A 57,671-nucleotide genomic window follows, 5' to 3' on the forward strand; every position below is an offset into this window, starting at 1 on the left:
CCCGACGTGGACATTACCTGCCCCTCGTGTCGCGGCTCGCGCTACTCCGACGACGCCAGCCTCATCCATCGCCCGCGCAAGGACGCCGAGGACCCCGGCTGCACGCTGCCCCAGCTCATGGCGATGAGCGTGGACGAGGCCCTCGAGGCGACGTCCGACCTCAAGAAGGTGCGCGAGCGCCTGCAGACGCTGCACGACCTGGGGCTGGGGTACCTCACGCTCGGCGAGGCCACGCCGGCGCTGTCCGGCGGCGAGGCGCAGCGCCTCAAGCTGGCCAGCGAGATGGGCCGCGTGCAGGACGACGCCGTGTTCGTGTTCGACGAGCCCACCATCGGCCTGCACCCCCTCGACGTGCGCGTGCTGCTGAACGTGTTCCAGGCGCTCGTGGAACAGGGCGCCACCGTGCTCGTCATCGAGCACGACCTCGACGTCATAGCGAACGCCGACTACGTGATCGACCTCGGCCCCGGCGGCGGCGCCTCCGGCGGCCGCATCGTGGCCGTCGGCACCCCCGACCAGATAGCGCACGACCCCGCCAGCATCACCGGAAGATACCTCGCATAGCAGCATCCGACTCCAAGGAGAATCTTCGCTCCGAAAACACGCCTCAAGCGCGAAAACCGTGTTTTCGGAGCGAAGATGAGCCCTCAACCTGGCCGCCGGCAAGCGCGAAGAGGGCCTCTAGCCTTCCCGTGCGGCGGGGACGGCGAGGGTGAACACGGTGACGCCGCGGTCGCTGCGGGCGGCGATGTCGCCGCCGTGCGCCGCGACGATCTCCTTCGCGATGGCCAGCCCCAACCCGGCGCCGCCGCGGTTCGTGGAGCGCGCGGCGTCCTCGCGGTAGAACTTCTCGAAGATGCTCTGCAGGTGCGCGGGAGATATCTCGCGGCCCCGGTTCTCCACCTCGATCACGGCCCTGCCGCCCTCCACCGTCGCCGTGATGGGAATCGTCGAGCCCCGCTCCGCGAACGCGATGGCGTTGCGCACCACGTTCGAGAGCGCGCGGGCGAACTTGTCGGGATCGACGAAGAACGTCTCCCCCTTCGTCGCCTCCACCGACAGCTTCACGCCGCGCGCTTCCGCCTCGGGGAAGAACTCGTCGGCCATCTGCCGGCAGAAGAAGGCGATGTCCACCGTCTCCCGCTCGATGGAAACCGATTGCAGATTGTAGCGCGTGATCTCGAAGAACTCGTCGATCAGCCCGCCGAGGCGCTCGGCCTTCTCGTAGGCGATCCCCGCGAACTCGACGCGCTGCGCCTCGGGCAGGCTCGGCGTGTCGCGCAGCAGCGACAGGTAGCCCAGCACCGAGGTGAGCGGCGTGCGCGTGTCGTGCGCGAGGTAGGCCACCAGCTCGTTCTTGCGCTGCTCGGCCATCTTCGCGGCCACCTCGTCGGCGAGCGAGCGCAGCCTGATCTCCTCGAGCTCCGAGCGCACGATGCGCAGGTCGTCGGGCAGCTCGACCGGCTTGCCCCGGTCGGAGAACTGCCCGGCCACCGCCGCCGACAGCTCGTCGAAGTACCTGATGGATCGGTTGATGGTGGAGAACAGGATGCCGATGCAGACCACGAGGTACACCCCGACGACGAGCGGCGTCTTGAGCTCTTTCGCCGCATAGTACACCCCGAGGTCGCGCGCGGCGTACGTTCCGTCGCCGACCGCGTACACCTGCCACGAATCGAGGCTGGAGACGGTCGCGCTCGAATACATCGCATCCAACTCGTCCTGCGTGATGGTGAACTCGTTGGCCGTCGCGTCCGCGATGGCGTTGCCGATGGCGGGGAACGCGTACTGGTACAGGTACACGCACGCCACGAGGAACACGGCGGTGAACGCGGCGAGGATCAGGGCCATGCGCGCGAAGAGCTGCGGCGCAGCAGCTTCGCCTGGGCGCTTTTGACCGCGCTCATCGGCCGCCCCCGAGCACGGAGATCTTGTACCCCACGCCCCACGCGGTCTCGATGAACTTCTGCGAGCTGTCGATGGCCGCCAGCTTCTTGCGCAGGTTGCGGATGTGCACCATCACCGAGTTGCCGGCCGCGTCGTCGAAGCGCCCGCCCCACACCGTCTCGAAAATCTCCTGCGCGGACACGGGCTTGCCGCAGTTGCGCATGAGCAGCACGAGCGTGCCGAACTCCTTCGGCGACAGGCTCAGCGGCTCGCCGAGCAGCGACGCCGTGTGCGCGTCGACGTCCACTTCGATGCCACGTGCGCTCAGCAGCGAGGACGATTCCTCCGGAAAGCGCGTCGAGCGACGCAGGCGCGCCTTCGCGCGCGCCACGAGCTCGCGCGGCTTGAACGGCTTCGACACGTAATCGTCGGCGCCGAGCGTGAGGCCCACCACCTTGTCCACTTCCTCGTCCTTCGCCGACAGGAAGATGATGGGCACGTCGGACACGGCGCGGATGCCCTTGCACACCTCGAAGCCGTCGAGCTCGGGCATCATGATGTCGAGGATGACGAGGTCGACGCGCTCGCGGCCGAACGTCGAGAGCGCGTCCGCTCCGGAGAAGCACACGTGCGCGTCCATGCCCTCTTCGACGAGCAGCTTGCCCACCAGCTCGGCGATGGCCCGCTCGTCGTCCACCACCAGTATGCTCGGCTTCTTATCCATGGGCCCCATCCTAGCGCACCCGCCCGCACCGTTTCCCTCCCTCGCGCAACCTCCTTCAAACGTTTAGGAAAACTTAAGGTCGATCAGGTTTTCGTCACGCTTCGCTATGGGAAACCCAAGGCCGCCGGAGGGTACGATGCTCTGCCCAACCACCCCGAAGGAGGCCACCATGAACACCCAGAAACCGGTCATCGCCGTGCTGTTCGGCGGACGTTCGGACACGCGGGCCGTGTCGCAGCACTCCGCGCGCGCCGTCATCGAGAGCATCGACCGCGACCGGTACCGCATCGTTCCCGTGGGAATCGACCCGAGCGGGGCGTGGTACGTGTACGGAGGAAGCCCCGACGCCATCGCGAACGGCACGTGGCTCCACTCCCCCAGCCTCATCCCGGCCGCCGTCTCGCCGAATCGACACGTGCACGGCCTCGTCCTCATCGCGAACGGGAAGAAGCTGCGCCTCGACGCGGCCCTGCCCGTGCTGCACGGCAGCGGCGGCGAGGACGGCGGCGTGCAGGGAGCGTTGCAGCTCGCGGGCGTTCCCATCGTCGGTTGCGGGGCGGTGGGCTCGGCGCTGTGCGCCGACAAGATCCTGTCCCACCGCATCGCGCGCGACGCCGGCATCGCCGTGGCCCACCATGCCGTCGTGCGCGCCACGATGCAGCTCAAAACCATGCAGGAAGCGGCGGCGCTCATCGGCTACCCGCTGTACGTGAAGCCGCCGCGCGAAGGGTTCTCGCTCGGCGTGAGCAGGGTTGCCCGGCCCGAACAGCTCGAAGCGGCCCTCGACCTCGCGTTCTCCTTCAGCGGCGAGGCCCTCATCGAGCAGGAGATCGCCGGGCGGGAGATCGGCGTGGCCGTGCTGGGAACCACAACGCTGTCGTTCGGCGTGCCCGACGAGGTGGTGCTGCACGGCGCCGTGTTCGATTACCGGGAGAAGCACCTGCGCGAAACGGCGGAGGTGCGGGTGCCCGCGCGCCTCGCCGACGAGGAGGAGAAGGCCGTCCTCGCCCTCGCGCAGCGCCTCTACCGGCTGCTCGCCTGCACCGGCTTCGCGCGGATCGACCTCTTTCTCGACGAGGCCGGCGCCCTCTTCTTCAACGAGGCGAACACCATCCCCGACCTGACGAAGCGCGGGCGCTTCCCCGCCATGTTCGCCGCCGCCGGCATCTCCCTCACCGGCGTGCTCACGGCCGCCATCGAGGAGGCCATGGCGCGATAGGACCTCCCATATCAGGCCTCCCACCTCGTGCTATTCGCCTACCTCGTTCAATTTGTGTTTGAATGAACTGACGGGCAACCCGCGCATCGGTATGATGAAAAGCATCTTACAATGCACAGGGGGTACTCTATCGTGAACTCATTCAGAAGCAAGGCCGCGGGCCTTCTCGTCGCCATCGTCGCCGCAAGTATCATGACGCTCGGCGCAAGCGCGCTCGCCTTCGCAGACGACCGCGTCACCATCACCGACGAGGGGCAGCTTGCGGAGATGTTTCCCGACGAGAGCTTCCGCCACGTGGTGTTCGAAGCCGTGAAGGACGGTCAGGGGAACGCCTCGGGCGCCACCGTGGAGGAAGCCGTCAACAACTTCACGGGCTTTGTCTACGCCAACGGCGACGACATCGTCGACGACGGCGGCCAGAGGATCACCGACGCCCACGGCATCGAGCACCTGCTCAACGCTGCGCTCGTGGACATCACGTACAACATGATCACCGACCTCTCGTTCCTCGAACACGACCCGAGCATCGAGGCAGACAAGACGTGGCTCGAAGGCGGCTCGACCGAAGGCGGCATGCCCAACAAGCACAACGTCACCTGGCAGCTCGAGGGCAACCCGTACACGCGCCTCCCCTCGACGCTGTACTTCGGCGGCAAGCTCGTGGTAAAGCAGGCGGCCACCGACTACTCCTCGTACCCCGACGACACGATGGGCTCGTGGCGCTTCGTGCGCACGGGCACGGCGCTCGCGGGCGACCTCCATGTGGGCAGGGTGGCCTACGACGGCGCCACCGGCCATTTCGCACCGCTCGACCGCAGCACGGTGCACGACCGGGCCGCCACGCCCGACACGCTGTCGCTCGTCCTTCCCGACGCGGACAAAGATTCGGAATTCTGGGAGCAGGACGACACGTACGACAACGACACGGTGGGCTTCTCGGGCGTGGTGCGCAGTGGCCGGCACGAGATCGCCATCGGCACCATCAAGATCTTCAACTACACCACCCAAGACAGGAAGGGCACCCTCACCGCTGGCGGCCAGTCCTACAAATACTACCTGGAGCCCACGTTCTACGTGTTCGACAAGGTCAGCCTCTCCCAGAACGCCTTCGAGGGCGCAGCGGAGCTCGTCAAGACGGCCGAAGACGGCACCACTCCCCTCAAGGGCGCCGAATACAGCCTGTTCAAAAAAGGCAGCGATGAGCCCGAGCGCACCGGCCTCGTCACCGACGCCGACGGCAAGCTGCTCGTCGAAAACCTCGCCGGCGGCGACTGGTACCTTCAGGAGACGAAAGCGCCCGAAGGCTACACCATCAACCCCGACCCCGTCGCGTTCACCATCGACGCGCCCCAGGCGAGGCTCGGCGGCGGCCTCGCCGCCCTCGACAACCTGGACAACAGCGCCGATCTCGTGGCGGGCGAGAACGAGGCGTACATCAACGGCGCGGTGTACGACGAAGAGCTCAACGCCAGCGGAGCCAGCCCCGACATCACGCTGACCCTGGCCGATGCTGCACACGCCGAGGACGTCGACAAGGTGGAGGTCGCCTACGCCGCGCTGATGGACGCCGCCGGCACCACCACCGAGAACGTGGTCAGGACGTTCGACACGCTGCAAGAGGCGCAAGACGACGTCAACGCCGAGAAGAACGCGTTCGAGGCCGACGGCACCGCGGCCGTCGACGCCGGCGGCCACATCGTGGGCCCGGTGAGCATCGCGGTCTCCTTCAAGCAGAACTCCGCCGCGGCGACGGTGCAGGTCTCCCAGAAGGACGCCGCCGAGCCCGCGCTGACCTCCGTGAGCGGCACCAAGCATTGGGCGGACGCGGACGACAAAGCCGGCAAGCGCCCCGGCAGCATCACGGTGAACCTGCTGCGAAACAACGTGAAGATCGCCGACGTCGAAGTGACGGCGCATGACGGCTGGAAGTACACGTTTGCCGACCTGGACGCGCACGACCCCGACGGCAAGCCGTACGCCTACACCGTCGACGAGGCCGTCGTTCCGCCGAACTACAAGAAAACCGTGAGCGGCTTCGACATCACGAACACGCTCACCGTCACCGACGTTCCGCCCGCAAGCAGCACCGCACCCCAGGGCAAGAAAACGCCCCCCACGGGCGACGCCGCACCTGTCGCGGCGCTGGCTGTCCTGCTGGCAGGCGCTGGCATGGCCGCCGCCTTCGCGGCCCGCAGGCAACGAAGGTAGCACTTCCCCACGGCGCCTCAGCGCTCGTCCGTCCCCTCGCCGTGCAGGTCGAGGATGGCGTCGAAGGGGATGCGGGTGCGCACGACGGTGAGCGTCCGGCCCGCCTCGTCGATGTCGGTCACGAGGCCGTGCGCGGTCACGTACGCCTCGCCGTCGTGGTAGACCACCTTCGCCATGCGACGGCGCTCGAGGCGCGCGAGGCGCTGCGACAGTTCGAGGGCCTCCTCCTCGGTCAGCTCGCGTTTCGGCTGCGGCGTGCGCTCGCGTTCGCGGATGAGGTCGTAGTAGCCGCGGAGCGCCGCGAACGGCATGAACTGCTGCGCGCGGTCGGCGCGGGAGCGCGGCTCAGGCATGGTGGCCCCCAATCTGCTCGTTGCGCTCGCGGGCCGTGGCCTTCTCCTTGAAGCTCGTGCCGCGCAGCAGCGCGTTCTTGCCGAACTTGCCCTTCACGGCCAGCACCGCCTCTTGCAGCCTGCGCTCCTCGGCCTCGGCTTGCTCGTCGGTGAACAGGTTCATCGTGGCGAATTCCTCGGGCACCACGCCGCCGAAGCCCACGTTGATGCGGCGGACGGGCACGTCGGTGCGCGTCGTCTCGTCGTAGAGTTCGAGGAAGCGCGGCAGCAGCTTCGAGTGCAGGTTCGTGCGGTCGGCCTGCTTGCGCGTGCCGCCCGTGTGGGGCATGCCGCGCCGGCCGCCCACCGGGCGGCGCCCGTGGCCGCCGTCGAAGTACGCCTCCCCGTCCTCCTGCGCGCGCTCGTCGGGCCCCTTCGCGTAGCCCACGTACAGCGACAGCGACGCGGCCACGAGGCGCTTGTCCACGAGGTCGAGCACGAGCTGGTCCACCATTTCCTTCAGCACGTCGCGCGCTTCGTCCCAGGTGTAGTCGCACGGCAGCACCTGGCCGTTCCCCAAGGAGTGCGCGCTCGGCTCGTAGGCGTGGATGTCGGCGATGGTGCACGGCTCCACGCCGTGCGCGTGGTCGATGAGGTACTCGGCGTTCACGCCGAACTCGCGGTAGAGCGTGCGTTCCTCCATCTCGCACACGCCGCGCAGGTCGCGCACGCCGTACTTGGCCAGGCGCTTCGCGATGCCCGGGCCGATGTTCCAGATGTCGGTGATGGGCCGATGCGTTTGGATGGACCGCTCGAACTCCGCCTGGTCGAGGAAGCCGATGTGGTCGTCGACGTGCTTCGCCGTGATATCGAGCGCCACCTTCGCCAAGAACAGGTTCGGCCCGATGCCGGCCGTGGCGCACACGCCCGTCTCGGCCAGCACGGCGTCCATGAGCATGACGGCGAATTCCTTGGCGCTCACCTGGTACAGCGACAGGTACGCCGTGGCGTCAATGAAGCACTCGTCAATGGAATACGCGTGGATGTCCTCGGGCGAGACGTAGCGCAGGTAGACGGAGTAGATATCGGCCGACACGTCCATGTAGCGCTGCATGCGCGGCTTCGCCATGATGTAGCGCACGCCCTCGGGAATCTCGAACACGCGGCAGCGGCTCGACAGGCCCAGCTCTTTCATGGCCGGCGTGACGGCCAGACAGATGGTTTTCTCGGTGCGCTCGGGGTCGGCCACGACGAGGTTGGTGGTGAAGGGGTCGAGCCCGCGGTCGGCGCACTCGACGCTCGCGTAAAAGCTCTTCAAGTCGATGCACACGTACGTACGCTCCCGAGCCATGCCGCCCTCCCTTCATCTCCGATTATCGGAACGTCTGTTCGCAGTATAGCGCATGTCCGCCGAAACCCAACCGTCGCCCCTATTCCAAGTACGCGCCGGTCTGACGGCTCCAAAGCCCGGCGTAGACGCCGTCCGCCTCGATGAGCTGGGCATGCGGGCCGTCCTCCACCACCTTGCCGCCGTCGAGCACCACGATGCGGTCGAGGCTGGCAACCGTCGACAGACGATGCGCAACCACGATGGAAGTGCGCCCGCGCATGAGCGTGGCCAGCGCGTCCTGCACCAGGTGCTCGCTTTCGGAGTCGAGCGCGCTCGTGGCCTCGTCGAGCACGAGCACCGGGCAGTCGGCCAGAAGCGCCCGCGCGATGGCGATGCGCTGGCGCTGGCCGCCCGACAGCTTCACGCCGCGCTCGCCCGTGACGGTGTCGAAGCCCTGCGGAAGCTGCTCGATGAACTCGAGCGCGTTCGCCTGGCGGGCCGCCTCCCTGATCTGCTCCATCGTGGCATCGGGCCGCCCGTAGGCGATGTTCTCCGCAATGGAGCGATGGAACAGCAGCGCCTCCTGCGGCACGTAGGCGATCTGACGCCTCAACGATTGCTGGGCGGTTTCGGCGATGTTCTGCCCGTCCACGAGAATGCGGCCCTCCTGAATGTCGGACAGGCGCAGCAGCAGCTTCGTGAGCGTGGTCTTCCCCGCCCCGCTCGAACCTACGATTCCAACCCTTTGACCGGCGGGTATATGCAATTCGAGGTCGTCGAACACCTGCGTGCGGGTATCGCCGTCCGTGTACCAGAAGCAAATGTCCTCGAAGTCGATGGCCCCCTCGCGCACCTCGAGCGGCGACGCGTCGGGCGCGTCGGCCACGAGCCGCGGCTCATCGAGGATGACGGTCATGCCGCTCGCATCGCCGAAGGCTCGGTTGAAGCGCTGCAAGCCGTTGTTGATGAAGTTGAACTGGTTCGTCACGGTATAGGTGTAGGTGAACATCACGACGAGCGTGCCGGGCGTGATGCCGTACCATGCGTTGCCGCCCGCGATGAACACCGCCACCACGCTCATGATGAGGATGGTGATGCAGGCCGTGACGATGCCGCGCGTGAGCGAGGCCCACATGCGCTTCGAGTCGCGCGCCACCACTTCGCGATTCGCCTCGTCGAACAGGCTCCGTTCGTAGTCTTCGCGCCCGTAGGTTTTCACCGCGAGAATGTTGGCCACCGAGTCCGACAGCTCGCCCGAAAGCTGGTTCTGGGCGCTTGCCGCCTTCTCGTTGAGGTGCAGGATGCGCTTGTACATGTAGTACGACACCCCCGCGTACACCGCCAGGAGCACCATGAGAATGGCCACGTACACCGGCACGCGCGGCGCCAGGATGGCGCAGGTGAACACCACCGAGCAGATGACCGGCAAAAACGGGAACGTGACCGTTTCCAAAAGCAGCTGGTAGGCGCTCATGAACTTCGTGGTTTGGCTCACGAGGGTTCCGCCGAAGCGGTTGGAGTGAAACGACATGGACTGGTTGCACAGGGCGTCGAACGACATCGTGGCCAAATCGTACGAAGCGGCGATCTCGAGACGGTACATGGTATAGTCCTGCACCTTGCTGGCCGCCTGCCCGGCCACGTTGATGGCGATGAGCGCGAGAATGTACGGGCCGAACACCGCGAACACCTGGTCGGGCGCCACCGACCCCTCGCTCACGCGATCCACCACGAGGCTCATCACGTAGGGGTTGCCGTACGAGAGCAGCGCAACGAATAAGAACGTGGCGGTCATGAGCGCGGCGAACAGGCCGAAGTGCTTGCGGGTGACCAGCCAGAAGTAATGGAGCGTGCGACGTGTGACCGACGCGTCCCCGGTTCGTGCCATGCGGATTCCCTTCTCTTGTATCCGCTTGATTATCCCACAACCGTGCACGAAACGCGAAGCGGACCCGAGACCAACGTCCCGGGTCCGCTTCGCAGCGACGCCTACATGATCTTCGTCTCCTCAAGCTTCTCGATGACGAAGTCGTTCAGCTTGATCACCGGCTTGCGGAGCACGAGGCCCAGCAGCAAGGCGGGCACGAGGAACAGCAGCAACTGCCCGATCTGCACCGCGTATTCCGAACCGTATATGCCGCCGATGCAGGCGTGCATGGCCGCAATCCCATGCGTGAACGGGAGGAACGGATAGACGGCCTGGAAGAACGGCGCCGTCATCTCGATGGGGAGCGTGCCGCCCGAACCGGCCACCTGCATGACCAGCAACACGACCGCAACGGCTTTGCCGATGTCGCCGAACGACACCACGAGCGTGTACACGAGGAAGCTGAACACGAGCGCCACCGCCCAGCCTGCCAGCATGAACAGCAGCGGATGCTCGCATTGGATACCGAGGAACAGCAGGTCGCCCAAGCATACGAACGTGCTCTGCAAAAACGCCAGCACGGCGAAGATGCAGAAGCGGCCGAGGTAGCGTTGATGCAGCCGAACATCGCTTCCGAGCGCCGCGATGCGCCGCTCGGGCACCTCCACCTTCATCATCGCAACGAGGATGATGGAACCCACCCAGAGCGACAGGACGGTATAGAACGCCGCCATGGAGGAACCGTAGTTGGCGATGCCGTACACGCTGTGGCGATCGATGCTCACCGGCGACGACAAAAACGACGCCATGCCCTCGGGGTCGGAGCCGACGATGCGCTTCACCTGCTCGAGGTCGCCCACGGAAAGGGCTTCGGCCAGCTCCTCGCGTTGCGCTTTGAGCTTGGCGCTCGCGCGTTTGAGCGCATCGCCCGCTTGGTCGAGCGCCACGCGCGTTCCATCCAAATCGCCCGCAAGAGCGTTGGAAACGCCCGTCAAAGACGAAAGCACGTACCCCACATCGCCCGACACGCGTTCGGCCGAATAGCGTACCGACGACAAGGTCGAACGAAGGGTTTCCGCTTGATACGACAGGCCGCTTTCGTAATCGGTGCGGATGCCCGAGAGGCTCTCGCGCGCTTGGCCGAGGAGCGATTCCACGTCGCGACGATCCTCTGCGGCGGTTTCCAAGGTTTTCCCCACATCGTGGGACAGCCCGTCGATGCCCTTTTTCAGCGAATCGAGCGACCGTATGGCACGATCGAACTTCTCGATGGTTTCCTTGTTCGCAGCTGTGTCTTCCGGGGTGGGCGAAGCGTTCGCATCCTCGATGTCCTGTATCGCATCGCGCACCTGCACCAGGTTGTCGGACAAGTGCTGAAGGTCGTCCGAGGCCTTCTTCAAGTCGCCCGCAACCTCGCCCGCCGGCTTCTCGGCAGCCTCGAGCCCCTTGTCGATGCTGCGGGCGATGACGTCGAAGCTCTCGCCGCTTTGAGCAAGCGTCCCGTCCGCAACCGCCGTCGCCTCCGAAAGCGCATCGCCCACGCTCGCAAGCCCCGCGCTCGCCTCGTCGATCGCGCTCCTCGAAGACGCCGACGCGGCCCCCGAATCGCCCATGATGCCCGACGTCGTCTGGACGAGCGACGACGTCGACACGAGCAATGCGGAGAATGCCGTGGCCTGATCGGCGGCGTTATCGAGGTCGGCTTCGAGGTACTCCAGGTTTCGACTCAGCGTCGCGGCGTACGAGCTCATGGCGTCGCCGTCCATGAACGTGATGAGCTGCGAGATCACCTTGAGGCCCACTTCGTCCACCGTGCTCGCGAACGTTTCGTCGATGCTCGCCTGCACGGCGCTTGCGCCTTTGTCGGTCACGCGCGGAGCGATGGCGTTCTCCTTCTGATTCGAGTAGTACACGATATCCGAATGCTTGATATCGGTGGAAAACAGCGTCATCATGTCGGCGCTGAAGCTCTCGGGGATCACGATGGCGGCGTAGCAGGAACCCGAGCGCACGCTCTCCACCGCCTCGTCCTCGCTCACGAATTCCCAGGCGAACTGGTCGTTCGCCCGCAAAGCCGCCACCACGCTGTCGCCAATGTTGAGATCGACGGGAACAAGATCGCTCGAATACCCTTCATCCGCATTCGCCACGGCTATCTTGAGCCCGTCGGTGTTTTCGTACGGGTCCCATCCGCCCAGGATATTGAACCACGCGTACATCGCCGGCACCACGACGAGCCCGACCAGCACGACGACGCCCACGGCGCTCTTCGTCGCGTTCTTGAGGTCGGCGACGAATATCTCCCAGATGTTCCTCATGAGCGGCCCTCCCCTTCCTGCTCGGAGGGCTGCATCATGCCGGCGCGCGAGCCGAACGTCAGATGCGTGCGCACCTTATCGCGCAGGTCGCCTTCGTCCATGTCGGCAAGATCAACCTGATAGTCGAGGTTTTCGTGGACGTATTCGACCCCGATGAGGAACCCGTCGATGGCGACGAGCAGCACGATCCAGATCACGAGCATGAGCAGTTTGCCGTCCACGCCCACCTGCAACGTGAACATAAGCGCCAGCATGACGAGGGAGAAGGTGGCGAGCGCCGCGTATCCCGCATGCAGGTAGTGGCGGTAGCGCCGCTCGAACCGTTCGAACCGTCGGTTCAGCGTCGTGCGATACGCATCGGTGTCGAGCAGCGCGCGGATGACCGTGCGCAACCGATAGCGCTTGCGCTCCAGATCGCCCTGCTCGCACACCATGACGCCGGTTTCCGCCAGCTTGCGATCGAACAAGAGGTTGATGTTGAGCAGATACGGTCGCGCAACGAGCCCGATCAGCAGCGCAACGGGCAGGAAAAGGGCCAGATGCGCAAGGTCGATCCAGTACGCGCCGCCGTACATGCCGCCGATGGCTTCGCGCAGCGCCCCGATGCCGTACGTGAACGGCAGAAGCGGATGGATGGCCTGGAAGAACCCCGACATCATCTCGACGGGATACATGCCCGAAGAACCGGGGATCTGCATGATGAGCAGCACCACGGCAAGCGCCTTGCCGATGTGCTTGAACGCGATGCCGAGCGCATAGATAATGTTGAGGTACACGAACGACGCAAAGACGCCGGCCGCCACGAACGCCACCGGCTCCACGCACTGCACGCCCAGCACGAGATCGCCGATGCACACGATGAGCGCCTGCACGGCTGCCAGCATCACGAGCAGTATCCAACGCCCGAAGTAGCCCTGCGTCGGCGTCATCCGCTCGATGCCTTCGCGATCGACTTCGAGTTTGAATATGGCGATGAGAACGAAACCTCCCACCCAGAGCGCAAGGTTCGTGTAGAAGGGCGCGACGCCGGCACCGTACGTGTCCACGGGGAATACCACCTCCGAGCGCAGCGTCACGGGCGCCGCCATGAAGCTTGCCACGTCGTCCGAGTTGAGTCCGAGGAGGGTGGAAAGCTGATCGAGCGAAGCCGATTCGTTCAGGGCCGCCAGATCGGTAGCCATGGCATCGAGCTGGCCTCGCGCCGAACCGAGCGACCAACCGGAGGACGAAAGCGCTTGTTCGGCCTGGTCGAGCGTCGATTGCATCTGCGCGACCGCAGCATCGGCCTGCGCGACAAGCGATTCGAGCGCCGAAACCGCGCCGCCGAGCGTGCCCGAGGCTTGAGCGAGGCCGTCGAGCCCGTTCGACAGCTGCGGCATCACGTCGGACGAAAGCGCGCGCTGCGACTGCGAGAGGTCCCCCGCTTCCCCCTGCACGGCGCCGCTCACCGCAGACGTAGCGTCCGCAGCGGCCACCATCGCGGTTCGCACGGTCTCGCTCGCCTGCTCGAGCATGACGATCGTCTCTTCCTGACGGTCGTTCTCCTCCTCCAGTTTCTTGATGAGCGCGGCAAGATCGGCGCTCGGATCGGGATGGGCCTCTTTAAGCGCTGCGAGTGCAGATTCGCCCTCTTTCAGCACATCCTTCGCATCGTCGAGCATGCCGTCCACGCGTTTCTGCAACGCCACGATGTCGCCCGCCGTCCTCCCGATGGCGGCATTCGCCTGCACGGCCGCGTTGCTCGCGTACGAGCTCGCATCCCCCACCGCAGCAGACGCTGACGAGAAATAGCCGTTCGCCGCCCATCGCGCCGATGACAGGAGCGAGCTCCCTTCGCCGAGCGCCTCGGTCAGTCCCGGAAGCTCTGCCGCCAAATCGGCGAGCGTTCCCCGAGCCCGTTCGGCGGACTCCTGCGAAGAAGCAACCGTGCCCGCCATGCTCTCGAGCAGCGCCTGCGCCTGATCGAGCGCCGCGACGGCGTTGTCGACGTTCTTGACGGCGTCGCTTTCGGCCTGCGCTTCATCGTCTTCGGCTTCCCAACCCGCCTGCTGCGCCTTCCCGACGACGGCCTTGCTCACCGTTTGAACGAAGGTCTCGTTGATCTGCTGCTCTATGGCGGCGGCACCGGCGTCGGTCACCTTCGGGGCAACCGAGTTCTTCTTCTCGTTGACGTAGTATTCCAGCTGCGGCCGTTCCGCACCGCCGTATGCGGCACTCACCAAATCCGCGCTGAACCGTTCCGGGATGATGACGGCGGCGTAATACGCGCCCGAACGCACGCCTTCAAGGGCTTCCTCGGACGACACGAACTCCCAGCCGAGTTGGGTGTTGTCGTGCAAGCCGGCCACCACTTCGCTCCCCACATCGAGCGCGCCCACAAGCTTGTCCGACGTGCCCCGATCGTCGTTGCTCACGGCCACGCGGATGCCCGCCGTGTTCGCGTACGGGTCCCAGTTCGCCTCGATGCTGTACCACGCGTACAGCGAGGGTATGACGCATACGCCCAACGTGATGACGAGCGCCACCGGGTTGCGCAGCAGCCTTTTCACGTCGCGAGCGACTATCTGGAAGATCGCGTTCATCCAGCCCCTTCACTTTCCCCGAACCGAAAGAGCCCTACGCCTGCTTTTTGACGGCGTTTGCCAAGTAGGTGCACACGGCGATGATGAGAATGCCGATGAGCGACTGCCACTGGAACGTGCCCTGGGCAATGCCCATGCCAAGGCTGATCAGCGACAGCACGAGGCCGATGATGCACAGCACGAAGAACGCGCCGGCCTTGCGCGGGTTCTTCGCGCCGCGCAGGCCCAAGAGGGCGATGACGACGTAGACGACGCCCGCCACGATGGTGCCCACCCCGATGCCGATGGCGGCCGTGGCCATGTTCATCGTCGTGCCGTTCACGTCCATGCTCTCGGCCGACATGCCGGGCACCTGCGAGCCCGCCGTCAGGAACACGCCCAGGAGCAGCATGAGGATGCCCCAGACCAGCAGCAGGATGGATATGACTTTCAACGCTTTTTGGGAACCGGACATGATTTTTTCCTCTCTTCATCGCGTGCACACTGTTCGCACGCTGGTTGTGCATACACGCCGAAGTCGAACGCGACGTCTTCCTTCTCCCACCGTGCGCCTTCGCGCTATCCGCACCGCCCGCACCCCGTCCCTTCACGAGAACTTGACCGCGCACAGCACGGCGAACCCCGCCACCGTCGCGAGCGCCACCGCGTCCATGACCCGCGCCGGCACCTTCGCCAACGCCCGCTCGCAGAGCGGGTACACCGCCCACGTGTACAACATGGCCACCGCGCCGAGCGCAAGGTCGTTCACGAGCCACGCCTGCCCGAGCACGTTGAGCGGCAGCACGGAGTTATCCCATAGGGGATACTCCCCCAGCTCGTTCGGCTGGTTGAGCAGAAGCCCCATGACCAGCTCCATGACCAGGCACGCCACAACGGCGATCAGGTAGAACTCCGCCCCCGCGCCCCGCCGCGTGCGCCGGCGCGCCAGAAGGCGCTCCTTCAACGGCACGAGCACGATCGCGCACACCGCCACGCCCACCCCGTAGACGAGGAAGGGGTAGAGCGGGTCGGCCCACACGAGCGAGTCCTCGTCCACGATGCCGAACAGGTCCATGAACGAGCAGTACGCGATCTCCATCCAGTGGCCCGCCACGCTGAACACGCAGAAGTACACGGCGAGATTGCGCCAGAACACCCGGTCACGCACTCGAGGACACCGTCGCTCCCGGCGCCATGGATTGCAGGATGCCCTTCGCCGCATTCACGACGTCCTCCTCCGGCACCGCCACGTTCACGCAGTACAGGAAGAACAGGATGCTGAAGACGATGACCACCGCGATGAACGCGATGTTCATGGCGTACGGCGGCACATGGGCGAGCAGTTTCTCCAAACCCGGATAGATAACCCAGGTCATGAGCGTGGCCACGAAGCCGAACGCAAGCGCGTTCTGCAGGCATACTTGGCCCATGAAGTTGCAGAACATGTCGCGGTAATCCCACAGCGGCAGCGTGCCGTCGGGCAGCGGCTGGTTGAGCATGAGTCCCATGGCGAGCTCGATGCTCGTGCACACGAGCGCGTTCGCCACGAAGCTCAAAGCCAGCGGCACCGCATGGCCGCGGAAATGCTTCTGCAGGAGGTTCTTGACGGGGAACAGCACGAGCACGCAGGCCACGGCACCGAAACCGTACACGCAGAACGGATAGAGCCAGTCGTGCCAGATCTGCGAGTTCGGATCGTAGATGCCGGGAATCAACCCGAAGCGGATGAGCGTGCAGTAGCCCGCTTCCATCCAATGTCCCACCACGCTGAACACGCAGAAGTAGATGATGAGGTTGCGCCAGAACCCCCAGGTGCGCGGTTGGAAGTAGCCGCGGTGCTCATCGAGCTGCGCCTGCGCCTTCTCGTCGGAGAAGGGATGCACGAGCACGGCCTTGACGCGCCGCGACGTGAGGAAGTAGGCGATGAGGATGATGTCCGACGACGAGGCGATCACCTGGTCGAGCAGGTCGAACGAGCCGGTCGCCAGGTTGTACGCCGTGCCAACGACGATGTTGAACAGGCTGAACCCGATGACGAATCCGCGCGTCGCCCGATAGCGGTGCCATATGAGCCAGAAGCAGATGCCGTCGAAGACGAGGTTCGCGTAGTCGAGGATCTCCGCGAACCCCAGCTCGTAGCTCCCCTTGATCATGAACACCAGACCCGAGACGGTCAGCGCGATGTTGAGGGCGAAGAATACCTGGATGACCCGCATGAAGCCGAGCTTCTTCGGATTGTTGAAATCGGTCATGCACGCGCAGCTTTCTACAATGGATATCGGGGCCAGTTGGTAAGGCAACGAACAGTATACAAAGACGCAACACGTCGACGAACCGCAGCTCTCAGTTCAAATTTAAGTGGAATGTCGCGAGACCGGAGGATCGACGCTCCGCAAACGAACGAACCCGCGGCAATACGGCCGCGGGTTCGTCGCTTCCCCCTTATCGAGCACGCTTACCGCGTTTTGTCCTCCTCTTCCTCGAACACGTCCTCCGAGGCTTCCTTCTGCTGCTCGTTGAACTTGTCGGCGCTGCGCTTCTCGGCCGCGGTGGCCTTGCGGCGCTCGGTGGGCTCGTTGATAACCACCTGCGGGAACGGGATGCCGATATCGTACTTGTCGAACAGCAGCTTTATCTCGCGGTTCAGGTCGCGCTCGAGCTGCGCACGGTCGCCCTCGTTGCACTGCACCACGATGCGGATGGTCACGCTGTTGTCGCCCAGCTCCACGACGCCCTTGTAGAACGGGCCGTCGATGGTCTTCGGCAGGCGCTTGCGGATGTTCGGCAGCTCCTTCGCCAGGATGTTCTCCACGCGCTCGAGCGACTCGCCGTACTCGATGCCGACGTCGCACGAAGCGTAGGACACTTCCTTCGTCATGTTGACGACGTTGCTGATGTCGCTGTTGCGGATCACCTTGATGTTGCGCGATCCGTCTTCCACCTTCGTGGTGCGCACGCCGATCTCCACCACGGTGCCGCGCCAATCGCCCACCTTGATGGTGTCGCCCACGCGGAACTCGCCCTCGAAGATAATGAAGAGCCCGCTCAGGATATCGCTCACGAGCTCCTTCGCGCCGAAGCTGATGGCGATGGACAGGATGCCCGCCGAAGCCAGCAGCGTGGTGGTGTCCACGCCCACGAGCGCCAGGGAGTAGTACACCATGCCGATGATGGTGGCGTACTTGATGAAGCTGCCCAAGAGGCGGCACACGGTCTCGCCGCGGGCGCCCAGCACGGTGGCCAAAAGGTCGAGCAGCTTCTGCAGCGCGGTGACCACGGTCAGCGCCACGCAAATGAACATGATGCACGCCGTGATGGCGAACACGTTCACGCCGCGCTCCCACTCCCCTCCCAGGATGTAGGAGAAGATGGAGCCGCTGCCGAAGATGCGATCCTGGAACACCACGGCCACGAACACGGCGATCACCGAGACGGCCACGAGCCAGCGCACCACCGTCACGGTCTTCTGCTCGGCCGTCTTCTCGCTCCACCTGAACGAACGGGAAAGCCAACGGCTTGCAGCCGATTCGGTCTTGGCCGTGCGCCCGCTCGGCATCTTCACGTCGAACATGCGCGCTTCGGGGTCGCTCACGGGCCCGGCCACGTACACGCTGCGCCTCGAGTCGAACGCCAGCAAGAGGAAGATCACCACGAGGCACACGAGCGCCACGGCGCCGGTCGCCAACGTCAAGGGCACGCGCTCGCCCATGAGGTCGCCCTCGGTGCCGGCGAGGTAGAGGTAGTACTGGTCGGTTTCCGCAGACGAGGCGTAGTACGTGGTGCCGTCGATGGTGAGATAGTCGCAGAAACCGTCCTTGAGCTGGTTCTCCACCATGCCGTGCTCGAGCACCGGCTTGCCCTCGAGGCGCGTGTCGGGGAAGTACGCGAACGTGCCGTCCGCCTTGTTCACCGCGAACGCGAAGCCGTCGGCACCGGCCTTCACGCCGTCGAGCACGCTGTCGATCTGCACGGTTTGCAGCAGGCTCTCGAGGCGCGTCGCGCGCACGCTGATCTGCACGAGGCCGTCCACCTCGCCGTCGGCGCCGTGCAGCGCCACGCCGATGTACTGGCGCAGCTCGCCCGATATCTCGTCGGACAGCGGCTCCTGCACCACCGAGTCGGCGCCCTGCAGCAGCTTCTTGAACGCGAACGACTGATCCTCCGGGTCGTCGCTCAACTTGAAGTTCGTGTACGAGGAGTTCGTCGCCGTCAGCACGCCGTCCGCATCCATGGCGAACAGGTACTGCACCTGCAGCGCGTCGGCCAGCTTCTGCAGGTCGTCGCGGTTCTCGAGCGCGGGGTTCTGGTCGAGGATGTAGCCGGCCACCGTGGCCTTGCTCAGGTAGCGCTCGCTGTACTGGTCGTTGAGCGCCTCCATGCGCTCGGTCGAGCGCTCCATCGTGTCCACCACTTCGGCGACGCGCTCGTTATTGGCCACCGATTCGCTCGACAGCGCGAACAGCGTCTGCATGTAGAACGACACGCCCAGGATGCCCAGGAAGCCCACGAGCGACAGCACGGCCGCCTTCCGACCGATCACCTTGTTGTAGCGCAGGGGTCCCACCTGGCTGAAGTTCGCCGGGTCGAAGCCGTGGCGCTCGTCCTCGCGCATGACGAAGATGCCGTACATGATGACCACGGTCATCACCGCGAAGAAGATGAACAGGATGACGCCCACCGTGATGTTGCGGGTGGCGGCCATGTCGCTTTCGGGCACGGCGGCGATGTAGTACGTGTCGCCGATCTTGCTCACGTTGGCGTACAGCGACGCGCCGTCGAGCGTCATCCACGAGACGGCGCCGTCTTCCAGGGCGGTCGCATCGATGCCGGCGTCGAGGGCGTCGGCGCCCACGAGGTTCTGGTTCGGATGGTACGCGATGAGGTAGTCCTGCGCGGACACGGCGAACATGAAGCCGTGCTGCCCGATGGCGATGTTCTTGAGCACGCTCTCGGTCGAGCCCGTCACCTGCACGAGCTGGCGCAGCTCCTCGGGATTCTGCTCGATCACCACCATGGTGTCGTCGTCGATGCGCGCCGCGTAGTAGCGCATGAGCCAGTTCTCGTCGGGCAGTTCCACCTCCACGGCCTGGGAGGGCTTGCCGTCGGCGAACACGGTGCGCAGCTGGTTGAAGCGCGACGACGAGAAGTCCGCGAGCGTGTCCTGCGCGCCGGCGATGAGGGTGCCGTCGCGACCCACCACCATGACGTTGTCCACGCCCAGCAAGTCCTGGTATTCCACCATCTTCGCCTGCGTGGCCGCGAAGCCCGCGTTGTTGTTCGCGATGAAGGCGACGCTCTCGGCCTTGGACTGGTAGATCTCGTCGAAGGTGACGGTGTTCTGCTCGACGTTCTCGTTCGCCGAAGCCAAGAGCTCGGGAAGCGCGTCGGCCTCCTGCTGCATCTCGGTGGTGTAATCGCCCAGCGACAGCTCGGTCTGCATGGAGGACAGCAGCACGCCCATGCCCGTCATGCTGAGCGCCGCAACCGCCACGAGGACGGCTATTTTGATTTTAAGTCTCCTAGACATATGCGCCCCCGTTAATCCCATTTATCCGTCAGCGCAGCGATGGTGCCGTCGTCGAGCATCGACTGCACGGCTTCGGCCACCGGCGTGCTCAGCGAGGAGCCCTTCTGCGTGGCAACGCCGTACTCCTGCGTGTCGATGGTGTAGTCGAGGATGCTGCGGTCGGCACTCAGATACGTGTGGGCGATCGCGCCGTCCATGCACGCCGCGTCGATGGTGCCCTCTTCGAGCGCCTTGCTCAGATCCTGGTAGGAGGCAAGCTGCACCAGGCGGAAGGTGTCGAACTGCGTCATCGAGTGGTCTTCGTTCTGCTCGAGCGCCTCGCCCGAGGTGAAGCCCGACTCCGTCAGCTTGAGCGCCAATTGGGGAGCGGTGTTCGTGCCCGCCATGGTGCCGAACGTCAGGCCCTTGAGATCGTCGACGCTCGTGATGAGCGAGCTGTCCTCAACCATGACGACGGACGAGTCCGTGTAATAGGTCGGCGAGAAATCGAAGTTCTCCTCGCGCGACGCCGCGACGGAATAGCAGGCGATCATGCAGTCGACATCGCCTTCCACCAGCATCTTCTTGCGCGTATCGGGCGTGACGGTGACGAACTCCACATCGGCGTAGCCCATGCGCGCGGCCATGTCCTCCGCGATGTCGATTTCCAGCCCGTAGTACTTGTTCGTTGCCTCGTTGAGGTAGCCGAAGCCCACCACGTCGCTGCGCACGCCCACCCGCAGCGTGCCGCTGCCCGACGATGCCTTCGCATCGCTCCCGCCGCAGCCCGCCAACCCGGCGAGCAGACACGAGAGCACGAGCGCGACGAGCGCCAGCATGGCGCGTCTCGCCCCTATCGTCTTCCCCATCGTTCCTCCCATTCGCAAACCATGCCTTCGCCGCCGAGGGCGAAGTAAACCGAAAATGGTAAGTATGGCAAAAGAAACGAAGGCGTAACGTCTGAAATCCCAGTTCAAGTAATAGTTGAATCCCTGGTAACCGCACCGCGAACATGAGAAGAGCCGCCCGGTCGGGGCGGCTCTTCGAAGACGCGATACGAATGGGGCGGCTGAGCGCTTACGCCTCGAGGCGCTTCGCGATGGCCTGGATGAAGCCGTGGGTGCTGAGCTTCGTCGGATTCGGCAGCGTGGTGATGAGCGCGAGGTCGCCCGTCATCTCGCCGGCCTCGATGGTGTTGAGCGTGGCCTTCTCCAAACGGTCGGCGAACGCCACGAGGTCGTCCAAACCGTCGAGCTCGCCGCGCTTGCGCAGGGCGCCCGTCCACGCGAAGATGGTGGCCACCGAGTTCGTGGACGTCTCGCCGCCCTCGAGGTGGCGGTAGTAGTGGCGCTGCACCGTGCCGTGCGCGGCCTCGTACTCGTACACGCCGGCCGGCGACACGAGCACCGACGTCATCATGGCGAGCGAGCCGAACGCGCTCGACACCATGTCGCTCATCACGTCGCCGTCGTAGTTCTTGCAGGCCCAGATGAAGCCGCCGTCGGCCTTCATCACGCGCGCCACGGCGTCGTCGATGAGGGTGTAGAAGTACTCGATGCCGGCCTCTTCGAAGCGCGGCGCGTACTCGGCGTCGTAGATCTCCTGGAAGATGTCCTTGAAGCGGTGGTCGTACTTCTTGGAGATGGTGTCCTTCGTGGCGAACCAGATGTCCTGCTTCACGTCGAGCGCGTACTCGAAGCAGCTGCGCGCGAAGCTCTCGATGGACGCGTCGAGGTTGTGCATGCCCTGGGCGATGCCGGGGCCGTCGAACTCCTGCACGAGCTCGCGCGTCTCGGTGCCGTCGGCGGCGGTGTAGACGAGTTCCACCGTGCCGGGGCCGGGAACGCGCAGCTCGGTGTTCTTGTACACGTCGCCGTACGCGTGGCGGGCGATGGTGATGGGCTTCGTCCAGTTGCGCACGCAGGGCTCGATGCCCGCAACCGTGATGGGCGTGCGAAACACGGTGCCGTCGAGCAGGGCGCGGATGGTGCCGTTCGGGCTCTTCCACATCTGCTTGAGGTCGTATTCGCCCATGCGCGCCGCGTTCGGCGTGATGGTGGCGCACTTCACGGCCACGCCCAGGCGCTTGGTGGCCTCGGCGGAATCGAACGTCACCTGGTCGTCGGTGGCGTTGCGGTGCTCGAGGCCCAGGTCGTAGTACTCGGTTTTAAGGTCGACGTAGGGAGTGATGAGCTCGTCCTTGATCATCTGCCAGATGATCCGCGTCATCTCGTCGCCGTCCATTTCGACCAAGGGCGTGGTCATTGCAATTTTCGTCATAGGTTCCTCCGTGTTCGCCCGGGCATGTTCCGATCCTCTCGAACGCATATGATACCTCAGCACGGCGCGAACCGGGCGCAATCCGACGCAAGAAGCATCTACAGGGCGGTGCCCTTCTTCGGAACCTTGAGCGCGGCCACGTCGACGCCCTCGAGGGACAGCAGGCGCTTCTTGCGCTCGATGCCGCCCGCGTAGCCCGTCAGGCTGCCGCCCGCGCCCACCACGCGATGGCAGGGCACGACGATGGACACGGGGTTGCGGCCCACCGCCACGCCGACGGCGCGCGCCGACACCTTGCCGCCGCCGCGCGCGAGCGCGATCTCGTCGGCGAGGGCGCCGTACGTGGTGAGTCGCCCGTACGGGATGGCGCACAGGCGCACCCACACCTCCTCCTGAAACGGCGTGCCGTGCAGCGCCAGCGGCGGCAGCGGGCCGGGATCGGCGCCGTCGAAGTAGCGGTCGAGCCAGGCGACGGCCGCCTGCAGCCCCGGCGCGACGGCGCGCGCCTCGGGGCCCGCGAGCCTCACGAGCGCGGCGGCCTCGTCGCCCGCCGCGCCCACGCGCTGCTCGAGCTTCTCTTCGTAGTACTTCTGCCCGTCGAGCCAGAGCCCGCACAGGTGCGGCCCGTCGCTCGCCAGGCTGAGCGCGCCCACCGGCGCGTCGTAGGTATCGAGGTAGATCATCGAAGGCTCCTATCCAAGGGGTTCGGACCACAAAGACATGACCGCGTACGAGCGCAGCGGGCTCCACGCCCGCGACAGCGCTTCGATCTCGCGGGGCGCAAGGCCCGGGAAGGCGTGCTTCACCGCGTAGTCGGCGGCGGGAAACGCATCCGGGTAGGCGAACGCGCGCATGAGCGCGTACTGCACGGTCCACGGACCGATGCCCGGCACGTCGAGCAGCGCCTCGGCGTTCGCCTCGACGTCGGCGCCGGGCCGCAGCTCGAGCGCGCCGGCCTCCAGCTTCTCGGCGACGGCGCAGATGGAGCGCGCCCGCTGCCGGATGACCCCCAGCTCGCCGAGGCGCTCCGCCGCGCCCGCGGTGCAGAAGGCGGCGGGCGCGGGGAACAGCGTGCTCAGCTCCTCGAAGGGCGCAGGCGCCCCCGCCGAGCCGAGCGAGGTGCCGAACGCGGCCGCCACGCGTCCCGCCAGGGTGTTCGCCGCCTTGACGGTGATCTGCTGTCCGAGGATGGCGCGCACCGTCATCTCGAAGCCGTCGAAGCTGCAGGGCAGGCGCACGCCTTCGAGGCGAAACGCGCCGCCTGTGCGATCGTGGAAGCCGGCCAGCCCCTCGTCGATGAGACGCGGGTCGCAATCGGTGTCGAACAGCAGGCGCGCCTTCGCCGCCACGAGCGGCAGATGGCCGTAGAGCGACTCGGACACCGTGAGTTCGAGCGCCGAGCGCTCGGGCCGGTTGCGCACGGCGATCCAGCCGACGGACTTCCCGATGCGCACGGTGCGCTTGTACACGCCGTCCGACACGCTCTCGACGCCCTCGATGGCGCGGAAGCGCAGGAACGCGAGCAGCTCGTCGTAGCGGTACGGCGCGCGGTACCCCAGCAGAAACGACACGCTTCCCGCCGCCGCGCCGTCGGCCGCGCCCGTGCGCGCGGTTCCGCCGGCCGCAAGCTGCCGGCGGAACCGGCCGGGCGCCAGGCGGTAGGAAGCGCCGAACGCCTCCTCGAAGCGCCGCGTCGACGAGAAGCCGCAGGCCCGCGCCACCTGCGCGACGGGCAGGTCCGTCTCGGTGAGCAGCGACTTCGCCAGCAGCAGCCGGCACGTCGTGCGGTAGCGCACGGGGCTCACGCCCCAGGTCGCCTCGAACACCCGGCGCAGGTGCCGCTCCGACACGCCCAGGCTCGCGGCGAGCGCGGCAACCGACGAGGCGGAGCCGTCGCGCAGCGCGGCCGCCGCGCGGGCGGCCAGCTCGTCCATCTCGAGCGTGGCGGGCTGCCCCGGCGCAAGCTCGGGGCGGCACTTGAGGCACGGCCGGTACCCGGCCGCCTCGGCCGCGGCCGCCGTCGGGAAGAACGTGCAGTTCTCGCGCTTGGGAAGCTTCGCGGGGCACACCGACCGGCAGTAGATCCCCGTCGAGGACACACCCACGAAGAACAATCCGTCGAACCGCGCGTCGTTCGCGCGCAGGGCCTCGTAGCAGGCGTCGTCGTCAAGCATCGGCATCCTCCCTTCGCGTCGCCCTCCGCCGTGCGCCCTCCATACTACCGTCTCCGCACTCCGAAAACACGCGGTTTTCGGACACGCAAGCGGTTCGCGCTACTCCCCCACCTCTTCGGCGAAGCCCACGCGGTAGTTCTTGAACACCGCCTCGCCCTCTTCTTGCGTGGCGTCGAGGTCCACGTCGGCGACGATGGCGAAATCGTGGTCCTCTTCCGGGTCGCTGAATATCTGGCGGACGTGCCACACGTGCAGCGCCTGCTCGTCGGCCTCGTCGATGGCGAGGTAGGCCATCGAGCGCGCGTCGGCGTCGATGAGGATGTCCTCGTGCGCGTCGAAGTAGGCGTCGAGCGCGCGCTGCCAGCGCGGCTCGCCGCAGCCCCAGTCCTGATCGAGCTTGCCCAGCTCGCCGACGCGGCCCTGCGCCGCAAGGCGCACGCGCTGGAACAGCGCGTTGCGCACGAGCACGGTGAGGCCGCGGCGATCCTGCACCACGACGTCGCCCATCGCAGGCGGCGCGACGTCCACGGCCGCGCCCGCGCTCTCCCACTCGTCCACGAGGCTCGAGTCCACCGAGCGCACCACGAAGCCGAGCCACGCGATGACGTCGACGAGCCGCTCGTCGCGCTTATCGGCCGGCACCGTGCGGTCGAGCACGCGGTAGGCGTCGGACAGGTAGCGCAAGAGCGTGCCCTCCGAGCGCGCGATGCCGTAGCGCTGCACGTAGCCCTTGAAGTCGGAGGCGCCTTCCACCATGTCGCGCAGCACGCTCTTCGGCTCGAGCGCGTAGTCGCGCGCCCACGGCACGTCGGCGCAGTAGCGATCGAACGCCGCGTCGAGCAGCTCTTCGAGGGGGCGCGGGTACGTGATCTCGGCCAGGCGCTCGAGACGCTCCTCGTAGTCCACGCCGTCGGCCTTCATGTCGGACATGGCCCTATCGCGCGCGGCGCGCTCCTGCGCGCGCAGCACCTGCCGCGGGTTCTCGAGCGTGGCCTCGACCATGGAGATGACGTCGAGCGCGTAGGTTTCGCTCTCGGGATCGAGCAGCTCGAGCGCCGCCAGCAGAAACGGCGACAGCGGCTGATCGAGCGCGAAGTCCTCCGGCAGGTCGACGGTGGTCACGTACGCGACGGCGCCGCCCTCGTCCTGCACGCGCTCCACCACGTCCGCGTCGATGAGCGTCTTGAATATCTCGTCGGCGCGCTGGCGCAGCGCCGCTTTCTCCTCGTCGGTTTGCGCCGAGTCGTCGATGAGCTGGCGCACGCGGCCGTAGGCGTCGCCGCCCTGCACCACCTCGGACAGCACCATGGAGTGCGTGATGCGCATGCGCGGCTTGAGCGTTTCGGGCACGGCCTCGATGAGCCGCTCGAACGTCTGCTTGTTCCACGTGACGAAGCCCTCGGGAGGCTGCTTCTTCTTCACCTTGCGCTGCTTCTTCGGATCGTCGCCGGCCTTCGCCATGAGCTTCGCGTTCTCGATGTCGTGCTCGGGCGCCTCGGCGATCACCATGCCCTCGGTGTCGAAGCCCGAGCGCCCCGCGCGCCCGACGATCTGGTGGAACTCGCGCGCCCGCAAGCGGCGCATCTTGTGGCCGTCGAACTTCGTGAGCGCCGTGAGCACCACCGTGTGGATGGGCACGTTGATGCCCACGCCCAGGGTGTCGGTGCCGCAGATGACCGGCAGCAGGCCCTGCTGCGCCAGCTTCTCCACCAGCAGACGGTAGCGCGGGAGCATGCCGGCATGGTGCACGCCCACGCCGCTGGCCAGCAGGCGCTTGAGCGTCTTGCCGAACGCCGTGGTGAAGCGCGTGCCCTTGACCGCTTCCTTGATGAGCTCGCGCTGCTCTTTGCCGGCCACGCCGTAGCTCGACAGCGCCTGCGCCGTGGACAGCGCCGCGTCCTGCGAGAAGTGCACGAGGTACAGCGGCGCCTCGCCCTTGCGCAGGGCCAGCTCCACCGTGCCCTCGAGCGGCATCTCCACGTACTCGTACGACAGCGGCACGGGGCGCGGCGCGTCGGCCACGACGTCCACCTCGACCCCCGTGCGCGCCTTGAGCGACGCCGCGATGTTCGACACGTCGCCCAACGTGGCGCTCATGAGCAGGAACTGCGTGTTCGGCAGCGTGAGCAGCGGCACCTGCCACGCCCAGCCGCGGTCGGCGTCGCCGTAGAAGTGGAACTCGTCCATGGCCACGCAGCCCACGTCGGCGCGCTCGCCCTCGCGCAGCGCCTGGTTCGCCAGGATCTCGGCCGTGCAGCAGATGACGGGCGCCTCGGCGTTGATGTGCGCGTCGCCCGTGATCATGCCCACGTTCTCGCGTCCGAGCACGTCCACGAGGTCGAAGAACTTCTCGCTGACGAGCGCCTTGATGGGCGCCGTGTAGTACGCGCGCTTGCCCGTGGCCAGCGCCATGAAGTGCAAGCCCAGCGCCACGAGCGACTTGCCCGAGCCCGTGGGCGTGCCCAGGATCACATGATCGCCCACCATGAGGTCCATGAGGGCCTCTTCCTGGTGCGGCCACAGCTCGATGCCGCGCGCGGCCACCCAGTCGAGGAACCGGTCGAGCGCTTCGTCGGCGGAAAGCCACGGCTCGGGCGCGGGTTCGCCCTCTTCGGGCTCCCACCACGCGGGCGCGAGGCGGCCGAGCGAGCCGGGGCGGGCGGCCTCGGCGTCGTCGTTGGAGGCGGATAGGGGGATGAGGTCGTTCGTCTGTTCAGTCATGCTCACCAGTCTAGGGGAACCGGGCGCGCGACGCCACTCCCAAAACCGCGTCCTGCTATAATCGTGTTTCGAGAAACCTACCGCTTCCGCACAGATCGAAGGCCGCCCATGAGCTTCGTCCTCAACCCCTACACCGAACCCGATTTCACCCGCGCGCCGCTGGCCGACGCGCCGGACGCCGTGCTGCAACCCGCGCCGAAGGACGGCGTGGCGCCCCAGGGCTACCACGCCCTCAGCATCTACCCCGAGTACTTCAAGATCGACGGATCGTGGATCATGGCGCAGGAGAGCCGCATGGACTGCGTACCCGTTTTCGAGGACGGCGTGATCGCGGTGCGCGAGTTCCGCCACCTGCACCAGGGCGACCTCGTGGTATGCGGGCGCACGGAGAACGGGCGCGACGGCATCTACGTGCACACGAAGGGCTTCGACCCCGTCTGCGCCGATGCGGCGGGCGACGAGGCCCCCTGCCCCGACAACTTCGCGTTTCGCCTGGGACGCTCGCGCGAGACCGCCTTCTCCCGCGAGTACGACGAGCTCTACGAGCTGCTCAAGCACGAGCGCGAGCACGGCTACGTCGTGTGGGTCATGGGGCCGGCGTTCTCGTTCAACGGGTTCTCGCGCACGGCGTTCTCGAAGATCATCGAGGCCGGCTACGTGGACGCCGTGTTCGCCGGCAACGCCCTGGCCACCCACGACCTGGAGGGCGCGTACTTCCACACGGCGCTCGGCCAGGACATCGAGACGCAGGAGAACCGCCCGCTCGGCCACTACCACCACCTCGACACCATCAACAGCGTGCGGCTGCACGGCTCCATCGGACGCTTCATCGAGGAGGAGCAGGTGGACAACGGCATCATGTACGCCCTCGAGAAGACCGGCGTGCCCTATGTGCTGGCCGGCTCCATCCGCGACGACGGCCCGCTGCCCTGCGTGTGCGGCAACGCCTACGAGGCGCAGGACGCCATGCGCGCCCACCTGCGCAAAGCCACCACGGTGGTGTGCATGGCCACCATGCTGCACACCATCGCCACGGGCAACATGACGCCGTCGTACCGCGTGCTCGCCGACGGCACGGTGCGCCAGGTGTACTTCTACTGCGTCGACATCGCCGAGTTCGCGGTGAACAAGCTCATCGACCGCGGCTCGCTCGCCTCGCGCGGCATCGTGACGAACGTGCAGGACTTCATCGCGAACGTGGCGAAGGGGCTGGGACTCTAGACAGCACCGCGCCCACGACGGCGCCCGCCACGGCGGGCAGCACCCACCCGAGGCCCATCGCGGCGAACGGCAGCGCGTCGAGCGGCAGCCACAGGCCGGGCGCGAACGCGTCGCGCAGGCCCACGATCACGCTGAACGCCGCCGTGACCAGCACGGCCCACGGCCACATGCGCGGCAGGCGGTCGCACTGCCGGTGCAGCAGCCCCATGATCACGAGCACGATGGCGGGCGGGTAGAGCGCGCCCAAGAGCGGCGCGGAGAACGCGAGGATGGCGTCGAGCCCCAAGAGCGACACCGCGCAGCTGAACACGGCGAACAGGGCCGCCCACGCCGCCAGCGGAACGCGCGGAACCGCCTCGGAGAAGTACTCCGAGCAGCACGAGATGAGCCCCGTGCACACGTTCAGGCAGGCCAGCAGGAAGATGGCCGCCACGATGACGGTGCCCGCCGCGCCGAAGTGCGCGCTTGCCGACGCCGTGAGGATGGCCGCGCCGTTCGTCGCGTCGGGCATGGCCGCGCCCATCGACGCGCCCACGAACCCGAGCCCGCAGTAGATGGCCATCATGAGCGCGCCGGCGATGACGCCCGCGCTCGAAATGGACCCGGCCACGCGCTTCGGGTCGCTCACGCCCAGCTCGCGCACGTTCGCGGCCACCACGATGCCGAAGCAGAGGGCGGCCAGCAGATCCATGGTCTGATAGCCGGTGAGGAAGCCGTGCGAGACGGCGCTCTCGGCGTAGGGCGCGTGCGGGGCCGCGGGCTCCCCCGCGCCGCCCAGCACGGACGCGCCCACCACGAGCACGATGAGCAGGATGAGCGCCGGCGCCGAGAAGCGGCCGAGCACGCGCGACAGCAGCCCCGGCCGCAGGGCCAGGGCGAACGCCACGCCGAAGAACGCCACCGAGAACACCACCGCCATCATCGTGGCGCCCGCGGCGTCGGCGGCGGGCAGGAGCGGCTTGAGCATCTCGAAGGCCGTCGACGACGTGCGCGGGATGGCGAGGAACGGGCCGATGGTGAGGTACATGAGCGCGATGAACACCGACGCGAACAGCGGGCTCACGCGCCCGGCCAGCTCGCGCACGCCGCCGCATACCGCCACGGCCACGATGCCCAGCACGGGCAGCCCGATGCCCGCCGCGAGGAAGCCCGCCATGGCCGACACCGCTTCGCTGCCGGCCTGCAGGCCCAGCAGCGGCGGCAGGATGAGGTTGCCCGCGCCGAAGAACATCGAGAACAGCATGCCGCCCACGGCCAGCAGCTGCGCCGGGCGCAGCCCCGCGGCGCGGGGCGCGCCGTCGCCCGCGCCCGCGTGCTCGTGTCCGCTAGCCACCGAGCACCCCCTGCGAGGCGAGCAACCACACGAGCGCCGCCACCCACAGCACGGCCACCGCCACGCGCACGGGCGTCGGCACGCGCAGGTTCTTGGCCGGGATCATGAACATGGCGATGAGGCCGCCCAGCGCGCCGCCCAGGTGCCCGCTCACGGAGATGTTCGGCACGAGCAGGGTGTAGGCCACGTTCACGGCGATGACGCCCAGCATGCCCTTGCTGTACTGCGCGAAGAACGAGCGGTTGCCCTTGTGCAGAAGCCCCAGCAGCGCCACGGCCACGAACAGGCCGAACACGCTCGTCGACGCGCCCGCGCTCACGGTGGGGCCGCCTCCCAGCACCACGTCGGCCGCGTACGACACGGCGTTGCCCGTGATGCCGGACACGAAGTACAGCAGCAGGAAGTTGCCGCGGCCCAGCACGCGCTCGAGCACTTCGCCCACGCTGTAGAGGGCCACCATGTTGAACCCGAGATGCATGAGGTCCATGTGCAGGAACATGGGCGTGACGAATCGGTACAGGTCGAGCGGCGATTGCACGAGCGGTGCGTACATGGCGCCCATGTCCACGAGCACGCGCGTGGACACGTTCACGTTCAAACCCGACAGCACGACCTCGAGGGCGTAGACGAGCACGTTGATCGCGATGAGGACGAGCGTGACCAAACGGTAGCGGTTGCGCTCGAGGAAGCTCGGACGCGTCGCCGCCATCATGCGCTTCAACTGCTCGTCGTCGATGACGCCCTTCGGTCCCTCAACCGGCGTGTTCACCTTGTATGGCACGGATAGCTCCTCGTCTCGGCTCTGCTGCGTTCTGCTCGAAAATCACCTGAGCATACTACCATGACCGCGACGCGCCGAGACGAGAAGATACCGATCCGCAACCGGGCGCGGGCGCTACAGAGCCGCGACGATGGCCGCCATGAGCTCGTCGTACTCCTCGTAGGCGGGCAGCTCGGGGTGCTCGGCCTTGATGGAGTCCGGGCTCTTGAACAGGAAACCCGCCTTGCTGGCCTCGATCATCCCCAAGTCGTTGTGGCTGTCGCCTGCGGCGATGGTGTCGAACCCGCAGGACTGCAGCGCACGCACGGTGGTGAGCTTCGAGTGGGGGCAGCGCATCTTAAAGCCGCTGATGCTGCCGTCGTCGGCCACGTCCAGCTCGTTGCAGAAAATGGTGGGCCAGCCGAGCTTCTTCATGAGCGGCTGAGCGAACTGGGTGAACGTGTCGCTGATGATGAGGACCTGCGTCGTGGCGCGCAGCTCGTCGAGGAACTCCTTGGCGCCCGGCAAGGGGTCGATGCGCCCGATGGTCTCCTGGATTTCCTTGAGCCCCAGCCCGTGCTCCCGCAAGATGTCGAGGCGGTAGTTCATCAGCTTGTCGTAATCGGGTTCGTCGCGCGTCGTGCGCGTGAGCTCGCCGATGCCGGTCTCCTCGGCAAACGCGATCCAAATCTCGGGTACCAGCACGCCTTCCAAATCCAGGCACACTACGTTCATCGTATCTCCTTATCGAAGGTTCCGCCACGTCATCGTGCCATCATACCCGGAAACGGGCCCGCACGCGCGGCGCAACGCTTTGTTTCTTTACGGCGGGCGCGCACGCGTGGTTCAATGGCAGGGCAACCCGCCGACGAAAGGAACCTCATGGCCATCTCAGACGTGCTCGTCCGCATCCGCAAGGAGCGCAACCTCACCCAGGACGATCTCGCGCGCAAGCTCTTCGTCACCCGCCAGGCCGTCTCGCGCTGGGAGAACGGCGAGACGTCGCCGGGCATCGACATGTGCAAGCTCATCGCCACCACGTGCGACGTGCCCGTCACGCTGCTGTTGGAAATGCCCGACGGCGACTTCTGCCAAAGCTGCGGCATGCCGTTCTACCAGGAGAAGGACCACGGCACCGAAGCGGACGGCTCGCCTTCGGAGGAATTCTGCTCGTGGTGCTACCGCGACGGCGCCTTCCTCGAGGACGAGACGCTCGAGGAGCTCATCGAGCGCTGCGCCCCCGGCATGGCCGAGTCGTGCCACATCACGCTCGACGAGGCCGTGTCCTTCATGGGCGCCCTGCTGCCCACGCTCAAGCGCTGGTAGCGCATCCTCCGCACGCGAAGAGGCCCCCGGATTCGTCCGGGGGCCTCGTTCGTTTCGCGCCGTGCGGCCGAAGCTTAGTTGCGGGTGAGCTTGCGATGGACGCGATGGGGCTTGGCGGCCTCTTCGCCCAAACGCTCGATGCGGTTCTTCTGGTAGTCGTCGAAGTTGCCCTCGAACCAGTGCCAGTTCCCCGGGTTCTCGTCGGTGCCCTCCCACGCCAGGATGTGCGTGGCGATACGGTCGAGGAACCAACGGTCATGGCTCGTCACCACGACGCAGCCGGGAAACGCCAGCAGCGCCTCCTCCAAGCTCTCCAGCGTTTCGACGTCGAGGTCGTTCGTGGGCTCGTCGAGCAGCAACAGGTTGCCGCCCTGCTTGAGCGTGAGCGCGAGGTTCAGGCGGTTGCGCTCGCCGCCCGACAGCACGCCGGCCGGCTTCTGCTGGTCGGGGCCCTTGAAGCCGAAGCTCGACACGTAGGCGCGGCTCGGTATCTCCTGATCGCCCACCTTCATGAAGTCGAGGCCGTCGGACACCACTTCCCACAGCTTCTTGTTCGGGTCGATGCCGGAACGGTTCTGATCGACGTAGGAGATGCTCACCGACTCGCCGATTTCCAGCTCGCCGCCCGTGAGCGGCTCAAGCCCCACGATCGCCTTGAACAACGTCGACTTGCCCACGCCGTTCGGGCCGATGACGCCTACGATGCCGCCCTGCGGCAACGTGAAGGACAAGTCGTCGATGAGCACGCGGTCGCCGAACGCCTTGTGCACGTGCTTCGCCTCGATCACCTTCGCGCCCAGACGCGCGGGCACGGGGATGGTGATGTCGGACACGCTCGTCTTCTCGAACGTCCGCGCCTCGGCGGCCATCTGCTCGAAGCGTTCGATGCGCGCCTTGCTCTTGGCCTGGCGCGCCTTCGGGGACGAACGAACCCAATCGAGTTCGGAGCGCAGGCGCTTCGCAAGCTTGTCCTCGCGCTGACCCTGGCCTTCGAGGCGCGCGGCCTTCGTTTCGAGATAGGTGGAGTAGTTGCCCTTGTAGGGGAACAGCTGGCCGCGATCCACCTCGCAGATCCACTCGGCCACGTTGTCGAGGAAGTAGCGGTCGTGCGTGACGGCCAGCACGGCGCCGGGATAGCGGCGCAAGAACTGCTCGAGCCACAGCACCGATTCCGCGTCGAGGTGGTTCGTCGGCTCGTCGAGCAGCAGCAGGTCGGGCGATTCCAGCAGCAGCTTGCACAGCGCGACGCGGCGACGCTCGCCGCCGGACAGCACGTTCACCGGCATATCGGGATCGGGGCACTGCAGCGCGTCCATCGCCTGCGTGAGCTGGCTGTCCAAATCCCAACCGTTCGCCGCGTCGATAGCGTCTTGCAGCTTGCCCATCTCGTCCATGAGCGCATCGTAGTCGGCATCGGGCTCGGCCATTTCCATGCCGATGGCGTTGAAGCGCTCCACCTTCGCGATGACGTCGCCGAACGCCTGCTCGATGTTCTCGATGACGGTCTTGTCGTCGTCGAGCGGCGGCTCCTGTTGCAGGATGCCCACCGTGTAACCCGGCGTGAGGCGCGCGTCGCCGTTCGACACCTCCTCGATGCCCGCCATGATCTTGAGCAGCGTCGACTTGCCCATGCCGTTCGGCCCCACGACGCCGATCTTCGCGCCCGGATAGAACGACAGCGACACGTCGTCGAGGATGACCTTGTCGCCGTGCGCTTTGCGCGCCTGATGCATTTGGTAGATGAATTCTGGCATGATGCTCCTTCGCTGTTAGCGGTTCTCGATGCTGCCGATGTTCTTGAGTTCGATGGAGATGAGGCCGTTCGGCGAGCTGACGAACTCGATGAAGTCGGGATTCTCGCCGTACTCGGCCGGGAAGGTGATGTCGATGCCCGTGTCGGTGCGAATCTTGTGGCTCTTCGCCACGCGCTTCGCCACCGTCTTCTCCACCACGACGCGCTCGGGCAGCGCCTCCTCGGCGAGCGCCTCCTCGAAGCGCTTCTGCAAAGGCTCGTCGTCGAACACCTCTTCGCCCAGGTCCCACGGCGCCAGCTCGTCGGATTCGTCGGCGTTCGACGAGATGTAGGCCTTCGCTTTCGACACGGCCACGGCCTTGTTCGCGCCGTACTCCTCGGCCACTTCCTCCACGATGCGGCACGCCGTGTCGAACACCTCTTTGCTCGACGCCCCCATGGAGCACTGCAGCAGGCCGTCGGGAATGAGCCAGCGCTCCTCGCCGGCGATGGTGCGCTGCTTGTCGCAGAACAGCACCGCGAGCGACGTCGACTCCACCACGGCGAACGACGCCACCTTCTGCGACGGGTTCGGCAGGATGGCGTGATGCCGCGCGATGCCGTTGTACGTGGCGCCGCTTTCGCTCTGCCCCACCTCGTGCATGTACGCCTGACGGCTCTCCAGCAGCATGAACGCGAAGTAGCGCTTGCCGCGCGCCTCGTAGGCGGCCTCGGCCTCCTCCTCGGTCATCTCCCGCACGGTGTTGTCGGGGTCGTCCTCGAAGTCGAGCACGAGCAGGTCGGTGGACTCGGTCTTCTCCATGCGCCCGAGCTCGGTGGCGACGAACTCGGCCACCTGCTTCGAGAGGTCGATGAAGTCCCGCTGCCCGCGGAAGTAGGAGCGCAGCTCTTCGGCGAACATGCTGTCGGAGGAGAACTCGCCGCGCTTGCTGTCCATGTTGGAGAGGGCCTTCTTCGCATGGCTCGTCACGTAGCGCTTCGTGTTCTTGCTCGACAGGTCGAGCTCTTCCTGAGAATACACGTTGACGCAGGAGACGAAATCGAAAACGTGCAGGATCGCATGGTTGATCTTCATGTTGCAGGTACCACCGTCATGTTGTGTTCGGATTGATTGCGAATGATCAGGATACCCGAAGCGCGCCCCGTCCACAACGCCCGCCCGCCTCTTTCTCGCGAACCGCCGATGGGCGGCTTCGAACGGATACCTCATCGTTTCGCCGAACTCATATGACGTTTTACGTCAAAAGTGTGGTGTGAGGCATTATGGTTGTGGTAGCATGCGGGGTATCGGGACCGACGAGGGCGAGGGGGCGGCCATGAGCGACATCCGCGAGAAGATCAAGACGAGCAGCACGGCGGTGTTCGTGCTTTTGCTGCTGATCGCCGGGGTGCTGGTCGCCGTCTCGCTCCTGAACATCGGAAGGATCGTCACCGAAAGCGTGGACATCGACCACACGGTGAACGGCGGGCTGCGCCCCTACACCGTGCTCGGCATGCAGATCCTGCTTGCGGCGCTGCTCGTGTACGTGGCCTTCATCTTCCGGCGCATCGGCAAGGAGGAGACGCCGTTCTTCCCCGGCCTGTCGCGCCGCGTGAAGCTGGCCGCCCCCTTCCTGTTCCTCGTGTTCGCCCTTCCCCGCTGGGTCGCCAACGCGGTGATCAGCGTGTCGAGCGGCAAGCTGACGGGCGCGGTATTCGACGAGATCAGCGTCATCCTGCTTGCGGTGGCGGTCATCGTGTTCTGCATCGGACACATCCTCGAGTACGGTTGGCGGCTGCAGGACGAGAACAACGAGATCATCTAGGGAGGGGTCATGGCAATCGTGATGCGCCTCGACCGGATGATGGCCGACCGCAAGATATCGCTCGGCGAGCTGGCCGAGCGCGTGGGCATCGCCGACGGGAACCTGTCCAAGATCAAGAACGGCAAGGTGAGCGGCGTGCGCTTCAAAACGCTCAACGCCATCTGCCGCGAGCTGGAATGCCAGGTGGGCGATCTGTTCGAGTACGTCGACGACGAGGACGGCGACGCCTCCCCGGACGCCGCCTGCTGAAGCCGTCCCGCCCTACCCTGCCGCCGTGCCGCGGTCGAACGCGAGCAGGCTGCGGTAGCGCTCGCTCGTGCGGGCCAGCTCGTCGGGGGCGCCGTCGAGCTCGATGCGCCCGTGCTCCAGGAACACGACGCGGTCCATGGCCCCCACGCCCGCCAGGTGATGGGTGATCATGATCACCGTCTTGCCGTCGAGCGCGCGCAGCACCGTGTCGAGCAGCGCCCGCTCGGTGAAGGGGTCGAGCCCCACGGTGGGCTCGTCGAGAATGACCACGGGCACGTCCTGCAGCAGCACGCGCGCGAGCGCGATGCGGTGGCGCTCGCCGCCCGAGAAGCGCAGGCCGGCCTCGTCCACCATCGTGGACAGGCCCTGCGGCAGCCGCTCCACCATCGCTCGCAGGCCCACCTGCTCGAGCACGTCCCACACCTCTTCCTCGGTGGCGTCCGCGCGCCCGATGCGCAGGTTCTCGAGCACCGTCATGTTGAACAGGTACGTGTTCTGCTGGATGACGCCGATGTAGGAGGCCATGGCGTCGCCGAAGCGCGCGCACGGCACGCCGCCCAGCGTCACGGCGCCCGCGTCGGGCGCCACGTCGCCGCGCACGAGCGTGGCGAGCGTCGACTTGCCCGCGCCGCTGCGCCCGAGGATGGCCAGCTTCTGCCCCTGCCCCACGTGCAGCGTGAGGTCGTCGAGCACGGAACGGGCCGATCCGGGGTAGGCGTAGGACACGCCGTCGAGGCGGATGTCGAGCGGGCCCGCCGGAAGCGGCGGCTCCTCCGCCGGCTTCGCGGCGCTCGGGTCGGCCAGGTCGTTCAGCCGGGCGACGGAGTCGGCGTAGCCGAAGGCGTCCACCGCGGCCGAGGACAGCGGCGCGAACGCCTCGATGAGCGGGAAGAAGCCCAGCACGAACGCGGCGATCCAGTTCGCCGCCCCGCCGTGCTGCCCGCCGAAGTGCGCGCCCGCCCACAGCACGAGCACCACGGCCGTGACGCCGAACACCGCCTGCGCCGCGAGGTCGCGGGCGCGGTCGAAGCGGTCCTCGGCCCTCGCGATCTCCTTCATGGCGCGCTCGGCGCTCTTGTAGCGGCTGAGGTACGCGTCCCCGCGCTGCGCGAACACCCAGTCGGACACGCCCAGCACGTTGTCGGTGAGCTCGGCGTACAGCTCGTTGCGCATCTCCTTGTATCGCGCGCGCCGCGCGCCGTTCACCAGCACCGACACGAGCGGCACGAGGAACACCACCACGCCCAGCAACAGCAGCATGGCGAGCGCCAGGAACGGCGACACGAAGCCGAGCCCCGCGATGAGCACGAAGTACAAAAGGTAGGCGATCACCGTCGGGAACACGGTGCGCAGGTACAGGTTCTGAATATGCCCGATGTCCTCCGCGAGCAGCCCGAGGACGTCGCCCGTGCGGTGCGTGGCGCGGAAGAACAGCGCGTCGGCCTCGAGCACGCGGTACAGCTTGAGGCGCAGCCCCGACGTCATGCGCAGCACCCAGTCGTGGCTGCACAGGCGCTCGAGGTACTGCAGCGCCGGCTTGCCCGCGCCGAAGATGCGCACGAAGATGAGCGGCAGGTTGAGCACGAGGATGGAGTCGGGCACTTCGGCCGCTCCGCTGATCAGGTAGCCCGACGTGAACATGAGCCCCGCCGCGAACACGAAGGTGACCAGCCCCAAGAACAGCGCCAGCGCGAGCACCTTGCGGTACTGCTTGAAGAAGGGCTTGACCCACGTGTCGCGCTTCCAAGTGCGCTTGAGCTCGGAGAACGTCATCGCGCCTCGCCTCCCATCTGCGACACGAGGCGGGCGAAGGCCCCTCCGCGCGCCAGCAGCGCATCGGGCGCGCCGGCCTCGACGATGCGGCCGTCCTCCATGACGAGCACGAGATCCATGTCGCGCGTCCAATGGAGACGATGCGTGGCGAAGAACACGAGGCGCCCCTCCATGAGCGGCAGCATGCGCTCCTTGAGCTCGAGCTCCGTCTCGATGTCGAGGTGCGCCGTGGGCTCGTCGAACAGCAGGATGCGCCGCGACGGGTCGAGCAGCGCGCGGGCGAGCGCGATGCGCTGCGCCTGGCCGCCCGACAGCGCGCGGGCGCCTTCGCCGATGAGCGTGTCCAGGCCGTCGGGCAGCTCCGCCACCACGTCCTCGAGGCCCATCACGCGCACGGCGCGTTCGATATCGTCCTCGGCGGCGTCGGGGGCGTAGAACGCGATGTTCTCGCGCAGCGTCGCATGGAAGAGGTAGGGGTTCTGCGGGATGTAGACCACCTGCTTCTGCCATGCCGCGCATCCGAGCGTGCCCGCGTCCTCGCCGTTCACCACGAGCGCGCCCTCCGTCGGCGCGGCGAAGCCGCCCAGCAGGTTCACGAGCGTGCTCTTGCCCGCCCCGCTCGTGCCCACGATGCCCACCTTCCGGAAGCCCTGCACCGAGAACGACACGTCGTGCAGCACCGCGGCATCGGGATACGAGAATCCCAGGTCGCGCACTTCGAGGCGCGCATCGGCGTCCCAGGCGGGAACCGCCTCGTTCGCGCGCGCGGCGCGCGCGGCCGCGTCCTCGTCGCGCCGCCCGATGAGCTGCTGGATGGTGACGAGGGCGTTCTTGCCGTCGAGCGAGGCGTGGTAGTCGGAGGCAAAATCGCGCACGGGCTTGAAGTACTCGGGCACGAGGATGAGCACGAGCAGCGCGGGGAACAGCACGAGCGTGCCGTCCACGAGGCGAAAGCCCAGCATGATGGCCACCGCGGCCAGCGAGAATGTGGAGAACAGGTCGAGCACGGTGCTCGACAGCGTGGCCACGCGCAGCGTCTTCATGGTGGCCTCGCGGAAGCGCTCGCTCACCTCGTAGATGCTTTTCCCGTGCGCCTTGCCGCGCCCGAACAGCTTGAGCGTGTCGATGCCGCGCAGCGAGTCGATGAAGTGGTTCGACATGACCTGGAACGTGGCGTGCTGCTTCGCCGCCTCGTCCTGCGCCGTGTGCCCGAGGATGACCATGTACAGGATGATGAACGGGAAGGCCACGAGCGCGATGACGCCCGACACCCAGTCGAGCGGGAAGATGAACACGAGCAGCACGAACGGCACCACCACGACGCCCACCGTCTTGGGAAGGATGAGCCGGATGTACGTCTCCACCTGGTCGACGCCCTCGAGCACCATGGTGGCCACCGTGCCCGTACCGTGCGCCTGCACCACGCTGCCGCCCTCGGTGAACACCGTGCGCAAGAGGTCTTGCCGCAGCTCGTCGGCGCGCGCGTCGGCGTAGCGCTCAAGGTAGGATTCCTGCACCGTGACGAGCGCCTGGCGCCCCACGAAGCAGACGAGGAACAGCGCGAGCCACCCCACCTGGTCGAGCACGGCCCCGCCGTACCACAGGTTCACGAGCGCCGTGGCCAGCGCCCACGCCTGGCCCACCACCGCGAGCGCCCGAAGCGCTGCGACGGCAACGAGGAACGCCAACGCGCCCTTGATCCCCGGCAAAGCGAATATCGACCGATCGATCAACCCCGCGCACCCCCTCGTACCGTCCTGCGTTCCAACAATGACCAGCAGTCTAGCATATGGCGAAGCAACCTGCGGGCGGTTTTGGAAAAATGTTATCGATGTTGTAGCATTTTAGGAAGAAGGGAACAGATGTTTCACGTGAAACATTCGGGGATCGGAGCGAGGCAATCCCCCTCCTCCTCCCTCTCCCTTTTCATGGCGCGCCCGAAATCGAGCCTGTCGAGCACGCTCCGCGCGCCGACAGGACCACCCGCAGGTCCCCCGGTCGGCGCGCGAAGCGTGCCCGACCGGCACAACCCCAGGCGCGCCAGGGAGATAGCCTCCTAAAACCCCCACATCCTCACTTCGGGCTCCAGCTCCACTCCTGCGTGCTCGCGCACCTTCGCCTGCACGTCGGCTATCAGGCGGCGCACGTCTTCGGCGGTGGCTCCTCCGGCGTTCACCACGAAGCCGGTGTGCTTCTCGGACACCTGGGCGCCGCCGACGCGGTAGCCGCGCAGGCCGGCCTCCTGCACGAGCTGGCCGACGAAGTGCCCTGCGGGGCGCTTGAAGGTGCTGCCGGCGCTCGGCATGTCGAGGGGCTGCTTCTCCTCGCGACGGCGCGCCAGATCGTCCATGCGCGCCTGGATGGCCGCCGGGTCGTCGCGCACGAGGTGCAGCGTCGCGCCCACCACCACGTAGCCGGCCTCGTCCATCATGGAGTGGCGATACGACCACGCGGCCTCCTCGGCGGCCACTTCCACGAGCTCGCCGGCGGGCGTGAGGCACCGCACCGATTCGGCCACGTCCTTGAACTCGCCGCCGTAGGCGCCGGCGTTCATGATGGCCGCGCCGCCCACAGTGCCCGGGATGCCGCAGGCGAACTCGTAGCCCGCCAGCCCCTCGGCGCACGCGCGCCTCGCCACCGCGGCGTTCGACGCGCCCGCTTCCACCTCCAGCACGTCGCCGCGCACCTCCACCTGCGACAGGTTCTCCGCGATGCGCACCACGACGCAGCGCAGGCCCCCGTCGGCCACGAGCACGTCGCTTCCCAGGCCCATCACGCGCACGGGAGCCCCGCACCGGGAGCACGCGCCCAAAGCGGCGCGCACCTCCTCCACGGTGCGGGGCTCCACGAGGCAGTCCACGGGACCGCCGATGCGAAACGTCGTGCGTTCGGCCATCGGCGCGTCGAAACGCGCCGCGCCGTCCTCGAACAACTCCGCCAGCGCGGCCCTCAGCGTCTCACGATCCACGGTTCAACGTCCTTCCCTCGGCGCTCGGCGCGACGAGGCCGTCGCGCTGCGCGTTTTGAACCATGGTAGCGCATCAGGAGGCCAGCGACCACCCGGCGGCCTCGGTCTGCAGGTCCACCATCCGGCGGTACAGGCCGCCCTCGAGCGCCATGAGCTCGGCGGGCGCGCCCTGCTCGGCCACGCGGCCCTCCTTGAGCACGACGATCTTGTCGGCGTTCGCCACCGTGCGCATGCGGTGCGCGATCACGAGCACCGTCTTGCCCGCGAGCAGGCGGGACAGCGCCTGCTGCACCTGCGTCTCGTTCTCCACGTCGAGCGAGGCGGTGGCCTCGTCGAGCAGCACCACGGGCGCGTCCTTGAGGATGGCGCGCGCGATGGAGATGCGCTGTCGCTCGCCGCCCGACAGGCGGCCTCCGTTCTCGCCGATCATCGTGTCGTAGCCCCGCGGCATGCGCTCCACGAACTCGTCGCACATCGCCGCCCGCGCGGCGGCCAGCACCTCCTCGTCGGTGGCATCGGCCCGGCCCAGGCGAATGTTGCCCATCACCGTGTCGTCGAACAGCACCACGTCCTGGAACACCTCGGCGTAATCGGCCAGCAGCGTCTCGGGGTCCACGCCCGACACGTCCACGCCGCCCACGCGCACCGCGCCCTCGCACGGATCCCAGAAGCGGGCCGCCAGCTTCGCGCAGGTGGACTTGCCCGACCCGGACGGGCCCACGAGCGCCGTCACCTCGCCCTCGCGGGCGGTGAACGACACGCCCCTCAGCACCTGCTCACCGTCGCCGTACGAGAACGACACGTCCTCGAACACCACGTCGTGGCCTCGCGGCGCGAAGTCGGTGGAGCCCTCCATGGGCTTCTCGGCGGCCAGCTCCTGCGTGCGCTTGATGGACAGCCGCATGCTCAGCAGCTCGCCGATGGACTGCAGGATGAGGTTCACCGGGTCGTACACGCGCGTGACCACGAGCAGGAAGGCGAAGTAGGTCATGAAGTCCGTCTGACCGGACACGAGCAGCGTCGCGCCCACGAAGACGGTGGTGCCGATGCCCAGCTTGAGGAACGCCTGCGCCGAGGTGACGAACACGCCGGTGGTCAGCTCGGACGTCACCTGCCTGCGCTCGAACGCGTCGAGCTTGACCGCGAGCGCGTCCAGATGCGCCGCCGAGCGGTTCGTGGCGCGGATCTCCTGCGCGCACTCCAGGAACTCCTGCACGCCGTCGGCCACCTCGAGGCGCGCGTCCTCCATCGCCTGCGCCTTGCGCTGCTGGCGCTTCCCGGTGAGCGCCATCACGAGCAGCGCCACGGGCACCACCCAGAACGCCGCGAGCGCCAGGCGCCAGTCGTAGAAGAAGATGCCGACGATGACGATGGCCGTGGACAGGCCCGTGCCGAACAGCTGCGGCATGACGTGCATGAACATGCGCTCCTGGTCGGAGCAGTCCTTCATGATGGCGTTCGTGAGGTCGGACAGGTCGCGCCGCCCGAAGAACGACAGCGGCAGCCGGCGCAGGTGCTCGGCCAGGTCGGTGCGCTTGCGGGCGCTCTCCTCGTACACCTTGTGGTACGTGTTCGCGTACTCGGCCCACTGGGTGAGGACCATGAGTGCGAGGATGCCGACGCACCCCGCGAGGTACGGCGCCAGCGCGGGCAGCGGGGCCCCCGCCACGAGGTGGTCCATGAAGTCGCTCACCAGCAGGAATAGGATGCCGATCGGGGCCATGAGCACGAGGTTCGCCAGCGTGCAGAAGAACACGCCGCGCCTGAAGTTCTTCGCGCCCACGTCGGTGAGGCCCAGGGAATCACGCAGCATAGCCGCCCTCCTTTCCGATGCGCCATTGCGCCGAGGTTCGATAGTCGGCCCACATGCGCGCGTACAAGCCGCCCGCCTCCACCAGCTCGGCGTGGGTCCCCTGCTCTACGAGGCGCCCGCCGTCCAGCACGCAGATGGCGTCGGCGCCGGCCACGGTGGACAGCCGGTGCGCGATCATGAGCACGGTCTTGCCCGCGCACAGCACCCCCAGCGCCCGTTGGATGAGCGCCTCGTTCTCGGGGTCGGCGAAGGCCGTGGCCTCGTCGAGCACCACGATGGGCGCATCCTTCAGAATGGCGCGCGCGAGCGCGATGCGCTGGCACTCGCCGCCCGAGAGGTACACGCCGCGGGCACCCACCACGGTGTCGAGCCCCTGCGGCAGCTTCGCCACGATGTCGTCGCACTGCGCCGCGTGCGCAGCCGCCTCCACCTCCTCGCGCGTCGCCTCCGGCCGCGCGGCGCGGATGTTGTCCAGCAGGCTCTGCTTGAACAGCTTGTCGTTCTGGAACACGAAGGCCACGCGCTCCATGAGCTCGGCTTGCGGGATGAACCGCACGTCGACGCCGCCCACGAGCACCCGCCCCGCGCTCGCGTCCCAGAAGCGCGGCACGAGCGAGGCCGCGGTGGTCTTGCCGCCGCCCGACGGCCCCACGAGCGCCACCGTGGCGCCCGAGGGCACGTGCAGCACGACGTCCTCGAGCGCGGGCGCGTCGGCGCCCGGATAGGTGAACGTGACGTGGTCGAAGGCGATGGCGCCGTCGGCGGGCGCCTCGGCCCGGGCCGGGTCCACCTCGGCCATGAGCGGCGCCGACAGGATGCCGTCGATGCGGCTCACCGCGTCCTGCGCCTCGGTCACCGCCTGCGACGAGTACATGATCTTGCTCATCATCATGGTGGTGAGCGCCGAGAAGATGACGTAGAACAGGAAGTTCGTGAGAAACGCGCCGAAGTCGCCCGCCGCGCCGGCCAGCAGGATGCCCGCCGGCACGAGCACGAAGAACGTCGCGTTGATGGCGACGAGCTGCGCCACCTGCGGGCCCTCGCACAGCTTCACGTAGGCGGTGGCGAAGTCGCAGTAGGCCACGATGGACTCCCGGAACGCCCTGAACGAGTGGACGGTCTGCTGGAACACCTTCACCACGGGGATGCCGCGCACGTACTCCACGGCGGCCTTGTTCATCTTGTCGAGCGCGTTCTGGTAGTTCACCATGAACTGCATGGCGTTGGAGTTGCCCTCGCCGTCCTTGCCGCCCAGGCCGCCGCCCATCATGAGGAACATGCAGAAGGCGGAAGCGAGCACGGGGATGAGGCACACGAGGCCCATGACCCAGTCGAACACGAACATGACGACGAGGTAGGCCACGGGCGTGACCAGCGCGCCCACGAAATCGGGGATGCGGTGCGCCAGCACGCCCTCGGTGAGCCCGGTGGACCCTTCGATGATGCGGCGCAGCTCGCCGGTGGAGCGGACGGAGAAGTAGCCGAGCGGCACCTTCGCGAGGTGCTCGAGCGCCGCCTTGCGCATGTTCGTCGCCGTGCGGAACGCGGCGAGGTGCGTGCACATGAGCGCGGCGAAGTACACGACGAGGCCCGCGAGCGCGAAGGCCAGCGCCCAGGCGCCGTACACCGGGGCCTGCCGCGCCTCCCCCCACGCCGGGGCGACGGCCACGAGGTCGCGCACGACGAACCACACGCACACGAGCATCGCGATGGCCAGCACGGCGTTGAGCGCCGAGAGCGCGCAGCCCGCGATGGTCAAGCGCTTGTGGGGCCCGGCGAACTCCAGCAGCCGCACGATGGGATTCTGCGGTCTTGACACGATTCGTTCCTTTCCTTGCGGTAACGTGCTTATTGTTAGCCTAAGAGAACATAGTAGCGATCCCGCCGAAATCTTCTGCACGCCGGTGCCGATTAGACGATGCCGCCGAAAAAGAGAACGGCTCCCCCGAAAGGGAGCCGTTCGCTCGGCGCCTCGCCGGCCGAAGGGCACGGCGCTCAGGCCGAGATCTTGGCGAAGTGCTTCTTGAACAGCTTCGAGCCGATCCAGCCGCCCACGAAGGGGCACACCGCGGTCGCGGCCAGCGCCACCAGCGCGAGCGGGCCGTGGATGAAGTCGACGAGCCCCTGGCCGTACTCGGCGCTCATGCCGGAATCGACCACGATCTGCACGTAGGCGTCGCCCGCCAGGAAGATCATCGATTCCTGGCCCACCCAGAAGCACAGCGTCCACACCGCGAACGCCGCCAGGCAGCGCAGCGTGGTGCGCTTGCTGCCGGCCCCCGCCACGAGCTCGGCCAGCAGGCCGCCCACCACGATGCCCACCGGGCCGGTCCACAGCATGCCCAGCAGCAACGCCACCACCGCGACGATCGCGGACATGATGGCGAACGCGCCGCGCTTGGGCACCTTAGCGGCCACGTACATCCACACGATGCCGCCGATGAGCGAGCCGCTCGCGTGCGTGAACCAGAACAGGTTCGCGTTCATGCCCAGCACCATCGCGAAAACCATGAACACGAGGAACAGGAGCACCCCGAAGATGGCCAGCGTGATGTAGTCCTTCCCCACCAGCTTGCCCTTCGCGTTCGCGCCGCCCGAAGAGGCGGCAACCGTCGTCGTTGCCATATGCGTATCTCCTTCTCTTGAAATGGTCGATTCCTTCGATCAGAGCGGGCGCGCCCGCCCGTCGATGCCGATCGCGCGCCGGATGCGCCCGAGGGTCTCGCCGCGCACGGGCAGCACGTCGGACACGACGCCGTCCTCGAGCACGGCCACCTGGTCGCAGGCGGCGCAGACGAACTCGTAGTCGTGGGTGACCACGACGATGCATGCTCCCGCGTCGCGCGCCCGGCGCACCTCGTCGGCCACGCGCCCCATGGTGCCGAAGTCGAGCCCGCTCGTGGGCTCGTCGAGCACGAGCACGCGGGCGCCCTGCAGGATGCCGACGGCGATGGCCAGCCGCTGGCGCTGCCCTCCCGAGAGCGAGAGCGGGTGGCGCTCGGCGATGTCCTCGAGGCCGAAGCGTGCGAGCGCGCGGTCCGCCTGCCCGTCCGCCCCGTCGGGCGCGGGCCGCAGCCCGCCGTGCGTGAGCGCGCCCAGCAGCTCGCCGCGCACGGTGTCGCTGAACAGCTGGTAGCCGGTCTCCTGCATCACGAGGTAGGCGTGCTCGGGCCGGTCGCGGCGGCGCGGCTCCTCGCCGCGGAAGCGGACGCTGCCCGCGCGCTCCCGGTGCAGCCCCACCAGGCAGCGCGACAGCGTGGTCTTGCCCGCGCCGTTCCTGCCGACGAGCGCCGTCACCGTCCCGGCGTCCAGCTGCAGGCCCGCCCCGCGCAGCACGGGCGCGTCGCGGCCGTAGCCCGCCTCGAGGCCGGCCGCGTCGAGCGCGGGGACCTCGTCGGCGACGTGCGCGCCCGATGCGAAGGAGCCGCCGCCGCGCTGCGCCGGTGACACGCGCGCCAGATCCCAGGCGCGCAGGCCCAGCCGCGTGCGCTCGTCCTCGCCGATCCGCGCGAAGGCGGCGGCGTCCACGTCGCGCACGACGCGCCCGCCCCGCATCACCACCACCCGGTCGGCGATGCCCGCAAGCCACCACAGCCGGTGCTCGGCCACGAGCACGGTCTTCCCGGCGGCCTTGAGGCGCGCGACCGCCTCGGCCAGCTGGAGCATGGCGCCCACGTCGAGCGACGCCGTGGGCTCGTCCAACACGAAGACGTCGGGGCCCATCGCGCACACCGAGGCGATGGCCACCATCTGGCGCTGACCGCCCGAGAGCGCGCGGATGTCGCGGTCGCGCAGGTGCTCGATGCCCAGCAGGGCGAAGGCGCCGTCCACGCGCCGGTGCATCTCGGCGCGCGAGAGCCCGAGGTTCTCGCAGCCGAACGCCACCTCCGAGGTGGTGTCCAGGTTGAAGAACTGGCTGCGGGGGTTCTGGAACACCGATCCCACGCGCCGGCACAGCGCGTCCATCTCCCACGACCCCGCATCCTTGCCGACGATGCGCACCGACCCCGCGAGCTCTCCGTCGTAGGAGACGGGAATCAGCCCGTTCGCCAGGCGCGTGAGCGTGGTCTTGCCGCAGCCGGAGCCGCCGGTGAGCACCACGCACTGCCCCGCGGGCACGCTCAGGGACACGTCGGCGAGGGCGGGCTCGCGGGCGCCGGCGTAGGTGAAGCCCGCCCGGTCGAACGAAAGCGCCTCGTCGACCCGCGCGCTCACGCGATCACCCCCAGCTTGATGAGCGCCACGCACGCGACCACGGCGGCGAACAGGGCGGCGAACAGGGCGTCCGCCGTCCCGAAGCGCAGCTCGTAGTAGGACGTGCGCTCCGCCGCGGAGTCGATGCCGCGCACGATGGCCGCGTTCGACAGCTCGTCGGCCACGATGGCAAGCCGGCTCATCACGGGCACCATGAGGTTCTCCGCCGTCAGCGCCGGGTGTCGCAGCACCGTCGCGGGCGACAGCGCCATACCACGCACCTTCATAGCCTCGGCCACCGACGAGAACTCCTTGCCCATCGTGGGGAAGAACCTGAGCGCCACGCACAGCGCCACCACGCCGCCGCGCGGCACGTGCGCGCGCTGCAGCGCAGAGGCCATCTCGCCCACGCGCGTGGTGGCGATCATGTTCGACGCGAACATCCCCACGCAGAACACGCGGCGGAACACGACGATCATCGCGGCGAACGACGCGGTCACCTCGTTCGGGAAGGCGGCGACGGCCATGCTGGCCCCGAAGACGGCCGCATAGGCCGCCAGCCAGCGCAGCGCCGCCGATGCGCGGCCGCACCAGATCATCGTCACGGCGCACAGCGCCACGGCCGCCACCTCGGTCCACGGCTTCGTCGGCGCGAACGCGATGAGGTTCAGCATGAGCAGGACGGCGAGCGACGTGCGCGGGTCGAGCCGGCGGCGCGCGCCCGCCCGCCGCGCGCTTGCCGCCGCGCAGGCCGAGGCGGCCGGGGCGCCTGCGGCGGACCAAAGGGTTGCGGAGGGCGCGAAGTCTGGTATATCCTTGAAGTTAGCCATGACTAATAATCTAGCGATGCAACGAAAAGGAGCGGCGCACAATGAGCGATCGCGATGATTCAGCCGAAATTCTAGACGATGACGCCGAAATGAGGTGCGCGGCGGCGGGATCGGGCTCGCGCGCCCTCGTCGAGTCGAACCTGATCGGCGTCGGGGGCGATCCCGCGGCGCGCTCGCGGGCGGCCTACCTGGCGCATCGCACCTCGCTGGCAGACAGCATGGGGTCGAACGGCCCGTTCACCGTCCACGACATCTACGAGACGCAGATCGCCTCCATGCACGGCGTGCGCGTGGAGGCCGCCGAGCGCGGGCGCGTGGGCATGCTCTGGGAGATCGACGAGCGCTACGGCCAGGGAACCTACTGGTACTACCCGCTGGGCGACGACCTCTCCGTGGCGATCTTCGACCTGCAGTTCAACAGGGAGGTGAGCTTCACCTGCCAGACGCCCGACCTGTTCTGCTTCGGGTCGTACGGCCGCAACATGGTGCCCTACTTCGGCATCACCGACGACCCCGCCGACCGGACGCTGCTGGGCTACGCGTGGAAGTCGCAGCCCTACGGGCAGGTGACGAAGGCCGACGAGCGCCTCGACGTCACGAGCATCTGCATGCTGCCGAAGGGCCTGCAGCGCCTGAGCCTGGCATGCCACTGCGACCCGCTCGTGCTCTCCCGCGCCATCGCCTCGCTCGACGGGATGCAGGACGTGCCCGGCCTCAACATGGTGTTCGACGAGATGAAGCGGGCGCGACCCTCGTCCATCACCGCGCCGGCCTACTACGAGGCGAAGGTCACCGAGGCCGCGGCGATACTGCTGGACTGGTCGCTGGCCAACGCGCACGGGGCGACGAGCGCCATCCGCGCAGCCGACCGCAGCGCGCTCAACCTGACGCGGGCCCACATCCGCGAGCACCTCGACCGCGCCGTGCCCTCAAGCGAGCTGTGCCGCATCGCCTGTATGAGCGCGAGCAAGCTGACGAGGCTGTTCAAGCAGGCCGAGGGCATGACGCCGCAGGAGTACGCGCGCACCCTGCGCATGGAGCGCGCCTGCGAGCTCCTGGGCGACACCGACCTCAGCATGGCCGAGATCGCCGCCCGGCTGGGCTTCGCGCGCCAGGGCAGCTTCTCGGAGGCCTTCAGGGAGCGCTTCGGCGCCACCCCGCAGGAGTTCCGCGCGCTGCGGGCCGCCCGCAGAAGCGCCCGCTAGCCGCGCGCCGCGCGCGAGCGCTTCTTCTCCTCGTACATGGACGCGTCGGCCCGCCGCAGCAGGTCCTCCATGCCCTCGCCCGGCGCGCGCAGCGCCCATCCGACGGACAGCGACAGCGCGCGGCCCTCCACCTGCTCCGCCGCGCACGCTTCGTGCACGCGGCGCGCGAAGGCGGCGGCACGCTCGTCGTCGAGGTCGAAGAAGCAGGCCACGAACTCGTCGCCGCCCACGCGGTACACCATGCCCTCGCCCGCGCACGCCCCGGCCACCACCGCGGCCGCGCGCTTGATGGCCTCGTCGCCCGCGGCATGCCCGAACGTGTCGTTCAGATCCTTGAGGCCGTCGAGGTCCACCGACACGATGCCGCCGCACGCCCGCGCCTCGGCTCGCTCCCAATTCGCCACGTCCACCTCGAACGCGTTGCGGTTCTTGAGCCCTGTCAGGTAGTCGGTGTTCGCCATGTCGCGGTACCACGGGTTCGACACCCGCCTGAACACGAAGAAGGCCACCACGATGGCCAGCAGGCAGAACAGCGCGGCGATGACGGGCGTGCCGATGCGCACGGTCTCGAACGCGTCGTACTGATGCTGCGCGTCGAACTCGATGCCGATGACCCCGATCACCTTGCCATCCTCGTGGATGGGATAGTACGTCACGAACACGTAGCCCCATCCCGTGTCCTTGATGTCGCTCGGGTACACCACCTCGTTGTCGAGCGCGCGCTCCATGTCGGGCACGATCTCGTCCTCGATGAGGTCGCCCGGCGCGCGGAAGTCGTCGCTCTTCGACGACAGCCCGTCCACCACGTACACGAACGAGCCCTCGTCGGTGCGCTTCGCCGTGTACAGGTAGCGCACGCCCGTGGCCTCCTTAACGGCCTCGAACGCCTTCTTCATGGTGCGGTAGGACGGGTCGTCCATGTCCTCGGCCGAATCGATGCCCGAGAACGTGGCCTTGTCGAGCGAGTCCTCAACGTACTCGTGGATGCTGTCCGAGCGCTCCTTGAGCGAGCTGAGCATGTCGCCGTAGGTCACCTGGTAGTTGAACGCGTACACGCACAGAAACGAGCACGCCACCACCACGGCCACGATGACGCACACCTGCACGTCGACGCGGCTCAGGCCGCGCTTCACGCTTCGCCGCCGCGCCGCCATCACGCGCCGCCCGACAGCTCGCGCGCGGTGCGCTCGCCGAGGTCGATGAGCTCTTGGCGGCCGTGCATGCCCGTCTTCACGTAGATGCGGCGCAGGTGGGTGTCCACCGTGCTCTTCGAGATGAAGAACTCGGCGGCGATGCGCTCGCCCGTGCGCCCCTTGAGCGCGAGCGGCAGGATCTCGGCCTCGCGCTTCGACAGGCCGTACTCCGACGCGATGAGCCGGCAGGCGTCCTCGAAGCGGTCGGCGTCGCGCACGATGACCGACAGCGCGCGGAAGTCGCGTTCGGTGAACAGGAACAGGTAGGCCGTGAGCGCGGCCAAGCCGGCGAAGGCGGCGATGGCGTAGGGCACCTGCCCCGCCGGCTCGAACAGCTCGATGCCGTTGCCCGCGGCGATGCCCGCCATCTCGCCCGCGTAGAGCGCCGCGAACCCGCGCGCGAACGACACGGCGGCATCCTGCCCCGTGATCTTCGCCATGACGAGGAACAGCGACACGAGCACGAAGGTGAGGCCGAGATAGCCAGCCAGCACGATGGCCTCGCCCGGCACGCCGAACGAGCCCAGCACGGGCACGAAGAGGAATCCGGCCATCATGACGAGCACGGCCAGGCGGTACACGCCGTCGAGCGGCCCGTCGCCGGCCGCGTCGGCGCGTTTGCCGCGGCCGAGCCCGCCGCCGGCCAGCATCTGCAGCGAGGCCGCGCAGAACAGCACGAGCAGCAGCAGGCTGGCGAACACGGTGGGCGTCGATGCCTGGCCCGGATCGGAGCCGAACGTCTCCATGAAGCCGGCGGCCAGGCCGAACAGCACGGTGCCGGCGATGATCTTCTTCGAGAGCCGCGCCGTCTCGTCGCGCTGCTCCTTCGTGGCCAAGAGGTCGCCGAGCGACAGCGCTCCGGCGTCGGGGGCGGGTGCGGGAGCGGCGCCGTCTGCGGCGGACGGGCGCGCGGGCAGCAGGCCGCGCAGGGCGAACGCGCTGCCGAGGGGCAGCAGCTTCAACGCGAACACCGCCTGCGGCAACGGGACCATGGCGACGAGCAAGCACACCGCTGCCGCCACGGCCGCGGCGATGAAGGCCTCGGGCACGGAACGGTCGACGGGGCGCCGGCCGAGCGCGCGTCCCCAGGCGGCCAGCATGAGGCCCGCCGGCATGCCCACGAGCGCGCCTTCCAGCACGATGCCGAACGAGCCCTCGCCCGCGAGCGACGGCATGAGCGAGCCCAGCACGAGCAGGCCGGCGTAGCACCACACGAGCGGGCGGGACAGCAGCGCGTCGCGCGCCCGGGGCGACGCCGCGCGCAGCAGCGCGAACGCCAGCAGCATGCACACGAGCGTGCCGAACAGGTCGGCGCGCTCGAACGCGAACGGGCCCTCGCCGATGGCGCGGTTCGCGCCGAGGTAGAACAGCGAGAACACGAACCCCTGGTTGCAGGCGAAGCCGCCCACCACGCGCATGGTCGAGCGATCGCCGGTTTTGTCCGCGTCAGAGCCGAAACGCACGCGCTCCCCTTTCACGTTTCATGGTTGGATGCTTCCATGATAGCAGGAGGAGGAGCCGCGCCCGGTAAGACCGTGCCGACCTTCCTCAAAATGCGCAACAGCCCGCGGCAGAGCTGCCGCGGGCTGTTGCGGGCGCGAGGAGGGGGGGGTTCGCGCCGCTAGAGGGAAGGGTGAGTATCGTTATGCGACCGGTTCGGCCTTCTTGGCCACCTTGACGGTCTTCTTGGCCGGCGCGGCGGGAGCGGGCTCCTCGGCGTCCTCGTCCTCGACGGAGAGGTCGGCGTTCTCGACTTCGACGACCTTCTCGTCGTTGCCGAGGCCCTCGCGCAGGCCCTTCATGGTCTTGCCGATGGACGCGCCGAGCTTCGGAAGGTTCTTGGGGCCGAAGATGAGCAGTGCGACGGCGAGGATGATAAGCAGTTCGGGCATTCCCATTCCGAGGATCTTCATGTACGTGCGCCTCCTAATAGCGTCTTGGTGGCGCGCGCCTCGTCGGGAGTCGCCGCCGGTTTCAACAGGGTCCAGTCTGCCCGAAAACCGGCGGCGCGCCTATCGTGCAGACGCATGATTTTGTCACGTTCCCGTTGAAATAGCGTGTCATGCAAACGGGGTACGGAATGCGTCTCCCCAGTTCACAGCTCTTCGGCCAAAACACGGCCCGCACGCCAGCCCATCACGCTCGCCATCATGAGGCCGCGCGTCCACCCGCTCGAATCTCCGAGGCACTGCAGGTTGGCCACGTTCGTGTCGAAGCGCGCGTCCATCTTCACGCGGTTGCTGTAGAACTTGAGCTCGGGCGAGTACAGCAGCGTCTCCTGCGCGGCGAAGCCCGGCACCACCTCGTCGACGGCGAGCATGAAGTTGAGGATGTTCGTCATGGCGCGGTACGGCATGGCGGCCGTGATGTCGCCCGCCACCGCGTCGCCCAACGTGGGAACCACGTTCGAGCGCGCGAGCTCCTTCTCCCACGTGCGCTTGCCGTCGAGGATGTCGCCGAAGCGCTGCACGAGGATGCGCCCGTCGCCCAGCATGTTGGTGAGCTCGCCCACCTTCTGCGCGTAGGCGATGGGCTGGTCGAAGGGTTCCGAGAAGTTCTGCGAGCACAGGATGGCGAGGTTCGTGTTCGGCGACTTGCGCTCCTTGTAGGAGTGGCCGTTCACCACGGCGAGGCCCGCGTCGTAGTTCTCCTGGCTCACGAACCCGCCGGGATTCTGGCAGAACGTGCGCACCTTGTTCTTGAAGGGCTGCGGGTAGCCGATGAGCTTGCTCTCGTACAGCACGTCGTTCACCGTCTCCATCACCTCGTTGCGCACTTCCACGCGCACGCCGATGTCCACGGGGCCGGGCGCGTGCGCGATGCGGTGCTCGCGGCACATGCGCTCGAGCCAGTCGGCGCCGCGTCGCCCCGTGGCCACCACGGTGCGCTTCGCGAGTATCTCCTGCGCGCCGAGCGGACCGGTCACCGCCACGCCGCGGCAGGCCTCGCCCTCGATGAGCACCTGCGTGCAGGTTGTGCGGAAGCGCAGGTCCACGCCCGCGTCGCGCAGGTGGCGCTCGATGCGCGCGTACAGGTCGCGCGCCCGCTCGGTGCCGAGGTGGCGCAGCGGGCAGTCCACCAGCTTGAGGCCGGCCTTGATGGCGCGCCGGCGGATCTCGTCCACCTCGGGCTTGCGCTCGGCGCCCTCCACGCGCTCGTCCGCGCCGAAGCCCAGGTACACGCCGTCCACCTCGTCGATGGAGGCCTGCGCCTCGTCGCGCCCGATGAGGTCGGGCAAGTCGCCGCCCACCTCCGCCGACAGCGACAGCTTGCCGTCCGAGAACGCGCCCGCGCCCGAGAAGCCCGTCGTGATGCGGCAGGGCTCGCACGAGGCGCACGGCGCGCCCGTCGCCTTCGGGCACACGCGGTCCTCCACGGCGAGCCCCTTGTCCACCATGGTGATGCGCCCGGCGAACCCACGCTCGAGCAGCGCGAGCGCGCAGAAGATGCCGGCCGGCCCGGCGCCCACGATGACGACGTCGGTTTCGATGCTGTCCATGTCCCGCTCCTTATCGTCGAGCCGCCGCATCCCGCGGCGGCATGAACAACCCGTGCCATTGTACCGCTCGTTCGCCTCGCGTGGCGAACGGATGTTTCACGTGAAACATTCCGGTTGGGGGGCGGGGGCCTCGCGTGCCCGTGCGCCTCGCGTGCCCGTGCGGCGCCCTGCACCGAAATCCCGCCGGGAATGGCAAGTTTTTTCGCGATTGCGGGGTTTTGCGGGCGAATCCCGCCCGAGGAAAAATCGCGACCTGGTGTTTTGTACGATCGCGCGTGCAAAACGCGTCCGAAACCCCGCAATCGCGAAAAAACTTGCCACAAAGACACGCATCAGGTGCACGCCCCGCACGACGAGAGCCCCGCCCCCGCGCGCCTGCCCCGCGAGCACCTCCCTCGCGCGTCCGCCCCGCGCTCCATCTGTGGAGGATTCGAGGAACGCGTGTGGCGGTTCGCCGGGGAAGATCGCGGAGGGCTTACGAGCGCCGTTGCCGTTTTGTTACCATTCCTCCTCGCGGCCGTACTCACCCCTCAAACGAACCCCACGCGGCCGAGGAAAGGATGCTCCCATGGCATCGCGCTCGTTGCGCTCCACCGGCTCCGCCCTTCCTGCGCTCGCGCTCTGCGCCGCGCTTTCCGCAGGCCTCGCCTGCCTCGTTCCCCCCGAGCCCGCGTTCGCCCTCGACGACGCGTCCCCGCTCGCCGTCGCGCCTGCCACCCTCGCACCCGCATCGCTCGTGCCCGCGGTGCTCGCAGCCGACGAAGAGGAGCCCGCCGCCAGCCTCGAGCAGGTGCGCGCCCTCGCCGCCGAGCGCGCGGCGCAGCAAGCCGCCCAGCAGGCGGCCGAGCGCCAGGACAAGCGCCTCGCCTACGACCCGGCCCTCATCGCCGCCATCGGCAACCAGTCGGCGGGCGGCCACACCATCTGCTGCCCGGCCTACGCGTGCGCCTACGGCGACGCCGTCCTCACCGGCCAGGCGAACGACCACGGCGCCTACGGCTGCGGCTGCTGCACGTGGCCCGGCTGGGGCGGCGGCAATTCGTCGTTCCGCTCGCTTGGAAGCGACGAGGCCCTGCTGCGCGAAGCCTACGACGAGATCGCCGCCGGCCGCCCCACGGTCATCCACGTGGCCGGCCCCTACGGCGAGCATTGGATCTGCCTCATGGGCTACCAGAACGTCGACGACCCCGACGCGCTCACCCTCGACAACTTCATCGCCCTCGATCCGTCGAACGGCCAGGAAGTGGTCGCGTCCTACCGCTACGTGCCCTACGGCGACGCCTGCGAGCACGTGACCGACCAGCGCTAGCGGCGCTGCCGCCCGCGGCGTCCCGCCCTCAGAACAAACGCGGCGGCGCGGGCGGCAGCTTGCGCGCGACCCGTTCGGTCACCACGTCGTCGGGCCCCAGCTCGTCGCACAGCAAAGGCGACGCGGGGTCGTAGCGTCGCAGCCGCCAGGGCTCGGCGGCCCCGTGCGCCTCCGACGCGGTGCCGGGGTTCGCGTAGCAGTACACGCACCCGTTCGCGCACGTGTCGTACGTGCCGATGTCCACGCTCGGCGCGCACCGGCAGACGCCGCGCTGCGAAGCGCCCGCCGCCCGTCCCGCCTGCACGCCCGCGATGCGCTCCACGAGCGCGGCGTCAATGCAGCCCGCATGCGCGAGGCCCGCGTCGTCGAGCGCCTCGTCGCCGCAGCCGCCCACCGCGATGCCGTGCGCGGCCCCCAGCTCGGCCAACCGCGTCGCGAGCGCAGCCTTCTCCGCGTCCGGCACGGACGTCAGCCCGAGCGTCGCCATGCGTCCGGCGATCTTCGGATACACGTCGAGGAAGCTGATGCGGCAGGCCGACGTGCTGCCTTCGAGACGAGCCGCGAACGTCTCGAACCAGTGCAGATGATGCTCGAGGGTGTAGGGGCCTCCCAGGAGGATGGGGCTGTAGCGCCACACGACGCGCTCGGGGCCGAGGGCCGCGGCGAGCTGCTGAAACGTTTCGAGGAGCTGCGCCTTGCGTGGCAGCCCCGCTTCCACGTCGGCGCCGTAGGCGTTGAGCGTGAACTGCACGAAGTACGGCGCGGGCGCTGCGCGGTCGAGCTCGTCTTTGCGCGCGAGCAGCACGCGCGGGTCCTTCGTCCAGAACGCGATGCAGTCCACCGCGTCGGGCGCGAGGCTCACGCGGCTCACCTGGGTGCGGTTCATGGGGTTGCGCACAAGCGCGAAACCCTCTTCGAAGCGCCTGATCATCCAATCGAAATGGAACCGCGGGATGTCGGTCCTTCTCGAGGCGCTGACGATCACAGCTCTTCGATGACCTTCGCCGACACGACGTTGCTCGGCGAGATGAGGATGGTGCCCACCTTGCCGATTTCGGGCGCGTCCACGTAGAAGGTGCCGTCGATGGTCTCCCCCATCACGAACAGGTCCTCGTCCTGAGTGGAGATGACGATGTCGATGCCCGAAGCCCCCTCGACGTACGCCTTGTCGGCGGTCACCGCCACGATGAAGTCCACCTTGTGCAGCTCGAAGTACTCCACCTGCTTCTTGAGCGCGTACGGCGTCATGGGGCCCGTCACGCTGAACACGCCGAAGCGGTGATCGCCCTTCTTCAGGATGGTGCCCTCGCGGTACTGCTCGATGTTCACCGTGTCGAGCGAGAACACGGTGGCCTTCTTGTCCTCGTAGCTTTTCTGGGCGTCGTCCACGGTCACGGGCGCTTTGGCATCCTTCGACGACGTTCCGTTCGAGAGCTTCCCCTTGCCCGCCGAGCTCGTCGCGGGCTTCTTCGACCCCGCTGGCGCTTCCTCGTCGGGATCGACCGGGGGCGTCGTGGAAGCGGACGGCTCTGCACCGTCCGGCGCCGTCTCGGGCGCGCCCTTCGCGGCGGCATCCGCATCCTTCGCGTTCTTCGCATCCTTCGCGGCATCCGCGGCTTCGTCGGCCTCCTCCTCGAGCGCGGCGGTGCCCGCGTACACGATGGCGGTGTAGCCGTCCATGCTGCCGAACGTGTCGTCGATGTTCGATGCGGCCACGTTCCAGGAGTGCCCGGCAACGAGGTACCAGCCCAGGCCGCAAAGGCTGAGCACGATAAGGGCGGCGAACACCGCCAATGCTATTTTTTCGCGTGATTGAACCGACATAATGCCTATAGTATACCGCTCCCCGCCCCGCCGCCCGCTTTGGAGCGCGAGCGACAAAATATCGACAGGAAGCGGTGGACGAACGGCGGTGCGCCGAGGCTATACGAGCCGCTCGTAGGCGATGCGCTCGGGCGTGCCCTCTTCGGCGTGCGCGATGTAGATGATGCCGCACTGCGTGTAGCCCGCCTTCGCCAGCAAGCTGCGCATGGGCGCGTTGCCGGGATGCGTGTCGATGCGCACGCTCGCGCTGCCGTTGGCGCGGGCCAGGTCCTCGGCGCGCGCGAGCAGCGCCGTGGCGGCCCCCTTGCCCAAGGCGCGCGAGTCCACGGCCACGCGGTGCACCACGCCGTAGCAAGGGTCGTTCGAGGTGCACGCCGTGAGCCACGCGCCCTCTTCGATGCGGTCGTAGTCGCGCTCGCCCGCGAAGCCGATCATGGCGGTGGCGATGACGCCGCCCTCGTCCTCGACGACGTACGAGTCGCCGCGCGCCACGTCGGCCTCGATGACGGCGCGGTGAGGATAGCCGCCCTGCCACTGATCGATGCCGAGCGCGGCGAGCGAGGCGCGCCCGTCGGCGAGGATGGCCATGATGCGGTCGATATCGCGTTCGCGCGTTCTGCGGAATTGCACAGGCGTATCTCTTTCTTCTCAAAATCCAGTCTTCAACCGTGCCCCCGCGTTGCGGAAGGCCCGGCGTGTTCGATGTGCTTGAAGTGCGCTCGGAAGCGCGACGGTCGGGCTACCAGGCGCGCTCGAAGACGGCACGGCGTTTGACCCGCCCGAGGCGGGAATGGATCTCGACGTTGCCGCAGAACTCGTAGCCGTACGACAGCAGCAGCTCGCGCATGGGGACGTTGTCCTCGTAGATGTCGCAGCAGACGCTGATCTTGCCGTCGTCTTTGGCTATGCGCTCGGCGGTGCCCAGGATGTAGCCGCCCACGCCGCGCCGACGCGCGTCGGCGGCAACCGTCACCCAGTGCAGCGCCGCATAGGCGGGGTTGTCGGGCGACGACGATTCCGTGACCCAGCGCGCGCCCGTCATGTGCGCGTAGGCGGGGTCGCCTTGCGGGTTGAGCGCGAACATGCCGATGATGCGCTCGGCATCGGAGGATGCGGCCTCGTCGGCGGCTTCGCTCTCGGGCGTCGACACCACGACGTAGGTCTTGCCCTCGTCGATGGAGCGCATGAGACGGCGCGCGGAGGGGTACTTCTTGAGGCCCTCCTTGATGCCGAGGGCCGCCATGGCCCGATGGCCGTCCTCGAGCAGCGCCTTCGCGCGCTCGAAGTCGTCGCGCGTGGCCCGGCGGGCCTTGTAGTAGCCCAGCTCGGTGGCGCGTCCCTGGAAGGGCGGCAGGTCGTACGCCGCGCCCTCGTAGGCCGCCGCGCCGCCGGAACCCTCCTCGCGCTCGGTGACGAGGAACACCATGCCGATGATCATGGCGCATCCCACGATGTCCACGAGGCCCACCGGCGTGCCCAGCCACACGGC

At 67.6% G+C, this 57,671-nt stretch carries 46 protein-coding genes (2 of these 46 cut by a window edge); 9 read left to right on the forward strand and 37 right to left on the reverse strand.

Annotation, left to right across the window (positions count from 1 at the left end; genetic code table 11):
* Positions 1–564, forward strand: partial view of an excinuclease ABC subunit UvrA gene (locus C1876_RS06740; protein ID WP_114545955.1) — the final stretch only. Its footprint begins 1,980 nt before the window's first position; 564 of the gene's 2,544 nt are visible here — the last part of the coding sequence; its start codon lies beyond the left edge, outside the window; it ends in the stop codon at positions 562–564.
* A gap of 117 nt (positions 565–681) precedes the next feature.
* On the opposite strand, the gene C1876_RS06745 is transcribed toward C1876_RS06740, so the two are convergent.
* The gene (locus C1876_RS06745; RefSeq protein WP_114545956.1) at positions 682–1,851 is read right to left on the reverse strand and encodes a sensor histidine kinase; all 1,170 of its coding nucleotides are present in this window, start codon (positions 1,849–1,851) and stop codon (positions 682–684) included.
* Positions 1,852–1,903: 52 nt separating this feature from the next.
* Complete coding sequence (locus C1876_RS06750; RefSeq protein WP_114545957.1) at positions 1,904–2,611, reverse strand: response regulator transcription factor; 708 nt, start codon at positions 2,609–2,611, stop codon at positions 1,904–1,906.
* Between the two features lie 169 nt (positions 2,612–2,780).
* Between C1876_RS06750 and C1876_RS06755 the strand changes: the two genes are divergently transcribed.
* Together C1876_RS06755 and C1876_RS06760 are read left to right on the forward strand one after the other, a co-directional pair.
* Positions 2,781–3,830, forward strand: a complete 1,050-nt coding sequence (locus C1876_RS06755; RefSeq protein ID WP_158544636.1) for a D-alanine--D-alanine ligase family protein — start codon at positions 2,781–2,783, stop codon at positions 3,828–3,830.
* A gap of 132 nt (positions 3,831–3,962) precedes the next feature.
* Entirely contained in the window at positions 3,963–6,038 is a 2,076-nt protein-coding gene (locus tag C1876_RS06760; RefSeq protein ID WP_158544637.1) for a Cna B-type domain-containing protein, read from the forward strand.
* A gap of 17 nt (positions 6,039–6,055) precedes the next feature.
* Here the strand turns inward: C1876_RS06760 and C1876_RS06765 are convergent, their stop codons facing one another.
* The 14 genes from C1876_RS06765 to C1876_RS06830 all read right to left on the reverse strand — a co-directional run bounded on the left by C1876_RS06765 (position 6,056) and on the right by C1876_RS06830 (position 27,127).
* A complete protein-coding gene (locus C1876_RS06765; protein WP_114546001.1) occupies positions 6,056–6,391 on the reverse strand; it encodes a hypothetical protein in 336 nt (111 codons plus the stop codon).
* Positions 6,384–7,721 carry a Y-family DNA polymerase gene (locus C1876_RS06770; protein WP_114545960.1) on the reverse strand — a complete coding sequence of 446 codons (1,338 nt, stop codon included), beginning with the start codon at positions 7,719–7,721 and terminating at the stop codon, positions 6,384–6,386. Before C1876_RS06770 ends, C1876_RS06765 begins: the two co-directional genes overlap by 8 nt.
* A gap of 79 nt (positions 7,722–7,800) precedes the next feature.
* Positions 7,801–9,588 (reverse strand): ABC transporter ATP-binding protein, encoded by a 1,788-nt coding sequence (locus tag C1876_RS06775; RefSeq protein ID WP_114545961.1) that lies wholly within the window; start codon positions 9,586–9,588, stop codon positions 7,801–7,803.
* A 101-nt stretch (positions 9,589–9,689) separates the two neighbouring features.
* Positions 9,690–11,885 carry a YhgE/Pip domain-containing protein gene (locus C1876_RS06780; RefSeq protein WP_114545962.1) on the reverse strand — a complete coding sequence of 732 codons (2,196 nt, stop codon included), beginning with the start codon at positions 11,883–11,885 and terminating at the stop codon, positions 9,690–9,692.
* Positions 11,882–14,467, reverse strand: a complete 2,586-nt coding sequence (locus C1876_RS06785; RefSeq protein ID WP_114545963.1) for a YhgE/Pip domain-containing protein — start codon at positions 14,465–14,467, stop codon at positions 11,882–11,884. The genes C1876_RS06780 and C1876_RS06785 overlap by 4 nt, the downstream gene beginning before the upstream one ends.
* Positions 14,468–14,501: 34 nt before the next feature.
* Complete coding sequence (locus C1876_RS06790) at positions 14,502–14,921, reverse strand: hypothetical protein (RefSeq protein ID WP_114545964.1); 420 nt, start codon at positions 14,919–14,921, stop codon at positions 14,502–14,504.
* Between the two features lie 132 nt (positions 14,922–15,053).
* A complete protein-coding gene (locus C1876_RS06795; RefSeq protein WP_244910065.1) occupies positions 15,054–15,614 on the reverse strand; it encodes a putative ABC transporter permease in 561 nt (186 codons plus the stop codon).
* Positions 15,607–16,698: a putative ABC transporter permease gene (locus tag C1876_RS06800; RefSeq protein WP_114545966.1), complete on the reverse strand. Its 1,092-nt coding sequence runs from the start codon at positions 16,696–16,698 to the stop codon at positions 15,607–15,609. Before C1876_RS06800 ends, C1876_RS06795 begins: the two co-directional genes overlap by 8 nt.
* A 203-nt stretch (positions 16,699–16,901) precedes the next feature.
* Positions 16,902–19,973, reverse strand: coding sequence for a mechanosensitive ion channel domain-containing protein (locus C1876_RS06805; protein WP_114545967.1), 3,072 nt, complete (start codon positions 19,971–19,973; stop codon positions 16,902–16,904).
* Between the two features lie 11 nt (positions 19,974–19,984).
* Complete coding sequence (locus C1876_RS06810; RefSeq protein WP_114545968.1) at positions 19,985–20,821, reverse strand: transporter substrate-binding domain-containing protein; 837 nt, start codon at positions 20,819–20,821, stop codon at positions 19,985–19,987.
* Between the two features lie 208 nt (positions 20,822–21,029).
* Positions 21,030–22,232: an NADP-dependent isocitrate dehydrogenase gene (locus C1876_RS06815; protein WP_114545969.1), complete on the reverse strand. Its 1,203-nt coding sequence runs from the start codon at positions 22,230–22,232 to the stop codon at positions 21,030–21,032.
* 98 nt (positions 22,233–22,330) lie between these two features.
* Positions 22,331–22,915: a methylated-DNA--[protein]-cysteine S-methyltransferase gene (locus C1876_RS06820; RefSeq protein WP_114545970.1), complete on the reverse strand. Its 585-nt coding sequence runs from the start codon at positions 22,913–22,915 to the stop codon at positions 22,331–22,333.
* A gap of 9 nt (positions 22,916–22,924) precedes the next feature.
* The gene (locus C1876_RS06825) at positions 22,925–24,406 is read right to left on the reverse strand and encodes an Ada metal-binding domain-containing protein (RefSeq protein WP_114545971.1); all 1,482 of its coding nucleotides are present in this window, start codon (positions 24,404–24,406) and stop codon (positions 22,925–22,927) included.
* 99 nt (positions 24,407–24,505) lie between these two features.
* Positions 24,506–27,127 carry a DEAD/DEAH box helicase gene (locus tag C1876_RS06830; protein ID WP_244910066.1) on the reverse strand — a complete coding sequence of 874 codons (2,622 nt, stop codon included), beginning with the start codon at positions 27,125–27,127 and terminating at the stop codon, positions 24,506–24,508.
* A 108-nt stretch (positions 27,128–27,235) separates the two neighbouring features.
* On the opposite strand from C1876_RS06830, the gene C1876_RS06835 reads away from it, so the two are divergent.
* Entirely contained in the window at positions 27,236–28,348 is a 1,113-nt protein-coding gene (locus tag C1876_RS06835; RefSeq protein WP_114545972.1) for a putative NPN-dependent ornithine cyclodeaminase, read from the forward strand.
* Here C1876_RS06835 and brnQ read toward each other — a convergent pair.
* The 3 genes from brnQ to thrH all read right to left on the reverse strand — a co-directional run bounded on the left by brnQ (position 28,314) and on the right by thrH (position 31,176).
* Positions 28,314–29,681: a branched-chain amino acid transport system II carrier protein gene (brnQ, locus tag C1876_RS06840; RefSeq protein WP_244910067.1), complete on the reverse strand. Its 1,368-nt coding sequence runs from the start codon at positions 29,679–29,681 to the stop codon at positions 28,314–28,316. The two genes, C1876_RS06835 and brnQ, sit on opposite strands and share 35 nt — an antisense overlap.
* Entirely contained in the window at positions 29,674–30,462 is a 789-nt protein-coding gene (locus tag C1876_RS06845) for a rhomboid family intramembrane serine protease (protein ID WP_114545973.1), read from the reverse strand. The genes brnQ and C1876_RS06845 overlap by 8 nt, the downstream gene beginning before the upstream one ends.
* Before the next feature lie 114 nt (positions 30,463–30,576).
* Positions 30,577–31,176: a bifunctional phosphoserine phosphatase/homoserine phosphotransferase ThrH gene (gene thrH / locus C1876_RS06850; protein ID WP_114545974.1), complete on the reverse strand. Its 600-nt coding sequence runs from the start codon at positions 31,174–31,176 to the stop codon at positions 30,577–30,579.
* A 147-nt stretch (positions 31,177–31,323) separates the two neighbouring features.
* Between thrH and C1876_RS06855 the strand changes: the two genes are divergently transcribed.
* Positions 31,324–31,767, forward strand: coding sequence for a zinc ribbon domain-containing protein (locus C1876_RS06855; RefSeq protein WP_114545975.1), 444 nt, complete (start codon positions 31,324–31,326; stop codon positions 31,765–31,767).
* A gap of 74 nt (positions 31,768–31,841) precedes the next feature.
* On the opposite strand, the gene ettA is transcribed toward C1876_RS06855, so the two are convergent.
* Positions 31,842–33,521 carry an energy-dependent translational throttle protein EttA gene (gene ettA / locus C1876_RS06860; protein WP_114545976.1) on the reverse strand — a complete coding sequence of 560 codons (1,680 nt, stop codon included), beginning with the start codon at positions 33,519–33,521 and terminating at the stop codon, positions 31,842–31,844.
* A 15-nt stretch (positions 33,522–33,536) separates the two neighbouring features.
* Positions 33,537–34,595 (reverse strand): nucleoid-associated protein, encoded by a 1,059-nt coding sequence (locus tag C1876_RS06865; RefSeq protein ID WP_114545977.1) that lies wholly within the window; start codon positions 34,593–34,595, stop codon positions 33,537–33,539.
* A 241-nt stretch (positions 34,596–34,836) separates the two neighbouring features.
* On the opposite strand from C1876_RS06865, the gene C1876_RS06870 reads away from it, so the two are divergent.
* Both C1876_RS06870 and C1876_RS06875 read left to right on the forward strand, forming a co-directional pair.
* The gene (locus C1876_RS06870) at positions 34,837–35,325 is read left to right on the forward strand and encodes a DUF2975 domain-containing protein (RefSeq protein WP_114545978.1); all 489 of its coding nucleotides are present in this window, start codon (positions 34,837–34,839) and stop codon (positions 35,323–35,325) included.
* A gap of 9 nt (positions 35,326–35,334) precedes the next feature.
* A complete protein-coding gene (locus tag C1876_RS06875) occupies positions 35,335–35,574 on the forward strand; it encodes a helix-turn-helix domain-containing protein (protein ID WP_114545979.1) in 240 nt (79 codons plus the stop codon).
* Between the two features lie 12 nt (positions 35,575–35,586).
* Here C1876_RS06875 and cydC read toward each other — a convergent pair whose 3' ends face one another.
* The 8 genes from cydC to C1876_RS06915 form a co-directional block, all read right to left on the reverse strand.
* Entirely contained in the window at positions 35,587–37,347 is a 1,761-nt protein-coding gene (gene cydC / locus C1876_RS06880; protein WP_114545980.1) for a thiol reductant ABC exporter subunit CydC, read from the reverse strand.
* A complete protein-coding gene (gene cydD / locus C1876_RS06885) occupies positions 37,344–39,080 on the reverse strand; it encodes a thiol reductant ABC exporter subunit CydD (protein ID WP_114545981.1) in 1,737 nt (578 codons plus the stop codon). The genes cydC and cydD overlap by 4 nt, the downstream gene beginning before the upstream one ends.
* Before the next feature lie 323 nt (positions 39,081–39,403).
* Positions 39,404–40,315, reverse strand: a complete 912-nt coding sequence (gene murB / locus C1876_RS06890) for a UDP-N-acetylmuramate dehydrogenase (RefSeq protein ID WP_114545982.1) — start codon at positions 40,313–40,315, stop codon at positions 39,404–39,406.
* Between the two features lie 73 nt (positions 40,316–40,388).
* Positions 40,389–42,128, reverse strand: coding sequence for an ABC transporter ATP-binding protein (locus C1876_RS06895; protein WP_114545983.1), 1,740 nt, complete (start codon positions 42,126–42,128; stop codon positions 40,389–40,391).
* On the reverse strand, positions 42,118–43,947 hold the full coding sequence (locus C1876_RS06900; protein ID WP_114545984.1) for an ABC transporter ATP-binding protein: 1,830 nt from the start codon (positions 43,945–43,947) through the stop codon (positions 42,118–42,120). Before C1876_RS06900 ends, C1876_RS06895 begins: the two co-directional genes overlap by 11 nt.
* A gap of 176 nt (positions 43,948–44,123) precedes the next feature.
* Positions 44,124–44,753, reverse strand: coding sequence for an MptD family putative ECF transporter S component (locus C1876_RS06905; protein ID WP_114545985.1), 630 nt, complete (start codon positions 44,751–44,753; stop codon positions 44,124–44,126).
* 39 nt (positions 44,754–44,792) lie between these two features.
* The gene (locus C1876_RS06910) at positions 44,793–46,343 is read right to left on the reverse strand and encodes an ABC transporter ATP-binding protein (protein WP_114545986.1); all 1,551 of its coding nucleotides are present in this window, start codon (positions 46,341–46,343) and stop codon (positions 44,793–44,795) included.
* Positions 46,340–47,152 carry an energy-coupling factor transporter transmembrane component T family protein gene (locus tag C1876_RS06915; RefSeq protein WP_114545987.1) on the reverse strand — a complete coding sequence of 271 codons (813 nt, stop codon included), beginning with the start codon at positions 47,150–47,152 and terminating at the stop codon, positions 46,340–46,342. Before C1876_RS06915 ends, C1876_RS06910 begins: the two co-directional genes overlap by 4 nt.
* Before the next feature lie 41 nt (positions 47,153–47,193).
* Between C1876_RS06915 and C1876_RS06920 the strand changes: the two genes are divergently transcribed.
* On the forward strand, positions 47,194–48,357 hold the full coding sequence (locus tag C1876_RS06920) for a helix-turn-helix domain-containing protein (RefSeq protein WP_114545988.1): 1,164 nt from the start codon (positions 47,194–47,196) through the stop codon (positions 48,355–48,357).
* On the opposite strand, the gene C1876_RS06925 is transcribed toward C1876_RS06920, so the two are convergent.
* The 4 genes from C1876_RS06925 to C1876_RS06940 form a co-directional block, all read right to left on the reverse strand.
* Positions 48,354–49,490 (reverse strand): diguanylate cyclase, encoded by a 1,137-nt coding sequence (locus C1876_RS06925; RefSeq protein ID WP_211309520.1) that lies wholly within the window; start codon positions 49,488–49,490, stop codon positions 48,354–48,356. The two genes, C1876_RS06920 and C1876_RS06925, sit on opposite strands and share 4 nt — an antisense overlap.
* 20 nt (positions 49,491–49,510) lie before the next feature.
* A complete protein-coding gene (locus C1876_RS06930) occupies positions 49,511–51,013 on the reverse strand; it encodes a helix-turn-helix transcriptional regulator (RefSeq protein WP_244910068.1) in 1,503 nt (500 codons plus the stop codon).
* 180 nt (positions 51,014–51,193) lie between these two features.
* On the reverse strand, positions 51,194–51,463 hold the full coding sequence (gene tatA, locus C1876_RS06935; protein ID WP_114545990.1) for a twin-arginine translocase TatA/TatE family subunit: 270 nt from the start codon (positions 51,461–51,463) through the stop codon (positions 51,194–51,196).
* Positions 51,464–51,645: 182 nt separating this feature from the next.
* Positions 51,646–53,049, reverse strand: coding sequence for an NAD(P)/FAD-dependent oxidoreductase (locus C1876_RS06940; protein WP_114545991.1), 1,404 nt, complete (start codon positions 53,047–53,049; stop codon positions 51,646–51,648).
* Positions 53,050–53,617: 568 nt separating this feature from the next.
* Here C1876_RS06940 and C1876_RS06945 point away from each other — a divergent pair.
* Positions 53,618–54,358, forward strand: a complete 741-nt coding sequence (locus tag C1876_RS06945; protein ID WP_114545992.1) for a hypothetical protein — start codon at positions 53,618–53,620, stop codon at positions 54,356–54,358.
* 28 nt (positions 54,359–54,386) lie between these two features.
* On the opposite strand, the gene C1876_RS06950 is transcribed toward C1876_RS06945, so the two are convergent.
* The 4 genes from C1876_RS06950 to C1876_RS06965 form a co-directional block, all read right to left on the reverse strand.
* Entirely contained in the window at positions 54,387–55,343 is a 957-nt protein-coding gene (locus C1876_RS06950) for a DUF1848 domain-containing protein (protein WP_114545993.1), read from the reverse strand.
* Positions 55,340–56,146 carry an alcohol dehydrogenase gene (locus C1876_RS06955; RefSeq protein WP_244910069.1) on the reverse strand — a complete coding sequence of 269 codons (807 nt, stop codon included), beginning with the start codon at positions 56,144–56,146 and terminating at the stop codon, positions 55,340–55,342. Before C1876_RS06955 ends, C1876_RS06950 begins: the two co-directional genes overlap by 4 nt.
* Positions 56,147–56,281: 135 nt before the next feature.
* Positions 56,282–56,812, reverse strand: a complete 531-nt coding sequence (locus C1876_RS06960; RefSeq protein ID WP_114545995.1) for a GNAT family N-acetyltransferase — start codon at positions 56,810–56,812, stop codon at positions 56,282–56,284.
* A 109-nt stretch (positions 56,813–56,921) separates the two neighbouring features.
* On the reverse strand, positions 56,922–57,671 hold the 3' portion of the coding sequence (locus C1876_RS06965; RefSeq protein WP_114545996.1) for a GNAT family N-acetyltransferase. 846 nt of this gene lie beyond the right edge of the window; the window shows 750 of its 1,596 coding nt (coding positions 847–1,596); the start codon falls outside the window, past its right edge; its stop codon occupies positions 56,922–56,924.

It is taken from the genome of Eggerthella sinensis (assembly GCF_003339815.1).
GTDB classification, from domain to species: Bacteria; Actinomycetota; Coriobacteriia; order Coriobacteriales; family Eggerthellaceae; genus Eggerthella; species Eggerthella sinensis.

What these genes read in the sequence shown, in the direction of transcription:
- C1876_RS06745 (WP_114545956.1), bottom strand. Translation starts at nt 1,851, where the DNA reads ATGGCCCTGATCCTCGCCGCGTTCACCGCCGTGTTCCTCGTGGCGTGC.
- C1876_RS06750 (WP_114545957.1), bottom strand. Translation starts at nt 2,611, where the DNA reads ATGGATAAGAAGCCGAGCATACTGGTGGTGGACGACGAGCGGGCCATC.
- C1876_RS06755 (WP_158544636.1), top strand. Translation starts at nt 2,781, where the DNA reads ATGAACACCCAGAAACCGGTCATCGCCGTGCTGTTCGGCGGACGTTCG.
- C1876_RS06765 (WP_114546001.1), bottom strand. Translation starts at nt 6,391, where the DNA reads ATGCCTGAGCCGCGCTCCCGCGCCGACCGCGCGCAGCAGTTCATGCCG.
- C1876_RS06770 (WP_114545960.1), bottom strand. Translation starts at nt 7,721, where the DNA reads ATGGCTCGGGAGCGTACGTACGTGTGCATCGACTTGAAGAGCTTTTAC.
- C1876_RS06775 (WP_114545961.1), bottom strand. Translation starts at nt 9,588, where the DNA reads ATGGCACGAACCGGGGACGCGTCGGTCACACGTCGCACGCTCCATTAC.
- C1876_RS06780 (WP_114545962.1), bottom strand. Translation starts at nt 11,885, where the DNA reads ATGAGGAACATCTGGGAGATATTCGTCGCCGACCTCAAGAACGCGACG.
- C1876_RS06785 (WP_114545963.1), bottom strand. Translation starts at nt 14,467, where the DNA reads ATGAACGCGATCTTCCAGATAGTCGCTCGCGACGTGAAAAGGCTGCTG.
- C1876_RS06790 (WP_114545964.1), bottom strand. Translation starts at nt 14,921, where the DNA reads ATGTCCGGTTCCCAAAAAGCGTTGAAAGTCATATCCATCCTGCTGCTG.
- C1876_RS06800 (WP_114545966.1), bottom strand. Translation starts at nt 16,698, where the DNA reads ATGACCGATTTCAACAATCCGAAGAAGCTCGGCTTCATGCGGGTCATC.
- C1876_RS06805 (WP_114545967.1), bottom strand. Translation starts at nt 19,973, where the DNA reads ATGTCTAGGAGACTTAAAATCAAAATAGCCGTCCTCGTGGCGGTTGCG.
- C1876_RS06810 (WP_114545968.1), bottom strand. Translation starts at nt 20,821, where the DNA reads ATGGGGAAGACGATAGGGGCGAGACGCGCCATGCTGGCGCTCGTCGCG.
- C1876_RS06815 (WP_114545969.1), bottom strand. Translation starts at nt 22,232, where the DNA reads ATGACGAAAATTGCAATGACCACGCCCTTGGTCGAAATGGACGGCGAC.
- C1876_RS06820 (WP_114545970.1), bottom strand. Translation starts at nt 22,915, where the DNA reads ATGATCTACCTCGATACCTACGACGCGCCGGTGGGCGCGCTCAGCCTG.
- C1876_RS06825 (WP_114545971.1), bottom strand. Translation starts at nt 24,406, where the DNA reads ATGCTTGACGACGACGCCTGCTACGAGGCCCTGCGCGCGAACGACGCG.
- C1876_RS06830 (WP_244910066.1), bottom strand. Translation starts at nt 27,127, where the DNA reads ATGACTGAACAGACGAACGACCTCATCCCCCTATCCGCCTCCAACGAC.
- C1876_RS06835 (WP_114545972.1), top strand. Translation starts at nt 27,236, where the DNA reads ATGAGCTTCGTCCTCAACCCCTACACCGAACCCGATTTCACCCGCGCG.
- thrH (WP_114545974.1), bottom strand. Translation starts at nt 31,176, where the DNA reads ATGAACGTAGTGTGCCTGGATTTGGAAGGCGTGCTGGTACCCGAGATT.
- C1876_RS06855 (WP_114545975.1), top strand. Translation starts at nt 31,324, where the DNA reads ATGGCCATCTCAGACGTGCTCGTCCGCATCCGCAAGGAGCGCAACCTC.
- ettA (WP_114545976.1), bottom strand. Translation starts at nt 33,521, where the DNA reads ATGCCAGAATTCATCTACCAAATGCATCAGGCGCGCAAAGCGCACGGC.
- C1876_RS06865 (WP_114545977.1), bottom strand. Translation starts at nt 34,595, where the DNA reads ATGAAGATCAACCATGCGATCCTGCACGTTTTCGATTTCGTCTCCTGC.
- C1876_RS06870 (WP_114545978.1), top strand. Translation starts at nt 34,837, where the DNA reads ATGAGCGACATCCGCGAGAAGATCAAGACGAGCAGCACGGCGGTGTTC.
- C1876_RS06875 (WP_114545979.1), top strand. Translation starts at nt 35,335, where the DNA reads ATGGCAATCGTGATGCGCCTCGACCGGATGATGGCCGACCGCAAGATA.
- cydC (WP_114545980.1), bottom strand. Translation starts at nt 37,347, where the DNA reads ATGACGTTCTCCGAGCTCAAGCGCACTTGGAAGCGCGACACGTGGGTC.
- C1876_RS06895 (WP_114545983.1), bottom strand. Translation starts at nt 42,128, where the DNA reads ATGCTGCGTGATTCCCTGGGCCTCACCGACGTGGGCGCGAAGAACTTC.
- C1876_RS06905 (WP_114545985.1), bottom strand. Translation starts at nt 44,753, where the DNA reads ATGGCAACGACGACGGTTGCCGCCTCTTCGGGCGGCGCGAACGCGAAG.
- C1876_RS06915 (WP_114545987.1), bottom strand. Translation starts at nt 47,152, where the DNA reads ATGGCTAACTTCAAGGATATACCAGACTTCGCGCCCTCCGCAACCCTT.
- C1876_RS06920 (WP_114545988.1), top strand. Translation starts at nt 47,194, where the DNA reads ATGAGCGATCGCGATGATTCAGCCGAAATTCTAGACGATGACGCCGAA.
- tatA (WP_114545990.1), bottom strand. Translation starts at nt 51,463, where the DNA reads ATGAAGATCCTCGGAATGGGAATGCCCGAACTGCTTATCATCCTCGCC.
- C1876_RS06940 (WP_114545991.1), bottom strand. Translation starts at nt 53,049, where the DNA reads ATGGACAGCATCGAAACCGACGTCGTCATCGTGGGCGCCGGGCCGGCC.
- C1876_RS06945 (WP_114545992.1), top strand. Translation starts at nt 53,618, where the DNA reads ATGGCATCGCGCTCGTTGCGCTCCACCGGCTCCGCCCTTCCTGCGCTC.